The 45335-nt window shown below is 34.9% G+C and carries 39 protein-coding genes and 1 pseudogene; 33 read left to right on the forward strand and 7 right to left on the reverse strand.

The window, feature by feature from the left end; all coding sequences use genetic code 11:
- Positions 1-121: 121 nt before the first annotated feature.
- The 10 genes and pseudogenes from FYJ58_RS11720 to FYJ58_RS11765 form a co-directional block, all read left to right on the forward strand.
- Positions 122-1015, forward strand: a pseudogene (locus tag FYJ58_RS11720) (ABC transporter permease); the annotation flags it as partial.
- Positions 1016-1043: 28 nt separating this feature from the next.
- The gene (locus tag FYJ58_RS11725) at positions 1044-1859 is read left to right on the forward strand and encodes an ABC transporter permease (RefSeq protein ID WP_154519914.1); all 816 of its coding nucleotides are present in this window, start codon (positions 1044-1046) and stop codon (positions 1857-1859) included.
- A 39-nt stretch (positions 1860-1898) separates the two neighbouring features.
- Positions 1899-2852, forward strand: coding sequence for an oligopeptide/dipeptide ABC transporter ATP-binding protein (locus FYJ58_RS11730; RefSeq protein WP_154519915.1), 954 nt, complete (start codon positions 1899-1901; stop codon positions 2850-2852).
- Positions 2845-3453, forward strand: coding sequence for an ABC transporter ATP-binding protein (locus FYJ58_RS11735; RefSeq protein ID WP_154519916.1), 609 nt, complete (start codon positions 2845-2847; stop codon positions 3451-3453). The genes FYJ58_RS11730 and FYJ58_RS11735 overlap by 8 nt, the downstream gene beginning before the upstream one ends.
- Before the next feature lie 78 nt (positions 3454-3531).
- Complete coding sequence (locus tag FYJ58_RS11740; RefSeq protein WP_235912635.1) at positions 3532-4200, forward strand: helix-turn-helix transcriptional regulator; 669 nt, start codon at positions 3532-3534, stop codon at positions 4198-4200.
- A 241-nt stretch (positions 4201-4441) separates the two neighbouring features.
- Positions 4442-5689, forward strand: coding sequence for a dicarboxylate/amino acid:cation symporter (locus FYJ58_RS11745; RefSeq protein WP_154519917.1), 1248 nt, complete (start codon positions 4442-4444; stop codon positions 5687-5689).
- A 127-nt stretch (positions 5690-5816) separates the two neighbouring features.
- Positions 5817-6485 (forward strand): L-serine ammonia-lyase, iron-sulfur-dependent subunit beta, encoded by a 669-nt coding sequence (sdaAB, locus tag FYJ58_RS11750; RefSeq protein WP_154519918.1) that lies wholly within the window; start codon positions 5817-5819, stop codon positions 6483-6485.
- A 12-nt stretch (positions 6486-6497) separates the two neighbouring features.
- Positions 6498-7373, forward strand: coding sequence for an L-serine ammonia-lyase, iron-sulfur-dependent, subunit alpha (gene sdaAA, locus FYJ58_RS11755; protein ID WP_154519919.1), 876 nt, complete (start codon positions 6498-6500; stop codon positions 7371-7373).
- A 130-nt stretch (positions 7374-7503) separates the two neighbouring features.
- Complete coding sequence (locus tag FYJ58_RS11760; RefSeq protein WP_154519920.1) at positions 7504-8226, forward strand: lysophospholipid acyltransferase family protein; 723 nt, start codon at positions 7504-7506, stop codon at positions 8224-8226.
- Positions 8227-8314: 88 nt separating this feature from the next.
- On the forward strand, positions 8315-8806 hold the full coding sequence (locus tag FYJ58_RS11765; RefSeq protein WP_235912636.1) for a hypothetical protein: 492 nt from the start codon (positions 8315-8317) through the stop codon (positions 8804-8806).
- 50 nt (positions 8807-8856) lie between these two features.
- On the opposite strand, the gene FYJ58_RS11770 is transcribed toward FYJ58_RS11765, so the two are convergent.
- The 3 genes from FYJ58_RS11770 to FYJ58_RS11780 form a co-directional block, all read right to left on the reverse strand.
- Entirely contained in the window at positions 8857-9513 is a 657-nt protein-coding gene (locus FYJ58_RS11770; RefSeq protein WP_154519921.1) for a M15 family metallopeptidase, read from the reverse strand.
- A 72-nt stretch (positions 9514-9585) separates the two neighbouring features.
- On the reverse strand, positions 9586-12363 hold the full coding sequence (locus FYJ58_RS11775) for a coiled-coil domain-containing protein (protein ID WP_154519922.1): 2778 nt from the start codon (positions 12361-12363) through the stop codon (positions 9586-9588).
- Between the two features lie 174 nt (positions 12364-12537).
- Complete coding sequence (locus FYJ58_RS11780) at positions 12538-13983, reverse strand: nicotinate phosphoribosyltransferase (protein WP_154519923.1); 1446 nt, start codon at positions 13981-13983, stop codon at positions 12538-12540.
- A gap of 277 nt (positions 13984-14260) precedes the next feature.
- Here FYJ58_RS11780 and FYJ58_RS11785 point away from each other — a divergent pair, with 277 nt between their 5' ends.
- The 4 genes from FYJ58_RS11785 to FYJ58_RS11800 all read left to right on the forward strand — a co-directional run bounded on the left by FYJ58_RS11785 (position 14261) and on the right by FYJ58_RS11800 (position 19915).
- Positions 14261-15478, forward strand: coding sequence for an MFS transporter (locus tag FYJ58_RS11785; protein ID WP_154519924.1), 1218 nt, complete (start codon positions 14261-14263; stop codon positions 15476-15478).
- A 93-nt stretch (positions 15479-15571) separates the two neighbouring features.
- Positions 15572-15922 carry a LytR/AlgR family response regulator transcription factor gene (locus FYJ58_RS11790; RefSeq protein WP_154519925.1) on the forward strand — a complete coding sequence of 117 codons (351 nt, stop codon included), beginning with the start codon at positions 15572-15574 and terminating at the stop codon, positions 15920-15922.
- A 378-nt stretch (positions 15923-16300) separates the two neighbouring features.
- A complete protein-coding gene (ileS, locus tag FYJ58_RS11795) occupies positions 16301-19516 on the forward strand; it encodes an isoleucine--tRNA ligase (protein WP_154519951.1) in 3216 nt (1071 codons plus the stop codon).
- A gap of 204 nt (positions 19517-19720) precedes the next feature.
- The gene (locus FYJ58_RS11800; protein WP_154519926.1) at positions 19721-19915 is read left to right on the forward strand and encodes a hypothetical protein; all 195 of its coding nucleotides are present in this window, start codon (positions 19721-19723) and stop codon (positions 19913-19915) included.
- Positions 19916-20187: 272 nt separating this feature from the next.
- Here FYJ58_RS11800 and FYJ58_RS11805 read toward each other — a convergent pair whose 3' ends face one another.
- The gene (locus tag FYJ58_RS11805) at positions 20188-20994 is read right to left on the reverse strand and encodes a DUF3298 and DUF4163 domain-containing protein (protein ID WP_154519927.1); all 807 of its coding nucleotides are present in this window, start codon (positions 20992-20994) and stop codon (positions 20188-20190) included.
- 260 nt (positions 20995-21254) lie between these two features.
- On the opposite strand from FYJ58_RS11805, the gene FYJ58_RS11810 reads away from it, so the two are divergent.
- From FYJ58_RS11810 to FYJ58_RS11830, 5 genes are all read left to right on the forward strand, one after another.
- A complete protein-coding gene (locus FYJ58_RS11810) occupies positions 21255-23708 on the forward strand; it encodes a glycogen/starch/alpha-glucan phosphorylase (protein ID WP_154519928.1) in 2454 nt (817 codons plus the stop codon).
- Between the two features lie 20 nt (positions 23709-23728).
- Entirely contained in the window at positions 23729-24733 is a 1005-nt protein-coding gene (gene sppA, locus FYJ58_RS11815) for a signal peptide peptidase SppA (protein WP_154519929.1), read from the forward strand.
- On the forward strand, positions 24714-25364 hold the full coding sequence (locus tag FYJ58_RS11820) for an RDD family protein (RefSeq protein ID WP_154519930.1): 651 nt from the start codon (positions 24714-24716) through the stop codon (positions 25362-25364). The genes sppA and FYJ58_RS11820 overlap by 20 nt, the downstream gene beginning before the upstream one ends.
- A gap of 75 nt (positions 25365-25439) precedes the next feature.
- Entirely contained in the window at positions 25440-26267 is an 828-nt protein-coding gene (locus tag FYJ58_RS15185) for a peptidoglycan DD-metalloendopeptidase family protein (protein ID WP_154519931.1), read from the forward strand.
- 291 nt (positions 26268-26558) lie between these two features.
- Positions 26559-27791: a hypothetical protein gene (locus FYJ58_RS11830; RefSeq protein ID WP_154519932.1), complete on the forward strand. Its 1233-nt coding sequence runs from the start codon at positions 26559-26561 to the stop codon at positions 27789-27791.
- 73 nt (positions 27792-27864) lie between these two features.
- Here FYJ58_RS11830 and trhA read toward each other — a convergent pair whose 3' ends face one another.
- Positions 27865-28539: a PAQR family membrane homeostasis protein TrhA gene (gene trhA, locus FYJ58_RS11835; RefSeq protein WP_154519933.1), complete on the reverse strand. Its 675-nt coding sequence runs from the start codon at positions 28537-28539 to the stop codon at positions 27865-27867.
- Positions 28540-28891: 352 nt separating this feature from the next.
- On the opposite strand from trhA, the gene FYJ58_RS11840 reads away from it, so the two are divergent.
- The 5 genes from FYJ58_RS11840 to FYJ58_RS11860 all read left to right on the forward strand — a co-directional run bounded on the left by FYJ58_RS11840 (position 28892) and on the right by FYJ58_RS11860 (position 31691).
- A complete protein-coding gene (locus FYJ58_RS11840; protein WP_154519934.1) occupies positions 28892-29077 on the forward strand; it encodes a DUF951 domain-containing protein in 186 nt (61 codons plus the stop codon).
- Between the two features lie 283 nt (positions 29078-29360).
- Complete coding sequence (gene rpsF, locus FYJ58_RS11845; protein WP_154519935.1) at positions 29361-29648, forward strand: 30S ribosomal protein S6; 288 nt, start codon at positions 29361-29363, stop codon at positions 29646-29648.
- Positions 29649-29669: 21 nt separating this feature from the next.
- Positions 29670-30110 (forward strand): single-stranded DNA-binding protein, encoded by a 441-nt coding sequence (locus FYJ58_RS11850; RefSeq protein ID WP_154519936.1) that lies wholly within the window; start codon positions 29670-29672, stop codon positions 30108-30110.
- Between the two features lie 51 nt (positions 30111-30161).
- Positions 30162-30437: a 30S ribosomal protein S18 gene (rpsR, locus tag FYJ58_RS11855; protein ID WP_154519937.1), complete on the forward strand. Its 276-nt coding sequence runs from the start codon at positions 30162-30164 to the stop codon at positions 30435-30437.
- Between the two features lie 255 nt (positions 30438-30692).
- A complete protein-coding gene (locus tag FYJ58_RS11860) occupies positions 30693-31691 on the forward strand; it encodes an Ig-like domain-containing protein (protein ID WP_235912637.1) in 999 nt (332 codons plus the stop codon).
- 91 nt (positions 31692-31782) lie between these two features.
- Here the strand turns inward: FYJ58_RS11860 and FYJ58_RS11865 are convergent, their stop codons facing one another.
- Positions 31783-34080 (reverse strand): clostripain-related cysteine peptidase, encoded by a 2298-nt coding sequence (locus tag FYJ58_RS11865; RefSeq protein WP_154519938.1) that lies wholly within the window; start codon positions 34078-34080, stop codon positions 31783-31785.
- 247 nt (positions 34081-34327) lie between these two features.
- Between FYJ58_RS11865 and FYJ58_RS11870 the strand changes: the two genes are divergently transcribed.
- Genes FYJ58_RS11870 through recR form a run of 6 tightly spaced genes read left to right on the forward strand, consistent with a single transcriptional unit; the run spans position 34328 to position 40759 of the window.
- Positions 34328-36385 carry a DHH family phosphoesterase gene (locus tag FYJ58_RS11870; RefSeq protein WP_154519939.1) on the forward strand — a complete coding sequence of 686 codons (2058 nt, stop codon included), beginning with the start codon at positions 34328-34330 and terminating at the stop codon, positions 36383-36385.
- Positions 36386-36387: 2 nt separating this feature from the next.
- Complete coding sequence (gene rplI / locus FYJ58_RS11875; RefSeq protein WP_154519940.1) at positions 36388-36834, forward strand: 50S ribosomal protein L9; 447 nt, start codon at positions 36388-36390, stop codon at positions 36832-36834.
- Between the two features lie 20 nt (positions 36835-36854).
- A complete protein-coding gene (gene dnaB, locus FYJ58_RS11880; RefSeq protein ID WP_154519941.1) occupies positions 36855-38192 on the forward strand; it encodes a replicative DNA helicase in 1338 nt (445 codons plus the stop codon).
- Positions 38193-38220: 28 nt separating this feature from the next.
- A complete protein-coding gene (gene dnaX, locus FYJ58_RS11885; protein ID WP_154519942.1) occupies positions 38221-39792 on the forward strand; it encodes a DNA polymerase III subunit gamma/tau in 1572 nt (523 codons plus the stop codon).
- A 17-nt stretch (positions 39793-39809) separates the two neighbouring features.
- Complete coding sequence (locus FYJ58_RS11890; protein WP_154519943.1) at positions 39810-40163, forward strand: YbaB/EbfC family nucleoid-associated protein; 354 nt, start codon at positions 39810-39812, stop codon at positions 40161-40163.
- On the forward strand, positions 40163-40759 hold the full coding sequence (gene recR / locus FYJ58_RS11895; RefSeq protein WP_154519944.1) for a recombination mediator RecR: 597 nt from the start codon (positions 40163-40165) through the stop codon (positions 40757-40759). Before FYJ58_RS11890 ends, recR begins: the two co-directional genes overlap by 1 nt.
- Before the next feature lie 228 nt (positions 40760-40987).
- Here the strand turns inward: recR and yyaC are convergent, their stop codons facing one another.
- Positions 40988-41572: a spore protease YyaC gene (gene yyaC / locus FYJ58_RS11900; RefSeq protein WP_154519945.1), complete on the reverse strand. Its 585-nt coding sequence runs from the start codon at positions 41570-41572 to the stop codon at positions 40988-40990.
- Positions 41573-41847: 275 nt separating this feature from the next.
- On the opposite strand from yyaC, the gene FYJ58_RS11905 reads away from it, so the two are divergent.
- The 3 genes from FYJ58_RS11905 (at position 41848) to FYJ58_RS11915 (ending at position 44935) form a co-directional block, all read left to right on the forward strand.
- Complete coding sequence (locus FYJ58_RS11905) at positions 41848-42978, forward strand: LysM peptidoglycan-binding domain-containing protein (RefSeq protein WP_154519946.1); 1131 nt, start codon at positions 41848-41850, stop codon at positions 42976-42978.
- A gap of 107 nt (positions 42979-43085) precedes the next feature.
- Entirely contained in the window at positions 43086-44285 is a 1200-nt protein-coding gene (locus tag FYJ58_RS11910) for a DUF5711 family protein (RefSeq protein ID WP_154519947.1), read from the forward strand.
- A 2-nt stretch (positions 44286-44287) separates the two neighbouring features.
- Positions 44288-44935, forward strand: a complete 648-nt coding sequence (locus FYJ58_RS11915) for a CvpA family protein (RefSeq protein ID WP_154519948.1) — start codon at positions 44288-44290, stop codon at positions 44933-44935.
- The last annotated feature ends 400 nt before the right edge of the window (positions 44936-45335 follow it).

The raw sequence follows: 45335 nt of genomic DNA on the forward strand, positions 1-45335 counted from the left end.
TCTATTTTTATATTTGTTATGATCCGATTATTTAATATCATATGAGTTCCTCCTTGTAACTCATATATCATAACATTTGTACATTCTTATTTAATATTTATTGTACATATTTAAGTATAACTTTATAGCTGCCATGTCACCGATTGATCCGTTAAAAACGAATGTAGGTCAAACTGCACTTGGCTCTATGAGTGAACAGCAGATTCAGAAAGTAAAAGAATATTGGGGAGTCGATAAACCTCCTTTGAAGCGGTATTTTGCATGGGCGAAGGAAGCATTAAAAGGCAATATGGGAATTTCTCTGTTGTATCGTCAGGATGTAACAAAGATTATTTGGGAAAAACTAAAAAATTCAATTATTTTAATGGGTACAGCATGGATTTTATCTGGTTTGTTTGGAGTAGCATTGGGGGTTTTGGCGGCTGTCAAAAGAGAAACCTGGGTTGATAAAATCATTAAGTCGTATTGTTTTTTGATTGCAAGTACACCTGGTTTTTGGATGGGGATTTTGCTTATTATAATATTTTCTGTCTGGTTAAACTGGTTCCCAATCGGACTTAGTGTTCCAATTGGAATGGACATGGCGGAGGTAACTATACTTGACAGGATACGACATGCTGTTTTGCCGACGGTGACATTAAGTGTTTTGGGAGTTGCTAATATTGCGCTTCATACAAGAGAAAAAATGATAGATGTAATGCAGAGTGATTATGTATTATTTGCAAGGGCGAGAGGAGAGTCTGACTGGGAAATTATAAAATGGCATGGTTTGCGGAATATACTTCTCCCGGTTATTACGCTCCAATTTGCTTCAATCAGCGAGATAGTTGGAGGTACTGTGCTGATTGAACAGACATTTTCCTATCCGGGACTTGGTCAGGCGGCAGTAATAGCAGGCTTAGGAAGTGATATGCCACTGCTTATGGGAATTACAATTGTCAGTGCAAGTCTTGTATTTGTCGGAAATTTTATTGCAAATGTGTTATACCATGTAATTGATCCAAGGATTCGATAGGGATAGGAAGGAATGGAAACAAGATAAAATGAATCAAAGAACAAAAACTATTATTTTTTTAATTGTTTTGCTTTTATTTTTTACAAGTATTGTTTTTATGGGTGTCTGTTTCTCAGAACAGGCACAGATAACAGATTTTACAAGAAAAAATTTAGCACCGGATAAACAATATTGGTTTGGAACGGACTGGCTGGGACGTGATATGTTTTTGAGAACAATAAGAGGGCTTTCAATCAGTATTTTAATAGGGATTGGCGCTTCTGTTGTCAGTGCCGGCATTGCATTAGTTTTAGGGATATTGTCTGCGCTGGGTGGAAAGAAGATAGATGCGTTTATTACATGGATCATTGATTTCATTATGGGAGTTCCTCATATTCTCTTACTTATTTTAATATCGGTGGCTGTCGGAAGAGGAGTAAAAGGCGTTGTGATTGGAATTATCTTTACCCATTGGACATCGCTTGCAAGGGTAATCCGTGGGGAAATATTACAGTTAAAAGAAATGCCTTATATTCTGATGGCCAGAAAGCTTGGAAAAAGCTCCTGGTATATCGGAAAAACGCATATGGTTCCCCATGTTATGCCACAATTTCTAGCAGGTTTGATTTTATTGTTTCCCCACGCTATCTTACATGAAGCGAGTATTACGTTTTTGGGGTTTGGATTATCCAATGAACAGCCCGCAATTGGAATTATACTTTCTGAGAGTATGAAATACTTGGTAACAGGGAAGTGGTGGTTAGCTGTATTTCCTGGTGGGCTTCTTGTGCTTACCGTTATACTTTTTGATTTAGCCGGAGAAGGGGTGAGAAAGCTGGTAAGTCCTTATGGTACTCAACAGTGATAAAAAACAGTAATAATTTTTAAATATAGAGGACGGAAAATGGAAAATAAACGGATTTTGGAGATAAATAATCTAGCAATTTCATTTGAGCAGTATGAGTATGGTACTAGAAAAACAAAGCTTCCTGTTATAAGGGATTTGAATGTTTCAGTTGGAGGCGGAGAAATTGTAGCAGTAGTTGGAGCAAGCGGTTCGGGAAAAAGCCTGCTTGCTCATGCAATTTTGGGAATCTTACCTTACAATGCAGAACAAAAGGGAACTATTCTTTATAATAGAGAGATTTTGGATGGCAAAAAACAAGCTCAATTGCGGGGAAGAAAAATAGTTCTCGTGCCACAGAGCGTGAATTGTTTGGACCCTCTTATGAAAATCGGGGCACAAATCTGTAAAAACAGTAAGAAACAGGCGGTTGTAGAGCGGATGAAACAAATGTTATCTTGTTATGGGTTAAGAGAAGATGTGAGAAAAATGTATCCGTTTGAACTATCAGGAGGAATGGCACGACGTGTACTGATAACAACTGCAGATATGGAACAGGCTGATTTTGTTATTGCGGATGAACCGACCCCTGGACTTGACAGAGAACTGGCGTGTCGGACAATGGAATATTTTAAAGGAATGGCGAATAGGGGAGCAGGAGTGTTATTGATTACTCATGATTTAGAATTAGCGATAACGACTGCAGATCGAATTGTCGTATTGTATGCAGGGACAGCAATAGAGGAAACGACAGCAGAAGCATTTCAGAATGAAAATACATTATTTCACCCATATACAAAGGCATTGTGGCGGGCAATGCCACAGCATGGATTTGCTGTTTGTGAGGGAACACAGCCATTTGTAACAAGAATTCCAAAAGGGTGTGTGTTTAAACAAAGGTGTAATATGTGTCAAATGAATTGTTCAAAAGAAATCCCATATATTCAGACCGATACAGGGTATGTCCGTTGTATCGGTTATAATAGAAAATGTGAGAGGAACGATAATGAGTGAGAGCAATAGACTGATTGGAAAAGATTTAAGTTATTCTTATTCAAAAGGGGTTAAGGTTATTGAAAAATGTACGATTGAATTGACAACGCAAGAAAAGTTGGGGCTTGTAGCTCCGAGTGGGTATGGCAAGACCACGTTATGTAAATTATTGAGTGGGTATTTGGAGCCTTTTGAGGGAAGTGTGTTGTTTGATGGAAAACCTTTAAAAGAATACAAAGGGTATTGTCCAATACAAATGATATGGCAACATCCGGAACAGGCAGTAAACCCGAAATTAAAAATGAAAAAAATTTTAGCGGAAGCCAATAACATAGAACCAGAGATATTGGATATACTTGGGATTGAAAATGAATGGTTTGAACGGTATCCATCCGAGCTTTCCGGTGGAGAACTCCAGCGATTTTGTATTGCAAGGGCAATAGGGGAACAGACGAGGATTTTAATTGCAGATGAAATAACAACAATGATGGACTTGGTTACCCAGTGTCAAATCTGGAATGCTTTACTTCAAATTACCGCGAAAAGAAAGATAGGAATGTTAATTGTGAGCCATGATATGGAACTGTTAAAACAAGTGGCTGACAGAATTTTACTGCTTTAACATATTGTCAAAAAAGAAAATGCTTGCTATACTGATTAAGACAAAAAACTACAAAAAATACGTATTGGAGGTTACATCTTGGATGACTATACTGTGTCACTGACACTAATAGACAAAATGATTCTGGAATCTTATAAAACAATGATTGAAGGACTTGCAGATTATTTGGGAGAAGGGTGTGAGGTTGTACTGCACAGTCTGGAAAGTATGGAACATTCTGTAATAAAAATTATAAATGGGCACCATACAGGTCGAAAAGAGGGAGCACCAATTACAAATCTGGCACTTTCTATGTTAGCAGAGATTCAAAAGGACAAAGAGAATGGATTTATATCTTATTTTGCAAGCAATAATAAAGGAGAACCTCTGAAAGCAGCTACAATTGTTGTAAAAGGAGAAGGAGGCAGGGCAATCGGGTTGCTTTGCATTAATTTTTATCTGAATACACCATTTTTAAAAGTACTGTCTACATTTTCTCCAGCAAACTCTTCTGAACAGGAGATAAAGAAAGAGGCTTTTGTGAATAACACGGATGAATTAATTCATTCAACAGTTGCAAAGGTAAAGGAGGAGGTAGAAAAAGACGAGAAGATACCTGCTTCGTTAAAAAATAGAGAAATTATTGCACAGCTTTATCGGCAGGGGGTATTTGAATTGAAAGATTCGGTTGTTAAAGTTGCAGAATGTATGGGAATATCCAAGAATACGGTGTATTTGCACATACGTCATTTACAGGAAATAAAATGAAAAGATTTTACCGGATAAATGTTGTAATAAATTAAAATAGTACAATGAAAAAATATTCATTGTTATGATTTTCTATAACAAGTAAAATGATAAAAAATTAACACTTTCATAGTAAAATGCACAAAAAAAAGAAAAGAGAATGAAAGTATTTTGTACTTTTTGTTGATTTTCTTGCACGATTGTATTAAAATATATTTTATAAAAAAATAAAATATATTTCATGGGGAACGAGGAGGTTATCATGGAGAAAAAGAAAAAACTAGGACTTGTACCAAGATTAATTATTGGAATTATTTTGGGTATTCTGATCGGAAGCTTTTTACCTGAACCGATTATTCGAGTTGTGATTACGATGTCAACTTTATTTAGTACTTTTTTGAAATTCGTTATACCACTTATGATTTTGGCATTTGTAACAATGGGTATTGCTGATTTAACACAGGGGGCAGGAAAATTGCTTGCAACGACAGCCGGTATTTCTTATGCGTCTACATTAGTGGCCGGAACTTGTGCTTTTTTTGTAGCTATTACATTATTTCCTAAGTTTATAAGCGCAGATGTTATTCAGTCAATTGGAAATCCGGAGGAAGGTATGTTAGACTCCTTCTTTTCAATTCCGCTTACACCAATTATGGACGTAACAGCAGCAGTTGCACTTGCTTTTATTTTAGGACTTTGTATCAGCTCTATGAGAGGGAAAGAGATTGGGGATACTTGCTATAATTTCTTTAGTGAGTTTTCTAAGATTATTAACAAGGTATTAAATGTAGTTATTATTCCATTACTTCCATTATATATTATGGGAACATTTGCAAATATGACAGTAAGTGGTCAGACATTTGCAATACTTTCTGTACTTTGGAAAGTATTCTTAGTTGTAATTTGTCTGCACTTGATTTATCTTGTAATTCTTTTTACTGTTTCTGGAACAATCAGCAAAAAGAATCCTATTGGAATGTTGAAAAATCAAGTTCCGGGATATTTGGCAGCAATTGGTACACAATCTTCAGCAGCATGTATTCCTGTTAATATCAAATGTGCTGAAAGTAATGGTGTCTGTCAGGAAATTCGTAATTTTGTTATTCCATTATGTGCGAATATCCACATGGCAGGAAGTATGATTACAATTACTTGTTGTGTAACTAGCGTATTATTAATGAGCAATATGGAAATTAACTTAGGAATTATTGTTCCATTTATTATGACATTGGGAATTGCTATGATAGCTTCTCCGGGAGCTCCTGGCGGATCTATTATGTCAGCACTTCCATTTCTTCCTATGGTAGGAATCGGAACGGAAAGTGCACTTGCCAGTCTTTTAATTGCACTTTATATTACACAGGACAGCTTTGGTACAGCTTGTAATGTATCTGGTGATAATGCGATAGCAGCAATCATTGACCTTATTTATAAGAAATTTATAAAAAAAGAAGAAAAAAAGGAATCTGATGTAAGTGAAGATGCTGAAGCAGAACCGGAAGGCAATTAGAAGTTTGAATAGAATTAAAAAAATAATTTAATATAAAAGATAAGAAATAAAAACTGCTGCTGAATAAAAAAAGTATTTAGCAGCAGTTTATAATAGCAAAAAATAAAAAATATTAGAGGAGAAAACAATGGGATTTATCAGTGTATTTGATGTAATAGGACCTAATATGGTTGGACCTTCCAGCTCGCATACGGCAGGAGCTGCTTCAATTGCGCTCCTTGCAAGAAAAATGATAGGTGGCAATATTAAAAAAGTTGTATTTACTTTATATGGTTCGTTTGCAAAAACTTATCGTGGACATGGAACAGACAGAGCGCTTCTTGGAGGAATTCTTGGATTTGATACCGATAATTTAAACATAAAAGATTCGTTTGAGTTGGCAAAAGAAGCCGGGATTGAATATGAATTTAAAACAAATGAAAAGGAAACAGAGGTACATCCTAATACGGTTGATATTGAGTTATGGAACGATGAGGATCTTTCACTTACAGTTCGTGGTGAATCAAGAGGTGGCGGAAAGGTTATGATAACCCGTATTAATGAAGTAGAAGTTGAATTTACCGGAGAATATAGTGCGCTCATTACAATCCATAAGGACAAGCCGGGTGTTGTTGCTAACATTACAAAATGTTTAAGTGATTGCAATGTAAATATAGCATTTATGCGATTGTTCCGAGAGGACAAGGGGGCAACTGCTTACAGTATTGTGGAATCCGATGAAAAAATTCCTAAGAAGGTATTAGATGAAATTAAAGAAAATCAGTATGTTCAAAATGTGATGCTGGTTCAAATATAAGGAGGAACTTTGATGGACTTTAAAGATGGAGTGTCACTGCTTGCTTTGTGTGAGCAGAACCAAATGAAAATATCAGATGTTATGAGAGAACGGGAAATTAGCATGACAGATGCCTCTTTGGAGGAGATTAATGAACGCATGGCAAAAGCGTTGTCTATTATGCAGGACGCGGTTCATAAACCATTAAGTGAACCACTTTCTTCAATTGGAGGTCTGATTGGAGGCGAAGCTTCTAAACTGCGCCAGATGAGAAGAGGCGGAAAATCAATTTGTGGAACCATTTTATCGAAATCAATTACCCATGCAATGGCAGTGTTAGAGGTAAATGCTTCTATGGGATTAATTGTTGCAGCTCCTACAGCTGGTTCTGCTGGTGTTGTTCCGGGACTTTTACTTGCTTTGCAGGAAGAATACAGCCTTTCGGATGAACATTTGATAGATGGATTATTTACAGCAGGTGCAGTCGGCTATTTAATTATGCGAAATGCAACTGTTGCAGGTGCACAGGCAGGATGTCAGGCAGAGGTTGGAGCGGCTTCTGCGATGGCAGCAGCAGCCGCAGTAGAAATCATGGGTGGAACTCCGGCACAATGTTTAAACGCAGCATCTACTGCGATTATGAATTTATTGGGGCTGGTTTGTGACCCGATTGCAGGATTAGTAGAATCTCCATGTCAAAGTCGAAACGCAATGGGAGTATCCAATGCTTTGTGCTGTGCCGAAATTGCTTTAAGTGGAATTGAACAGGCAATTCCATTTGATGAAATGGTCGAAACAATGTATAAAGTAGGAAGAAGCATACCATTTGAATTAAGAGAAACAGCTCTCGGCGGGTGTGCGGCGACAGCAACCGGATGTCAGAAAACTTGTCAGATTTTCCATTCATAAAATAAGAAAACTAAATTTATGTAAAATAGCCGTTTTATTTGAACAAAAGGGGAAACGGCTATTTTTATTATGTACAAATGTAACTTTTTTTGATATACTTGTAATGTTGAGCAAATAAAAGGAGGATGCGATGCGTACAATATTAGTTGGCTTATTTTTAGTATGTTATTTTATATTTAGTATTCCGATGTACTTGATTCAGTATATAATTGGGAAAGCAGACAAAAATTTGCAATTTAAAGTTGCACAGCATATTGTTTCAAGAGCATTTAAAATAATCTTATTTCTTAGTGGCGTAAAATATGAGGTAAGTGGAATTGAAAATGTTCCGAAGGACGAAGCCGTTTTGTATATTGCAAATCATAGAAGTTTTTTTGATATTGTGATTGGCTATGCTACAGTTCCAACGCTAACAAGCTTTGTTGCTAAAAAAGAAATGGATAAGGTTCCGTGTATCCGAATCTGGATGCGGTATATGAAATGTCTTTTCTTAGATAGAGAAAATGTAAGAGAAGGATTAAAGACGATACTCCAGGGAATTGAGCAGGTAAAAGAGGGATATTCTGTTTTTATTATGCCTGAAGGTACAAGAAACCATGAAGAAGGTATTTTGCCATTTCACGAGGGAAGTTTTAAAATTGCGGAAAAATCAAATTGTGCAATTGTTCCTGTCGCAATGACTCATACGGATGATATATTAGAAAATCATATGCCATGGATTCACAAAACAAAAGTATCTGTCCGCTATGGCAAACCTATTTACATGAGAGAGCTTGAGAAGGAACAGAGAAAATTTATCGGTGCCTATACAAGAGGTATCGTGCTTGAAATGTTAGAAGAAAAAGAATTATGATTTATAGAGAATTATTGTAAATTGGTATTGGCAATTTTCTCTTTTAATGATACAATAATTGAGCAAGAATTTAAGGAGGTACATACAGATGAATATGAATTTATTACCTGTATTGGCGTTTAGCTTAAAGCCGGTAACGATTGTATTAATCGTTATTACAGTTTTACTAATTGCAGCAATTGTATTTTTATACATTTATGGAAGTAAGCTTCAGAAGAAACAAGAAACGGCTCAGTCACAGTTAGAGGCAGGAGCACAATCGGTATCTCTTTTGGTAATTGATAAGAAGAGGATGAAGTTAAAAGAAGCTGGGCTTCCTCAAATTGTAGTTGACCAGACACCAAAATATCTTCGTGGCTCTAAGGTTCCAATTGTAAAAGCTAAGATTGGCCCTAAGATTATGACATTAATGTGCGATGAGAAAGCATTTGAAGTAATTCCAGTAAAAAAAGAAGTAAAAGTTGTAATGAACGGAATTTACATTATGAGCGTAAAAGGTTCAAGAGGCGGATTGGAAACAAAAGAAGAAAAAGTTGGATTTTTCAAACGAATGAAAAATAAATTTGCAAAAGCAGAATAATAAAGAGCTGTCGCTTTCACAATTTATAAATCGTGAAACGGCAGCTTCTTTTATTGGATACGGGAATATCCATAATATTCTTCCAGTGTCATGTCTTTTTGATATAACAAGGTTGCTAATTCAATGCCAACATAGCGGATATGCCATGGTTCGAAAGCATATCCGGTGATGTCTGTCTGTTCTTTGGGATAACGTAACAGATAACCAAACTCATGACAATGTTTTTTTAGCCATTTGCCCTCTGGTGTATAGGCGAAAACTTCATCAAGACGATTGTGAATGGATATGGAAGAAACATCAATGGCAAGACCAGTCTGATGTTCACTATGGCCGGGAGTTGCGGAAAATTGTTTTGTATGTTCCTCACCCTTTTGTAATAGGTTATTTTGATAAATAGCATTTTGCCGTTCATAAGAGCGATATCCCGACACACCAAATAAGTGTAACTGGTTATGATAAGCAGCTTTAAATAACTTTTCTAAGGCAAAGGAAGCTTCTCTACGAAGTAACTTTTTTTCACTAAAACAGGTACAGCAAAAAGGTATGTCGGGAAAGACTAAGCCAGCCGGTTGATAATTAGCTGGCAATGCAAATTCCTTATTTACTAAAATAGCAGTGCTTTTAAGTGAACAATTGACCAAATCCGGATTATATGTAATAGTATCTCTTACAATTTTATGATTTTTATCAAATATCCCTTTTTTCATTTTTTTCCCATTCTATAAGATAGTAGTACTATAATATATTCATTAATAAGTTAAAGTTGTCTGTCCAATTGATTATTGGTTTGCTTTGCTTCCACATTTTGGGCAAATATCTCCATCCGTATAAATATAACCACAGCGATAACAGCATTTCTTTTCGTGCTTTTCTTTTGCAAGATAGGATATATTTCGAGATTGTGGTTTTTCTTGAAGATAATCAATAAAATCACCTAAAACTTTGGAAAACCATTTCCATTCCTTTGAAGGAAGAGAAAGAGGAAGCTTTATTCTTTCACCATTAATTTTTTCTACAAAAATCCCCTTATTAATCAATCCTGTTTTTTCTTCAATTGTATCAATTTCCAGAATTGGAATTATTCCGGAATGGAAAAGGCTATTATAAAATATATGGTCCGGTGTTAATACAAAACCCTCTTTTCCATTAGAAAATCGAGAGGAATCGGATACGAAAACAGGGTATTCATATTGACCATGTGCTGAGGCGTAACCGTTTAGCACTTTATCAAAAAAGGCTTTTTCTTCGTCCTCTAAATCTCCGCGCATTGCTTTTCTTGCTTCGTAAAAATGAAACTTAGGGTTGTCTTTTATATAAGGATTCATTTCTCTTTTAAGTTTACGGACGAGCTGGTCACATTCGTCTGCCTTTAGTTTGGTAAGACGTTTATCAAGCATTTCTAGTGCATTTATTTTTAATTCAGGAAGGAACACTCCGTTTTCAATTTTTTTAATTGCTTCTAATCCTTCTTCGAATGTCATATCCGTAATGCTTGGACATATTTTTTGAATCGCAATTTGATCCATCTCATAAATTTTATTATGAATTTTATCTAAAAAAGGCTGTAAGTTTTTTTTGGAAAATCCTTGCTCTTTTAAATCATTATATAATTGAAACAAAGAATCCCGATTATTTTTGTTTGCCCGGGCAATAAATGAATTAATCTCCTGTTGTTCAACTAAACTGCGTCTTTGCTCTAATTGCTTTTCGTATGGTGTAATATCAACATCTTTATATTGATGAAGCTTTGATAAAAATTGCTCAAACTGTTTTTTATTTAATTGGGGTGGAAGGGTAGATATTAGGTATTCTACCTCTTTTTCACCAGTTATTTTCTTTTGTTTTGTCAGGAATTCTAAAAGTGGTTGTTTTACCGATTGGGGAACATCACTTTCATTAATTTCATGTACAACACGCTCAATTTCATGGTAAGATTTTCCCTTGCATGCTTCCGCTTTTTGCTTCAAACTTTTTTCTTTTTCTTCAAATAGTATTTTATTGATTTCTTTTAGGTAAGGTTCTTTTTCTGAATCGGGCAAGGTCTGTTCGGATTCAATTTTCGACTTTAAGTCGGTCAGCTGTTTTGGTGACATTCTTGTGACAACAGCAATGTGGGCGTCATATTTTTCTTTTAATTTATTGTTTAATTGATTTTTTATTTCTTGGATTGCAGACGAGGTTTCTTCATCTCCTCCTTCTAGTTCCGATAATAAATATTTTAGCTCATCAGGAGTTTTTTTAGAAAAATCCTGATGGAGATTTATTGCTCTGGAGGATTTTTGAGGCGTTTCGGTTTTTTGAGTCAATTTCTCTTTTTTTGTTTTATTTGGTTTTTCTTTAGCAAAAGGCTTATTTGTATGTTGAACTGCGTTTTTTTGTAAGCGTTTTTTTACAAGCTTTGGATAATATACTTCTACCGCTGTTTTAGGATAAAACCCGGAAATCATTTTTTCCTCTAATGAATTTAACTCTTCTTCCGATGCGGTATCAATATGTTGGAAAAGTTCTTCTAATGTTTCAGGAGTTTTTTCATTTCGCCTGTTGTGCTGTGCTTCGAATTCGTTAAATTTATAGTTGGCACATCGCTCACCTGCGTTTCCTAAAAGTTCTAAATAATCTTCATATGCAATCCGGTCTTCTTCAAATTCTAAAATATAAATATCACCTTCCTGCAATAGCTTATCAGGACGTGGTGTATAAAAACAATTACAATGATTACAAGTATAGGCACGGGCAAGATAGACTTTCCCCTCTTCCGTTTCAATCGGGAATTCACGACCGACAGGATATAGCGAAATAAAAAGTTTTTCTTTGCAGGAAGGGCATAGATAGTCTACTGGATAGAAGCTATTGCCGAGGCGGGTAGTATTTTTGTCTTCTATATGTTCTGTTTTTGCAAAAGAAAGGGTTCTTTTCACCCATTTCATATTGTGCCATAACCCTAATTTATATTCATCGTCAAGGTCTTCATCTAGGGTCGGACTTTTCCAACGATTTCCTATGGTCTGTTCCGAAGTATTTTCCGATTCAGTAGTATCCTGATTCGAAGGGAAAGAAACATCACTTGAAGCCTCTTTTTCGCTGGAATCGGAAATCGGTTCGGAAAGCGTTAAAATATCATGAATGACATCTTCATAACTAATCAAAATTTTGTTTTTATAGAAACGAAAGTTATCATCACGAAAACTAGGTTCAATATGAACCTCTTTTAAAATACTTTTGAATAACTGATTTAATTGTGAATAGTCTTTTTCTACCTTTAATCCATTAATCGTACCCCATTTTCCAAAAGCATATAATGTCATATTCAGGGTATTAACAAGTAATTCGTCGTTGATGATTTCAGTTATTTGGCTTTCTTCAATTGTAAGATCAATAAGATTCGTATAAAGTTGTTTTGTATCATAGTTAAAAAAAAGCGAACGCACTTTTCCGGGAAGAATTAACGTATTATTAGTAATTACAAAGATGTGATTCCAGATGACGTTAACACCTAAAGTTTTTATTAGAGAAAGAAATACGCGCTTTAATTGGTCATTGGCTTTTAAAAGTATCATGTGATTCACCTCTTAAAAAATACTTATAGACATTTTACCATATTTTAAAAACATAAACTATAAAATGATGTCAAAAGTATGGAGGTTGTAACAGATTTTGTTTTAATGTTTGCTTTGATAAGAAATAGAAAAGGATGCTTTACAGCATCCTGGTGTGGACAAGAGTATTTTCTATTAAATGGAGTTTAAGGATGAGAGTAAGTCGTTTTTAATATTCCATAGATTGTTTGATAAATCAACATAAACTTCCTGAGGATTTATTAAACGTCTTGTTTCATCCCACAAGGTACTCTGTTCCTTTTTGCAATAAGCCTGAATATCCATAACAGATGGAGACTCATAAACACACTGACCATTTTGAAAAATTGGAATTAAAATTTCACGTACTTCATAAGTGTTTGGTTGCAATAAAGTTTTTTTCCATGTGGCAATTGGGTCAAATAACATAAGTGGTTTTGTCGGGTCAATTGTATCGGTAACAAGAGAAATTAAATCTGCTTTAATTTTATTTGTTTCTTTGTCATAAATACGGTAAATTGTTTTATTTCCCGGGTTTGTGATTTTCCATGTGTTTTCTGATAACTTAATTTTAGGAATGAATTCTCCATTACGTTTGATTGCGGCCAATTTATATACACCACCAAAGGAAGGACAATCCTTTGAAGTAATAAGGTTTGTTCCGACACCCCAAGAGTTAATGGCAGCGTTTTGTGTTTTTAAAGAATCAATTAGATATTCATCTAAATCGCTGGAGGCACATATCGTGGCATCTGTAAATCCGGCGGCATCGAGCATTTGGCGGGCCTTTTTAGAAAGATAAGCAAGATCCCCGCTGTCTAAACGAATTCCATAAGCACTTGGCATTTTGCCTGCCTCTTTTAATTCGCTGAATACTTTAATTGCATTTGGCACACCAGAGCGAAGGGTATCGTAGGTGTCAACAAGAAGAGTTGTATTTGTTGGGTAAAGCTCGGCATATTTCCGGAATGCGGTTAATTCATCGGGAAAACTCATAATCCAACTGTGAGCATGCGTGCCAAGCGCCGGAATCTGAAATTCTTTTGCACAAAGAACGTTACTTGTTCCAGCGCAGCCACCAATAACAGCTGCTCTTGCACCCAATGTGCCGGCGTCTGGACCCTGGGCACGGCGAAGACCAAATTCCATAATCGGATCTCCCTGTGCTGCAAAACATACCCTGGAAGCTTTTGTAGCGATTAAGCTTTGATGGTTAATAATATTTAAAATTGCAGTTTCTACGAGTTGAGCTTCCATAATTGGAGCAACAACTTTTACGAGTGGTTCCATAGGGAAAACAACAGTGCCTTCTGGAATTGCATAAATATCCCCTGTGAAATGAAAACCGGCCAGATAATCTAAAAAGTCCTCGTCAAACATATTTAAACTTCTTAAATATGCAATATCATCGTAATCAAAATTTAGTTCTTTAATATATTTAATCACCTGTTCAAGTCCTGCACAAATCGCATAGCCGCTGCCAGATGGATTGTTTCGGTAAAAAGCATCAAAAACGACAGTTTCATTTGTTTGATTCTTAAAATAACCCTGCATCATAGTAAGTTCATAAAAGTCAGTTAATAGTGTTAAATTGCCAGTCATATTGCGTCCTCCTCTAAAAAACGACGATTCATATTTTTTTAATTGATATTATAATGCTACGAATGGTGAATAATGTCAAGGTTACAATTCTTGATTCGTGTAAAAGTATTCACACAATAAATGAAGTTTGAATAAATTTTCATCCAAAAACGCTAAAAAATATTGACAGTGACTGGTGATATATGTAATATTTATACAGAACATAATGATCTGGAAACTGGTTTAGATTACAATACATAAATTAAAATATTATACAAGGAGAAAAGTTGAGAAGACAATGAAGAGAGCATTTTTCCCTGAAAAAATAAAAAAAGAAAGCCGGTTATATATAATATTATTATCATTATTTGAGCTTGGAGATAAAATATTTGGAGCAATTTATATTGCGTTTATGCGATTAAAGGGAGCTTCACTTCCATGTATTTCTATGTTGTTTAGTATTCAACAGATTCTTATGGCGGTGTTGGATTTACCAACAGGTGCAATTTCTGATAAGATTGGCCGAAAAAAAACGGCGTCAATAGGATTTTTAATTTGGGGTATTAGCCTACAGCTGTTTTGTATTGGAACAGATTTTTGGACATTTCTTCCTGGTATTGTACTATTTGCACTTGGTATGGCATTTATATCCGGTGCACTTGGAACATGGCTGATTGATCAGATAATAAAAAATGGGGTCTATGAAAAGCGAGGAGAAATCTTTCCCAAAGCACAAATGGTGATTCGTTTTTTTTCGATTGCTGCGGCAATAGTTTCTATTTTTCTTGTCAATATTTCGAAGGAGTTTACAATCTTTGTGGCCGGAGTATTCGGAATACTGGCAGGAATCATAGGCTTTGTTGTTGGGGAAGACAATTATGGAAATGTAAGGAATAAAAAAATACATAGAATCTTATTTGAAAGTATGAATGGATTTATTAAATCAAAATGCTTGATGATTATAGCATTAAAAACAGTTGTTGGTTATATTTCTTTTATTGCATTTATACTATATTGGCAAATTTATACAACAGAATATATGCAGATTTCAGCAAGTTATTTAAGTATACTGTTAGTATCATTTATGGCTGCACTTATGATGGGAAATTATGCGGCATCGATACTTTCAAAAAAAACAACCGTGTTCAATGTGGTTGTAATAGGATACGTAGTATGCCTGCTGGGATATATAGGATTATATATAAATAAGGAGAACATAATTTTACTATTTATTGTGGGAGCTTTTTTAATTGAATTTGGATTCGGAATTGAACAGGTGGCATCTGTAGTATGGATGAATGACTATTTTGACAGTGATACCAGATCTACTTATAGTTCCCTATTTTCTACGATAGAGTGTACCTTTGGTTTTCTTATTATTAACGTGCTTGGATTAGTTGCTGATTTATATGGGATAAATATGGTCTGGGCATTAGCAGCAGGTTCTATTATTGTAACTGTAGGTGTTATGTTGTGGTTAAATAGTTGCTACAAAACTGAAAAAGAAAAAATGTAAATGATAGCAATTTTATGGAAATTAAAGTTGAAAAAGACTATAATTAGAGAAGGAATAGTGTATAAGACTAATATTGGGTGAAAGGGGTAGAATATGAACACACTTATTTATGAAGAACTAGAGGCACAGGATAAGATTGAAATTAAAATGAATGGGATTCCGTATTTATTGATTCAGGAGCATATAGAAGCTATCATGTCAATCAAAGATGGATGCTTCATTTATTATGAGAATGAAGTCTTTTTATGTGGGAAAACATTGCGGGAGTTATTAAAAGAATTAAATCCTAAATATTTTTTACAATGTCATAAAAGATATGCTGTTAATATCAGGAAAATAAAGGAAGTTAGAGATGGAGAGATTTATCTCAAATGTTCAAAGAAAATTAGAGTTTCAAGGCGATATAAAAAGGTTTTAGAAAATATGATATTGGAAGAGAAATAGCATTTGACAATTTTAAAAATATATACTATGATAATTATCAATAACAAAATAAAAACTATGATGGAGACAGTAAGATTATATTGAACGGCAAAGTGAATCGGGGATAGTGTGAACCTGGTCTAAGTAAGATAATCTGAATATCACTCCTAAGTTGCAGGCTGAAATTTCATTTTTTCAATTTTAGAGGATAAAAGTAAGCCCCGCCGGTGTTCACCGTTATATGGAACATGTATAAAAATCAGTAAGATGGAGTACAGGTGGTATAAATGATAGCTTAAGCTCTCATCCTGTTAGGGATGGGGGCTGTTTTTCATTCATAGGAAATTGTTTTTAGAATAAACAAAAATAAATCAGATAGAAAGGAATAAGAGCTTTATGTTGTATGAAAAAGTATCGACAAATTTAAATTTTGTAGAGCGCGAGAAAAAAGTAGAAGAATTCTGGAAAGAGAAAGATATCTTCAAAAAGAGCATGGATTCAAGAAAAGAGGGAGAAACCTATACATTTTATGATGGACCTCCAACAGCAAATGGAAAACCACATATCGGACACGTATTAACACGTGTTATTAAAGATATGATTCCAAGATATCGTACAATGAAAGGTTATATGGTGCCAAGAAAGGCAGGCTGGGATACACATGGTCTTCCGGTAGAGCTTGAAGTAGAAAAGCTGTTAGGATTAGATGGAAAAGAACAGATTGAAGAATATGGATTAGAACCATTTATTAAAAAGTGTAAAGAATCTGTATGGAAATATAAAGGAATGTGGGAGGATTTCTCTGGTACAGTTGGATTTTGGGCTGATATGGAAAATCCCTATGTAACATATGACAATAATTTTATTGAATCCGAATGGTGGGCGTTAAAGCAGATATGGGATAAAGGTTTACTTTACAAAGGTTACAAAATCGTTCCTTACTGCCCACGTTGCGGAACTCCTTTATCTTCCCACGAGGTAGCGCAAGGATATAAAGATGTAAAAGAAAAATCGGCAATTGCAAAATTTAAGGTAACAGGAACGGAAAATGAATACATTTTAGCATGGACAACAACTCCTTGGACTTTGCCTTCTAATGTTGCGTTGTGTGTGAATCCAGATGAAACATATGTAAAAGTAAAAGTTCAGGTAAATGATAAGAATGATGTTGTAAAAGAAGGAGAAGAAGATACTGCTGTTGGTACAGAGTATTATATTCTTGCAGAGGCACTTCTTTCTGTTATTGAAGGAGCTTATGAGGTTGTAGAGCATTATGTCGGAAAAGATTTGGAGTATAAGCAATATATACCGCTTTTTGATTATGCGTTTAATAAACAAGACGGAACAATTGGAGATCCCGGCGACCGTACTTCTGTAAATGGGAAAAAAGCATTTTATGTTACATGCGATCATTATGTTACATTGACAGATGGTACCGGTGTTGTTCATATTGCACCTGCATTTGGTGAAGATGATGCGAATGTCGGACGTAAATATGACTTGCCATTTGTACAGTTAGTAGATGAAAAGGGAGAAATGAAGCCGGAAGTAACGGATATGGCAGGTGTATTCTGCAAAGAGGCAGATAAGACAGTGCTTCATTTATTAGGAGAAAAGAAATTATTATTTAAAGTACTAAAATTTGAACATAGTTATCCATTCTGTTGGAGATGTGATACACCACTTATTTATTATGCAAGAGAATCTTGGTTTATCAAAATGACAGCAGTAAAAGATGACTTGATTCGAAACAATAATACAATTAACTGGATTCCTGAAAGCATTGGTAAGGGTCGTTTCGGTGACTGGTTAGAAAATGTTCAGGATTGGGGAATCAGTCGTAACCGTTATTGGGGTACCCCTTTGAATGTATGGGAATGTGAATGTGGACATATGCATTCAATTGGTAGTATTGAAGAGTTAAAAGAACTGTCTGATAATTGTCCGGATGAAATTGAACTTCACCGCCCATATATTGATGCAGTTACAATTAAGTGTCCAGAGTGTGGAAAGCAGATGCACCGTGTTCCGGAAGTAATTGACTGTTGGTTTGATTCAGGAGCAATGCCATTTGCACAGCATCATTATCCATTTGAAAATAAGGAGATATTTGAGGCACAATATCCAGCAGATTTTATTTCCGAAGCAGTTGACCAGACAAGAGGCTGGTTCTACTCTCTATTGGCTGAATCTACATTATTATTTAACAAAGCACCATATAAAAATGTAATTGTATTAGGACATGTTCAGGACGAAAACGGACAGAAGATGTCTAAGTCAAAAGGAAATGCAGTAGACCCATTTGATGCATTGAAAGAGTATGGAGCAGATGCGATCCGCTGGTATTTTTATATCAACAGTGCCCCATGGCTTCCAAACCGTTTCCACGGAAAGGCTGTAATGGAAGGTCAGCGTAAGTTTATGGGTACATTGTGGAATACCTATGCATTCTTTGTACTTTATGCAAATATTGATGAGTTTGATGCAACAAAATATAGTTTAGACTATGATAAGCTTCCAGTTATGGATAAATGGTTACTTTCCCGTTTAAATACAGTTGTAAAGACAGTAGATGAAAACCTTGCTAATTATAAAATTCCAGAAACAGCAAGAGCATTACAGGACTTTGTAGATGAGATGAGTAACTGGTATGTAAGACGAGGAAGAGAACGGTTCTGGGCGAAGGGAATGGAGCAGGATAAGATTAACGCTTATATGACATTGTATACAGCACTTGTTACGATTTGTAAAGCGGCAGCTCCAATGGTTCCATTTATGACAGAAGATATTTATCAGAACCTTGTTTGCAGTATCAATAAAGATGCTCCAGAGAGTATTCACTTATGTGATTTCCCAGAAGTAAAAGAAGAGTGGATTGATACAAAGTTAGAAAAAGATATGGAAGAAGTGCTTGATATTGTAGTACTGGGTCGTGCATGCCGTAATACAGCTAATATTAAGAACCGTCAGCCAATCGGAAGAATGTATGTAAAGGCAGAAGATGAATTATCTGCATTCTATAAAGAAATCATTGCAGATGAGTTGAATGTAAAAGAAGTAGTATTTACTGATGATGTAAGAGACTTTACATCTTATACATTTAAGCCACAGTTAAAGACATTAGGTCGTCGTTTTGGAAAACAGTTGAATGCCCTAAAAGAGTTGTTGTCAAGTTTAGATGGCAATAAAGCAATGGATGAGTTAAATGAAAAAGGTACTCTTACAATTGCATTAGATGGCAAAGAGGAAGTTCTTGAAAAAGAAGATTTATTAATTGATGCTGCTCAGATGGAAGGCTATACTTCGGAATCTAATTATGGTATTACAGTAGTGCTTGATACAAATCTTTCCGAAGAATTGATTGAAGAAGGTTTTGTATTAGAAATCATTAGCAAAATTCAGACAATGCGTAAAGAAGCAGATTTTGAAGTAATGGATCACATTACAGTTTATCTGGAAGGAAATGATAAACTTCAGGCGATTATTGAAAAAAATAAATCAGGTGTAATGGAAAAAGTTCTTGCTGATTCAATTGTATATGGAGAGGCAAAAGGTTCCGTAAAGGAATGGAACGTAAATGGTGAAAAGGTTACACTTGGAGTAGAACGAGAATAGAGAATAATTATACATGAAAAAATAAAAAATTGTTTTTGACATTTAAGAATAGAGTGCTGATTGAAAAAATAGGGAAGGCGTGTTATAATATGCACGAAAAATGGTGTATATTATTTGATTGGAGAATATTAAAGGAGGTATGACTTATGACAACATTAAGACAGAGTGCAATGATGGAGTTGGAAAAGATACCGGAAGATAAATATGGCAGATAAAATTCTGATTGATACGAATGTATTACTTGATTATCTTCTTGAAAGAGCTCCATTCTTTGAGGATTGTTTACAAATGGAATGTGCAAGGAGTTATGGAGCAGAATATATTGTGACAAGGAACGTATCGGATTATTCTGCATCAGACATAAGGGCAATTCTATCAAGCGAATACTTAAGATTATAATAGACAAAGCACCAACGGAAAGGAAATGTTCTTTCTGAAGGTGCTATTTTACTTTATAGGAAACTTCGTCTCCTATAAAGCAAAAACGCTCCGCGAGGATGTGCACAGATGCGAAAGGAGTATTGTTGCAAAAAGCATGCAACACGCATCTGGCACGCAAAGTGGAGCAAGTCCCTCATGAGTGAGGGATACAGGAAGTTGAGGTGGACTTGTCCACTTTGTTCTATTATCAACGCCTTTTTTTTATTATTAAAAAATAACATATTTGGGGATTAGAACGCTATTTTAAATGTATCCTTAGAAGTAAACGGAATAGAAGCTTCTACCATACCTGCCGCATATGGAGCCAGAGCATATACATCATAGTAGAAACAAATTTTCCCTTTCTTTAGATAAAAATTTGATTTTTTTCCAGCAGTCTCCTTCACGGTTTTTAAGGCATCACTAAAATATGCTTCTTTATTTGCCTTTATTTTCTTTTCAAATGCCTTATAGATTTTATTTTTAATCGTCTTATCAGACCCTTTCATAATATCAGTTAATTTAAGTTCTTTTCCTGTATTCAAATCAAAGGTATGTGCATCAGTATAAGGAGTACCATGGGCTCCGCCGGTATAGAAATAACCTGATGTAACAATTGAAAGATAACCTTTTTGGTTATAGGTAACTTCATAAGATACGTTGTCATTGTAAATTGGAAAATCTCCCTCTTCTGAAAACTCTTTTGCATCATCCAGATAGTTTTCAAACGAGCGAAGCCATTCTTTCTCTTGTTTTTCATAAAACTTGTTGATTTTTTTCAGAGAGTCAAAGTTGCCTTTTAGAACAGGACGATTATAAACAGCTTCCATTACAACTTTTTTGTTTTTATTCTTATAAGTATATTTTTTGCTATATTTTTTTATTGTAGCTTTTGTAAGGGTAACCTCCTCTTTTGCCGTTGTTACATCATTAGAAACGGATGACACTGCGACAGCCTGATTTATCTGAGCGGCATGAGCAGGGATGGAACCAGATGCGTTGGTGAAAACCAACGATGATAGTACGGCATATAGAGCGAATAATTTTTTCCTTTGCATAAGAATCCTCCTAAAACTATATAATTTATGATGTTGGGATCAAACCATATTTTGCCCCTGATACCTATGGATGACTACGCACTTTGTGCTTCCGTCATCCTAAAAACATTCGGAATTTATTTTAGTATACTACTATTGTAGTAAAAAGATATTAAGGATTTCTTTCAAAATCGAAAAGATTTTATATCGAATTTTCATTTCCCTTTTTTGTGAAAATGAGCTATAATCAAAGTGTGAAAATATCCGAAAGGAGGAGCAACATGAAGGAACTTGATAAAGAAGAATTTAAGAAACAGGTTGTTGATTATATGAAGGTGCTTTACTTTCGAACAGTAGAGGAAGCAACGCAACAACAATTATTTCAGGCAGTTTCTTACGCAATTAAAGATTACATTGTGGATCAGTGGATGGAAACTCACAAAAGATGTGAGGAAGAAGATGCAAAGAGAGTTTACTATCTTTCAATGGAATTTCTAATGGGAAGAGCATTGGGCAATATTATCCTTAATTTAAAGGGAAACAAAGAAATCAGAGAAGCTTTGGATGAACTGGGAATTGATTTAAATGCGATTGAAGATCAGGAACCGGATCCGGCACTGGGAAATGGAGGACTGGGACGTCTGGCTGCTTGTTTTTTAGATTCTCTTGCAACACTTAACTATCCTGCTTATGGCTGTGGAATCCGTTATAAATATGGAATGTTTAAGCAGAAAATAGAAGATGGATATCAGATAGAAGCACCGGATAATTGGTTAAAAGAAGGCTATCCATTCGAAATTAGGCGGGAAGAGTATGCAGTGGAAGTAAAATTCGGAGGGCATATTGCAATTCACCGTGATGAAACCGGAAGAGAAATTTTTACACAGGAAGATTATCAATCTGTGCGTGCAGTTCCTTATGATCTTCCGATTGTAGGATATAATAATGGTTTTGTAAATACGCTTCGAATCTGGGATGCAGAGGCGATAGATAATTTTAATCTGGATTCTTTTGATAAAGGCGATTATCATAAGGCGGTAGAACAGCAGAACTTAGCAAGAACAATCTGTGAGGTATTATATCCAAATGATAATCATTATGCAGGGAAAGAGTTACGTCTGAAACAACAGTACTTCTTTGTATCTGCAAGTGTGCAGAAGGCAGTATTAAAGTATATGAAAAGGCATGACGATATTCATAAATTATATGAAAAAGTGTGCTTTCAGCTAAATGATACGCATCCAACAGTTGCAGTTGCAGAACTTATGCGTATTTTGATGGATGATTATCGTTTATCATGGGAGGAAGCATGGGAAATTACAAATAAAACTTGTGCTTATACGAATCATACGATTATGTCGGAAGCACTGGAAAAATGGCCACTGGAGCTGTTTTCACGCCTGCTTCCAAGAATCTATCAGATTGTAGAGGAAATTAACCGCCGGTTTATTATTCAGATTCAGGAAAAATATCCGGGAGACTTTAGTAAAATAGAAAAGATGGCAATTGTATATGATGGTCAGGTTCGTATGGCAAATCTTGCAATTGTATCAGGATTTTCAGTGAATGGAGTTGCAAATCTTCATACTGAAATTTTAAAGCATCAGCAATTGAAAGAATTTTATGATATGATGCCGGAAAAATTTAATAATAAAACGAATGGCATCACACAACGTCGGTTTCTTCTTCATGGGAACCCACTACTTGCAGATTGGGTAACGAATAAAATTGGTGATGACTGGATTACAAATCTGACACATATTAATGAGCTTGCAATTTATGCAGACGATGAAAAATGTCAGAAGGAATTTATGAATATTAAATATCAGAATAAGTTACGGCTTGCTGAATACATTAAAAAGCATAACGGAATTGAGGTTGACCCTCGTTCCATCTTTGATGTTCAGGTAAAACGACTTCATGAATATAAGAGGCAGTTACTTAATATCCTGCATATTATGCACTTGTATAATGAACTAAAGAAAAATCCGACCATGGATTTCTATCCAAGGACATTTATTTTTGGTGCAAAGGCATCAGCCGGTTATCGCAGGGCAAAAGCAATTATAAAATTGATTAACAGTGTTGCAGATGTGATTAATAATGACACGTCAATTGGTGGAAAAATTAAAGTTGTGTTTATTGAAAATTACCGTGTGTCGAATGCAGAGATTATTTTTGCTGCCGCGGATGTTTCAGAACAAATTTCTACAGCAAGTAAGGAAGCAAGTGGAACCGGTAATATGAAATTTATGTTAAATGGTGCGATTACTTTAGGTACAATGGACGGTGCTAATGTAGAGATTGTGGAAGAAGTTGGAGCAGAAAATGCCTTTATTTTTGGTCTTAGTTCAGATGAGGTAATTCAGTATGAACAAAATGGAGGCTATAATCCAAAGGAAATCTATAACATCGACCAGGATATCCGTACTGTGCTTACACAGTTAGTAAATGGAACTTATTCACCGGAGAATCCGGAATTATTCCGTGAAATTTATAATTCGTTGTTAGAGGATAATGGTGGCGAACGGGCAGATCAATACTTTATTTTGAAAGATTTCCGCTCTTATGAAGAAGCACAGAAACGAGTTGGAGAAGCTTATAAAAATCAAGCTGGCTGGGCAAAATCAGCAATTTTAAATGTCGCAAAATCAGGGAAATTCTCTTCTGACCGTACAATTGAAGAATATGTAAGGGATATTTGGCATTTAGATAAAATTACAATTGAGAGATAAGACAGGAGGATTCACAAGAAATGAAAGGGAAACAGGCAATAGGAATTGTTGTCGCTTGTGTTATGTTCATTTTAGTAGGAATGAGCAGTTATGTTACAAGACAGATGGCAGCAGAGGTGGCAGGAGATACAAGCATAGTAAATTTGTTTGCATCCTCTTTGGAGAATAATGTAACGTTACCGACCGATCCATTTATTGGCGTTGTAAGGGTAGAAGGTACAATTACGGATACCGGTTCTTCCTCTGTATTTGATACGGTGTCTTATGACCATAAAGCAACATTAGACTACATCAATAAAATGATGAATTCTGATACAAATGAAGGAATTTTACTATATGTAAATAGTCCGGGCGGAACGGTATATCATAGTGATGAATTATATCTGAAGCTGAAAGAATATAAAGAGCAGACAGGACGTCCTGTCTGGACTTATATGGCAGATCAGGCATGCTCAGGCGGTTACTATATTTCAATGGCATCCGATCATATCGGAATGAATCGAAATGGCTGGACAGGTTCAATAGGAGTGATTGTTTCCCTGACAAATTATAGTGAATTATACAAAAAGCTTGGAGTTAAAGAAATTGATATTACAAGTGGTGCGAATAAATCAATGGGCTCTTCCGGACTTCCGCTAACAGAGGAACAGAGGGAGATTTTCCAAGGAATTGTAGATGAATCTTATGAGCAGTTTGTTGGTATCGTATCAGAGGGCAGAAATATGCCTTTAGCGAAAACAAAGAAACTCGCAGATGGAAGAATTTATACTGCCAAGCAGGCGTTGGAAAATGGTTTGATTGATGAAGTTGTGACTACTTACAAAGACTATGAAAAGGAATTTAGAAAAGAAGTTGGCGGCGGTGTTACCTTCTATGAACCAAGTTTTGGAACAGATAATATATTCGCTTCTTTATTTTCCGAAGTTAAAGATTTGAAATCAAAATCAGAGGCAGAAGTATTAAGTGAATTTATTGAAGAAAAAGGAAGCGGGGTGCCAATGTATTATGCAAAGACAGGAAAATAATATTTATTATGCCGGTTTCTTTGTAAGATTGGCTGCATGGGCAATTGATTCGTTGCTTGTCGGTGTTTTACTGTTTATTATTAAACTTCCAATGATAGTTGCTACATTTGGTGTAACAGAAGGAAACTTATTTAAAGAAGTATTATTTCAGTTTACAGTTTGGGATATACTATTTTATATTTTGGCAAAAAGCTATTACGTGGCTACAACTTATTGCACAGGAGCTACGGTTGGGAAAAAGCTAATGAATATAAAGGTAGTACCGGCCAGAGAGGACAAAATAACACTTTGGAATATACTTTACCGTGAAACAATCGGAAAATATTTGTCTGATTTATTCCTCTGTATTGGTTATATTATAGTAGGAATTGACAAAGAAAAAAGGGGCTTTCATGATATGTTGAGTGATACCCGGGTTATTTATAACTTAAAAAGGGACTTCAATATACAGGAAGAAAAAATAAAAGTTGATTCGGTAAAATTCAATCAAAAAGAAGAGGAAGAGGTACAGTATAAGGCAGCTGCTTATGGATATCAATCTGAGCAAAAACGAATGGATGAAAATCGTTCGGAAGAAACTCTTTCTGAAGCAGAAGAGAGTGAACAAAATGATGAGAATGATATACCATAAAAAAATAAAAATTAAAATTTAAAGAGTCCGTATAATCACCTCGGTTTTGGTTAGACTAAAATCGAGGTGATATTAGTGAAAAAGGAAAACAAAAGTGCTTTTTTCAAGGGGAAAGGCTTCTATGCAGCACTAACTGCGGGTGTTGCAGCAGTATTTGCAGTAGGCATTATCGGTACTCATATGCTTTCCAATGAAAATAAAAATGTAGAGCAAAACAAACAGCCATCTTCTATTGCAGAGCAAAAGAGAGATGAATTAAAGGTGGCAGACGCAGGTCAAGAGAAAAAGAAAATATCAGAAGAGCAAAAGGAACAGATAGCAGAGAATACAGAAGAGAAAAAAGCTCCGGATACAGAAGATGGAAGTTCGGAAACGGATAAAAAGAAAGATGAACAGATATCTGACATAGGAAAAACAGAAGAAACAGCAGAAGCAGAAGAACCAATGAAGGCGGTATTGAGTAATGACAGTAAAATATCAAATCAGTCGTTTGATGAAGACGCAGGTCTTCTCTGGCCGATAAAAGGAGAAATTGTTTTAGATTATAGTATGGATAAACCGGTATATTTTAAAACATTGGCACAATATAAATGTAATCCGGCCTTATTAATAGCAGGAAAGAAAAACATGGATGTTGTCAGTGCAGCAGCAGGTGTTATTACAAAAGTGGATAAAAATGAGGAAACAGGAATTACAATAACGGCCTCAATAGGGGACGATTATCAATTAGTTTATGGACAGCTTGCAGATGTAAAAGTTAAGAAAGGTGATCAGGTAAAAGCCGGTCAGGTGTTAGGAAAGCTTGCTGAACCAACAAAATATTATAAAGAGGAAGGAACGAATCTTTTCTTTGAAGTATTAGAAGGAGAAGAAAGCGTTAACCCATTATTATTATTGCAGTAGGAGAAATGGAACCATTTCTCCTACTTTTCATATATTATAGTAAAGAAGCGAAAATGGAACAGATACATATTGAAAATTCGCAGTTGATTCTATTTTTACAAGACTAATTCATTTTCGCTGTTTATAAAAATTATGAAAAAATACGAGTAAAGTCAACTGCTTTATATATTAGATAGAAAATAGGTGCTATATAAATAGCTGCTAGTGCAAAGGTATTATTGTGGGAAGGCAGAAATCTATGATATAATTAAAACGTATGATCATTAGACTTAAAAGAAAAGGAGCTTTAAAATGCAAAAAAAGAGTCAGTATAAATGGACAAAGAAATTATTTGGGATAGTATTTGTAACTATATTAATGTTTTCTTGCAAATTATCTGTGGATACAGTAGAAGCGGCTTCGGTTACAGATGAAAATGGTAAACAGGTGAATACAATAACTTCACGTGTTGTTACATCGGGAGATAAAGTTGACGCAAATAAGTACACGCAACATACAATAGTATTGCCAACAGCAGAAAAACAAGTGATTATTCCAGTTGAGTTAAGTAAATCAGGATACTATAAATTAGGGATAGAGGTAGCAGATAACTATGGAGTGAGTGGATATATATCAGCAAAGCTGTATTCTGATGCAGATTGTACAAAGTCCTTAATAGGAATACATCCTTCGATTTTTTTGAATCAGGGAACATCAAATTTTGGATATATGAGTATTTCTAAGGCAGGTACTTATTATCTGAAATTATCTGCGTCATCCGAGTTATGTAAAAACTATGAAAGTATTTCAATAAAATTAAAAGGTAATTTATTTAATGGAGATAATCGCACATTAACTAGTAATAAATATACAACAACTTATAGAAAAGACAGTAGATATGTATATTATAAGGTTAATGTAAAAAAGACAGGCTATATTACGGTAAAACAAAATCAGTTAGTGCAGGACAATTCAGGAACTTTTGTGATAAAAGAGGAGGATACATCTTCTTATGTTGCATTGTGCAATAGCAAAAAGAAAGAATTGACGCCGGACTGTTATAATAGTTATAAAACGACAAAAAATAAGCAAATATTTGGAGTAAAAAAAGGTACATATTATTTAAAAGTAAAAGCTTATCTTACAAATCCATATCGTATTAAATACACTTTCAAAGCGTTAACAGATCAGTCTGGCAGTAGTCAGAAATCTGCGAAAACAATAAAAAGCGGTAGTAGGGCAAACGGATTGGTTTTGGCGACAGATAAGACATCAAAAGTTGATTGGTATAAATTTTATTTGCCAAAAAAGCAAAATGTAAGTATTTCTATTTTCGGAGATACATGTAACACTTCTGGTTCTATTCGGGTACAGATTATTCCACCTAAAAAGGTGATTTTATTTGGAGATACATTTAGTGCCGGTGGAACAGGATTCAAAAAGGCTGTCAAATCAAAAGACAAATTTAATGCAGGTACTTATTATCTTAAAGTTACAAAGACAAATGATAATGTAACCGGTCATTATACAATCACAGTTAAATAAATTGGAAATGAAAGACTTCTGGTTCAATTCATGGCGAAATGGACCAGAAGTTTTTCTATTACAGATGGGGAATTTATAAAGGCAATACAGTAACAAATTGATACATTAAGATAAAGTGACATATACTTCCTCCTATTACAAACAGATGGAACACTTCATGAGAACCAAAGACTTTATGTCTGGAATTAAAAATTGGAAGTTTTAGTGCGTATATAATGCCACCAATCGTGTAAATAATACCGCCTGCTAACAGCCATAAAAATCCTGCTTTTGGAAGGGAGTGAATAATAGGGACAAATGCAAATACACAAGTCCATCCCATTGCAATATATAAAACAGATGATATCCATTTTGGACAATAAACCCAAAATAGTTTTAATGTCATTCCAGCGATTGCAATTGACCAGATTAGAATGAGAAGCCCAATTCCAAGTTTTCCTCCAAGAACAACAAGACAAATTGGAGTATAACTTCCAGCAATCATAACAAAAATCATCATATGATCGCATTTTTTTAGAATCCGGTTTGTGCGTTCTGACAAATCAAATGTATGATAAATTGTACTTGCTGCATAAAGTAGGATCATACTTATAATAAAGATTGCCAAAGAAACCAGATAGATTGGATCAGGTTGTTTGGCTGCTTTCATAAGAAGTGGAAGCGATGAGAATATGGCCATCATCATACCTATAAAATGAGTGATGGCACTGCCTGGATCTTTTGCTTTTAATAATTTTAAATGTTTCATAAAAAACCTCCTTGTAGGAATTATATGCAACATGCAATGTGAATATTACTATACATAGTATTTAAAACTACATCTTGCGATATTAATGTTACATCATAAAAAGAAAAAATGCAATTGTTTTTTAGAAAATGGCTTTGTTTTGAAAAGTAATGAAAAAAACTTACAAGTGGTAAAAAATGTGATATAATAAGCGTAAATGAGCAGGAGTAAGCGCAGCTTGTTCATAGCGAGTGGCGAATGTCGATTACGATAGCTGCGTATGCAGCGGTAAGCACTGAAGATGCGAATCGTGATATAATAAACATTAAAACGAAAACAGGAAATAAAGGGAAGGAGAAAAGTTGAGAAAAAGATGGATATTCAAGTAGGAGATATTATAAAAATGAAAAAACAGCATCCTTGTGGCAGTAAAGAATGGGAAGTGTTAAGGATTGGAATTGATTTCCGCTTAAAATGTATGGGATGCGAACATCAGATTATGATTCCAAGGAAGCAGGTTGAAAAAAATATTCGAGGTATTCAAAGACCTGAAAGTTAGTTAATAAAAATCAGTTCATTGCACAGAAAGTTTTTGAGTCCGGGAAAGAACAAAAAAGTGACTGGAAATTCAATGATTGAAGAAACATATTATAAAAAGATGATTTATAATTATAGATTGGAATTCCTCTAAAAAATGAGGATGGAAAATAAAAAAGACTTGCAATAAAAATAAAATTATGTTAGAATATTAAAACGTGAGTAGTTTATACAAAATTTTCCTTGCTCTTTGCTGAGAAGATAAAATACAAAGAGCCAGAGACCAAAAGGAGGTGCAGACAACTATGAATAAGTATGAATTAGTGTTAGTTGTAAGTGCAAAAATCGAAGATGATGCTAGAGTAGCAACTGTAGAAAAAGTAAAAGAATACTTAACACAGTTTGGTGGAACAATTACAAACGTTGATGAATGGGGTAAGAAAAAATTAGCTTACGAAATTCAGAAAATGAGAGAAGGATTCTACTACTTCATCCAATTCGATGCTGATTCAACAGTTCCAGCAGAAATCGAACAAAGAGTTCGTATTATGGAAAATGTAATCAGATACTTATGCGTTAAACAAGAGGCATAGTAGTAAAGGAGGTTTTTCCTCATGAATAAATTGATTTTAATGGGTCGCTTGACAAGAGATCCTGAAGTTAGATATTCCCAGGGAGAGAATTCCTTGGCAATCGCCAGATTTAGTATTGCAGTAGACCGTCGTTTTAAACGTGCCGGTGAACCGGAAGCAGATTTCTTTAATTGTACTTCTTTCGGAAAGCAAGCTGAATTTGTAGAGCGTTACTTGAAGCAGGGTACTAAGATTTTACTTAGTGGTAGAGTTCAGAATGATAATTATACCAACAAAGAAGGTCAGAAAGTATATAGTGTTCAAGTAATGGTTGACGAAATTGAATTTGCAGAAAGCAAAAATGCGAGTGCAGAGAATGCAGGCTTCCGTCCCGCAGCTCAGGCACCACAGCCAAGCCAAGCCGTTGGAGATGGATTTATGAACATCCCAGATGGAATTGACGAAGAATTACCATTTAATTAGATGATAGATGCTGCTTATAGGGCAGTAATGATGATAAGGAGGTTATAAGTCATGGCATACAATAAAAATGACAGAGGCGATAGAGCAGATTCTCCTATGAAGAGAAGAGGCGCACGCAGAAGAAAAAAAGTTTGCGTTTTTTGTGCTGATAAAGAACACAACACAATCGATTATAAAGATGTAAATAAATTAAAAAGATACGTATCTGAAAGAGGCAAAATTCTTCCTAGAAGAATTACAGGAAACTGTGCAAAACACCAGAGAGCTCTTACAGTAGCAATCAAACGTGCACGTCATATCGCTTTAATGCCTTATACAACAGAATAAGAAAAACTTTTGGAGTCACTTTGCATTTTGATATGCGGAGTGGCTCTTTTGCAATTTTTGTGGATTAAATTAGGAATAACAATTAGAATGAAAATGTCAAAAAAAGGAAATATATTTTGCTTTTGTGCAAAATTGTATATTATTGTCTTGAAAAAATTAAAAATTTAAAAAATAATTCTAATTACCTATTTATAGTGCGATAAATTTATGATAAGCTCGTAATGTTATGAATTTGACTTTAGAAGGGAGTAAGTTATGAAAACAAAAAGAAATACAAAAGTTTTTTCTATGTTATTAGCATTTTTAATTTGTGTATGTTCAGTATTTACTAATGCTAGTGTCGGCAAGGCTGCCGAATACCAATCAATATTAAAAAACTCAGGAGTTGCGATGGCAAACCAAGAAGTAAATAATGATTTTACTTTAGATATAAATAAGAATGTATATTTTGGATTTGCTGTACCGGCACCGGTAAATTGTGAGGTAAGTGTATATAATAGTGCCGGACAACTTTATAAGAGTACTGTTCCAATCAGTGAAAGCGATTGGGAGTTTTCAGAAGGTCTTTATATTTTTGCATTTCCTGGTGGCAATATGCCGGCAGGTGATTATTCTATAAAGCTTACATTTGATGAAGATACTCAATATATGGTAATGATTAAGGCGGATAAGCAGATAGCTACAATTAGTACAAAATCAGCGACTGTAACTGCTGGTTTTACGAAAAGGCTTAAAGTAAATAATACAAGCGGAAAGGTAACTTGGTCATCTAGTAAAAAAAGCGTTGCTGCTGTAAGCAGTAATGGTGTTGTTACTGCTAAAAAGCCGGGGAAGGCTACAATTACAGCTAAAACAAAAGATGGTCAGAAATTAACTTGCAAGGTTACTGTAAAGGAAAATATATTTAAAGAAACAAAACTTTCTACATCGAATGTTTATTATGGGCAATGTGGCTTACAAGTGTATAATGCTTCTTATGCCTCAAACGGCGATTTGGTGTTAAAATGTAAGTTTTTAAATAATTCGGGACATTGGGTAAATGCATTAAAAAATACTCAAATTACATTTAAGACAGATGCAGGAAAGACGATTGGAACTTATTCTGCTTCCACAATAAATATGAGTGTGGCACACACTTCTTCAAAGAACTTTACAGTAAAAATTAAAAAATCAAAATTAAAGATTAAAAAAGCAGATCTTCGTAATGCAAGCTACAAGACAAGCGGTAAATATCAATATAAAATTTATTATTAATTTTAAAGGACTGTTGCAGAATACAAACTTATTTTGCAACAGTCCTTTTTAAACTTTTTACCTTATGAATTGATTCTATTTTAGCTTTTTATTATTTTTTAGCTATAATCTTGAATGTTAATTTCTTTTCTGGAGCAGCTGCATAACGTCCAATGCCTTTGATAGTGATAGTTGCTGTTCCTATTCCGAGGTTATTTGTATAAGAAACTATGTAATCTTTTCCTTTTTTCAAAGTAGTTTTTCCCGCTTTTACTTTGACAGCAGGAGTAATCTTATAACCTGTTAAATTATAAGATTTCTTCGGAATTGTTGTTTTTGCTTTTGCAAATTGAACAATGTCAGAATGAGCTACTTTATTATGACTTATATTACCATAGTAGGATTCTGCGCAGAAATCGTATATAAAATTATTTGCACTTTCTTTTTTCCATTCGAATGGCAATATTAGTTCCTCATTTTTGAAGTCTTTTTGAGTTACCTTATAAGTAGCTTTTTTATTTAATGTTTTTTTACCATTGCTATAAACGTAGTATGGAATAAGTACGGTACCTGGCTCAAAAGAGTTTTCAAGAATTACTTCGCCCTGTTCTATTATGAAGAATACTTTTTGTTCTTTTCCGTTTACATTCATGTAAGTATAGTAATCTCCGTAATAGGTATCATAAGCACTGGTGTAAATTGGAGAACCGTTAAAAGTAAGATATTTCGTAATTGGTGCAGCGCTAAAAGATGAACCATTTAAATTCACCCGATTCTCACTAAGTGCGATATGTTTTCCATCATTTGCTTTTAAGTATACTTTTTCGCCGGTAAAGGACATGTAATCCTCATTATTGCTTGAAATGGTCAACGTATATTTACCCGTTTTGTTATTATAATGAACGGAAGACTTTGGAATCGTAGCCTGCTTTGTCTCAACATTATGAGCTATATTGTAAATATAGGCTGCATAATAGTCACTGATTCCTAATTCATTATAGCTGTTTTTAGAAAATGCACCATGATTGCGGGAATCTTTTTGAGGGTAAAAGAAGGAAAGGGCTTTCTCACCGTGATATTCGCTGTTAGTATCGCCATTACACATTGCAAGTAGAAAATCTTTTTCAAACAAATCTGCTTTTAAAGTCTGTGCAGCTTTTACATAATCACGGCAATTAGCAACATTCATCTTTACTGTTGATTTCTTACTCTTTCCATTTGCTTTTGCATAGTTGTCAGTGAATTTTATTGTTTGATTTAAGAAGGAATACATTCCCATTAAATCCATGTTCTGATCTATTTCTTTTGCTGTGTAAGCTGCTTTTTCAAATGCTGCCTTCAGATTGCTGTCGGCACAGATATGCATCATTGCTTTTGCGAGTTCGTCAAATTCGTTGACACAGCGTGGCATGTAAGACAAGTCGAAAGCACCAATTGTAGCATTGACATCATAGTCTTTATTTTTTTTATCTAAATAGTAGTTGCGATAGGCCTGGACTTCGGTTGTTGCAATGTCTTTTCCGCTATAATCCCTATGTTCATTGACTGCTTTTGCAAGTTCATCAATAACAGGTGTATAATTCCAGCCATTATCGCCTTCTACGGTCATTGCAGCGATTGCGTAATCGGCATGACGCGCTGTCATTGCAAGAGTTTCGAAAGAACCCATCAAACAGGCATCGTATCCGATCATGTCGTATTTTCCATTTGGAATGACATCGGAAGCAGCCGTTAATGCAGTGTCGATTTCTTTTAAACTTAAAGAATCCATATCTGCCCATTCATCGTTACAAACACCACCTTCCGTACCGCCGCCGTGATCCCAGAATACTAAAACGTTGTGTTGATACTGATTCGCGGTGTCTTTTACAAAATCCTCTAATGTGGATGCATCCGCCATTGAGACTACGTTTCTTCCCTCTTTTTTTGCCACATCAGGATTGTTAGCTCCTTCATCTGCAGAAAGCTGCACCAATGATGGATAAGTAATGGTCTTTCCATCTTGCGTAATTACGTTATCATATTTGATTTTGTAACGTTGGATATAGTCAGAACTGATGTTTTGAGGATTAATCTTTTTAATTGTTTCATCGGTCATGTGAAGTACATCTTTATAATAGGATTTGATGCCCTCATCAAAATACCAAGCTTTGCTTCCCCCTGTCTGAAGAGTAACCTGAACATTATCCGGTACATTTTTTGCACTCATAAGTTCCAAAAGGTCAACTGTTGCTGCACGAAGGTCGGATGGAGATTCCAAAGTAGAACCACACATATAAATCTCAAAATTCCAACCATCAATTGGCGTTGCTGCACGGGCATAACTGCAATTTGTAAGTTCTGAAGAAGTAAAAGCCATGCAGGCAACTAAACAGAAACTTAAAACGCGTTTTAGAGTTTGTTTTAACATGTTATCATTCTCCTTTTATACTTTAATTTTAAATAAGCCATTTTTATTATAACACTATTAATTGGAAAATAAAATATTATAATGGCACTTTTTTACATAAAATAATTTCCAGAATTTGTTTTTCTCTAGAGCAGAAGATTGTCCCTTTCGTTTGCAATCTTCCTTTAAAAATGGTATAATCAGACTGTTAATGTCTAATATATTGAGATACTAATAAGTAGGCAGTATCTTATTATGGAGAGAAAAAATGAAAAAGAAAGTGAGAATAAAGGGAAAACTTAAGTCCTATCTGCAATGGCCTATCTTTTTAACACCGCTGTTGATTTGTATGAATATCAGCATGTTTTTTGTCAATGTAAAGGCTGGTATTCTAATGGCTGTATATACTTTTATCTATCTTGTAATTGCAAGTGTTATATTTGTATATAAGAGAACAGCTGTATTAGGTGATTTGGTTCGTTATGCCGCGGACTATGGAAAGGTACAGAAGCAGTTACTTCGCGAGATGGCACTTCCTTATGGAATATTAGATGTGGAAGGTCATTTGCTGTGGGGCAATGATGAATTTCTAAGCGTGATTTCAGATGAAAAAGCGGCAAGGAAATCAATCAAAAATGTAATCCCTGGATTAGAAACGGACCTTTTGCCAAAGACGGAGCAGGACGAAGAACTCCACCTTGTAATTGATGAGCGTTATTATAAAGTAATTATGCGGCGGATTATATTACAAGAAGGAGAAGAGAATGCGAAAGGTCTTGGAAAAGAGCTGGAACGGTTTTGTGACAGCAGTTGCCTAATCAGTATATATTTACATGACGAAACCGATATTTTATCAGGACTTCAAGAAATCAAAAATCAGAAATTGATTGCTGGTCTTCTGTATATTGATAATTATGAGGAAGCGCTAGATACAGTTGACGAGGTAAGACGTTCGCTATTAATTGCACTTGTAGACCGAAAAATTAATAAGTATATGCAAAGTATTGATGCAATCGCAAAGAAGCTGGAAAAAGATAAGTATATTTTTGTATTTCAAAACCGGTATTTGGAGAAGCTTCGTGAGGATAAATTTTCAATATTAGAAGAGGTTCGTTCTGTTAATATTGGAAATGATATGGCAGTTACAATCAGTCTTGGTCTGGGAGTAAATGGAGAAACTTATACCCAGGCTTATGAATATGCGAGAGCAGCAATTGATTTGGCATTAGGTCGAGGTGGCGATCAGGCAGTTATTAAAGAAGGAGACCGTATTTCCTATTATGGAGGAAAGAGTATTCAGGTTGAAAAAAATACAAGAGTAAAGGCAAGAGTAAAAGCTCATGCGTTAAGAGAGTTAATTGAAGCAAAGGAAGAAGTATTTATTATGGGACATTCTTTAGGGGATGTAGATTCTTTTGGAGCTTCGATTGGAATCTATCGTGCAGCAAAAACTTTGGGTAAAAAAGCACACATTGTAATCAATGAGGTGAGTAGTTCTGTTCGGCCAATTATGGACCGGTTTCTTGATAATCCGGATTATGAAGAGGATATGATTATTTCCGGTGAACGGGCGATTGAGAAAGTAAATAAAAATATGTTACTTGTAATTGTTGATGTAAATCGTCCGAGTTATACGGAATGCAGGGAATTAATTGACTTAACAAATACCGTTGTAATACTGGACCATCATAGAAGAACGGATGAAGCGATTGAGCATGCCGTGTTATCTTATATTGAGCCGTATGCTTCCTCTGCATGTGAAATGGTTGCAGAAATATTGCAGTATATTGCAGATAATCTAAAATTAAAGCAGGCGGAAGCCGATGCAATGTATGCGGGAATCATGATTGATACAAACAATTTCCTTACCAAAACAGGAGTAAGGACATTTGAGGCTGCTGCTTATTTAAGAAGACATGGAGCTGACGTGACAAGAATTCGAAAAGGATTCCGAAGTGAAATGATTGAGTATAAAGTAAAGGCAGAGGCAATTCAGCAGACAGAAGTCTATATGGATTGCTATGCAATTACAGTATGTGCAGGAAAGGGCACAGAAAGTCCAACCATTTTAGGGGCACAGGTTGCTAACGAATTATTGGATATTCAAGGAATTAAGGCTTCCTTTGTATTAACAGAATACAATGACAAGATATACATTAGTGCAAGGTCGATTGACGAATTAAATGTACAGGTTGTTATGGAAAAGTTAGGCGGCGGAGGTCACTTAAGTGTTGCAGGTGCACAATTGGAAAACTGCACGATAGAAGAGGCAAAGGAAATTGTGCGGGGTACTTTAAGGAAGATGAATGAGGAAGGAGAATTATAATAATGGAAGTTATTTTATTAGAAGATGTAAAATCACTTGGAAAAAAAGGTGAAAAGGTAAAAGTAAATGATGGCTATGCAAGAAATTTTATATTGAAAAAAAATTTAGGAATAGAAGCTACTGCTAAGAATCTAAACGATTTAAAACTTCAAAAGGCAAATGAAGAAAAAATTGCAAAAGAACAGTTAGAACAGGCACAGACATTTGCAAAAGAATTATCAGAAAAAAAAGTTGAATTAAAGATTAAAGCAGGGAAGGATGGAAGAAGCTTCGGTTCGGTTTCAACAAAGGAAATTGCTTTGGCAGCAAAAGAACAGTTAGGATATGATATTGATAAAAAGAAAATGCAGCTGGCAGATCCAATTAAAAGTGCTGGTACCTTTAACGTCCCAATCAAATTACATCCAAAGGTAGTTGGTGAATTGAAAGTACATGTATCAGAAGTTTAGAAAGGAAGTTTTTCAATCTGATGGATGAAGCGTTAATTAAAAAAATTCTTCCGCATAGCGTAGAAGCTGAGCAGTCTGTAATCGGCTCTATGATTATGGACAGAGATGCGATTACGACAGCATCTGAGATTTTAATATCAGAGGATTTTTATCAAAATCAATATGGTGTATTATTTGACGCAATGGTGGAATTATATAACGAGGGTCAACCGGTTGATCTGGTAACATTGCAAAATCGATTAAAAGAAAAAGAAGTTCCACCGGAATTGAGCAGTCTGGAATTTATAAGAGATTTAATTAGTTCTGTTCCTACTTCTGCAAATGTAAAGTATTATTCTAATATTGTAAAAGAAAAGGCCATCCTCAGGCGTTTAATAAAAATAACAGAGGGAATTGCGAATGAATGTTATTTAAATAAGGAGCCGGTTGATGCTATTTTAGAGGATACAGAAAAGCAGATTTTTGATGTCATTCAAAATAAATCATCAGGGGATTTTGTCAGTATTGACAAGATTGTGCTTCAATCCTTAGAAAGTATTGAAGCAGCTTCGAAAAGTAAAGGAAGCGTAACCGGAGTTGCAACTGGTTTTTACGATTTAGACTATAAGACTGCAGGATTGCAGCCGTCTGACTTAATTCTTGTTGCAGCCAGACCATCTATGGGAAAGACAGCCTTTGTATTAAATATAGCAGAGCATGTAGCTATAAAATCGAAAACGACAACGGCAATCTTTAGTCTGGAAATGTCAAAAGACCAGCTCGTAAAACGTATGCTTGCAATGAATTCTAAGGTAGATTCCCAAGCAATTCGGAGTGGAGAACTCAATGACGATGATTGGACAAAGCTGGTCGAAAGTGTTAAGGTAATTGGAAATTCGAATCTGATTATTGATGATACACCGGGAATTTCAATCTCAGATTTACGTTCAAAGTGTAGAAAATACAAACTGGAGCATAAGCTCGGCTTAGTTATTATCGATTACCTTCAGCTTATGACAGGCAATCGTAAAAGTGAATCAAGACAACAGGAAGTATCGGATATTTCACGCTCCCTAAAGGCGCTGGCAAGGGAAATTAATGCACCAATTATTGCATTATCTCAGTTAAGTCGTGCGGTGGAACAAAGACCGGATAAACGACCAATGCTTTCGGATCTTCGTGAATCCGGTGCGATTGAACAGGATGCCGATGTTGTTATGTTTATTTACAGAGATGATTATTATAACCATGATACAGAGGAGCCGGGCGTAGCAGAGATTATTATCGGAAAACAGAGAAATGGTCCTACAGGAACGGTAAAATTAGGGTGGCAGTCACAATTTACAAAATTTGTTAACTTGGAACGAAGCTATAGTTAAAATAGATTGAGAAAAGAGTATTGCAATTATGTCATATACAGCACTTTATAGAAAGTTCCGCCCAAAAGGATTTGAAGATGTAAAAGGGCAGGAGCATATTGTAACAACTTTAAAAAACCAGATTGAAGCAGACCGAATCGGACATGCGTATTTGTTTTGTGGAACAAGAGGAACCGGTAAAACGACAGTTGCAAAGATATTGGCGAAAGCAGTTAATTGTGAACATCCGATTGATGGAAGTCCGTGCAATGAATGTAAGATATGTCAGTCAATTAATAATCAGACATCGATGAATGTAATTGAGATTGATGCGGCTTCGAACAATGGTGTGGATAATATAAGAGAGATTGTGGAGGAAGTGCAATATTCTCCTACGGAAGGAAAATATAAGGTGTATATTATTGATGAGGTGCATATGCTTTCAACAGGAGCATTTAATGCGCTTTTAAAAACCTTGGAAGAACCTCCGTCTTATGTTATATTTATACTTGCAACAACAGAAGTACACAAAATACCAATTACAATTTTATCACGCTGTCAGCGTTACGACTTTAAAAGAATTTCAATTGATGTAATTGCAGACAGACTAAAGGAATTGGTACAGAAAGAAAATGTAACTGCTGAAGAAAAGGCAATTCGTTATGTCGCTAAGGCTGCAGATGGTTCTATGCGTGATGCGTTAAGTCTGCTTGACCAGTGTATTGCATTTTATCTTGGACAGGAGCTTACTTATGACCGTGTATTAGAAGTTTTAGGTGCTGTTGATACAGAAATTTTTGGTCAGATGTTTCAATATATTAATACGGGTCAGGTTGTTCCTGCATTAGAGCTTTTAGAACGCCTGGTGATGGAAGGCAGGGAGCTTAGTCAGTTTATTATAGACTTTACGTGGTATTTGAGAAATCTGTTATTAATTAAAACTTCTGAAGAGGCTGATGACATTGTAGATGCGTCTACCGAACAGTTAAAACAATTAGTACATGAGGCTAAACTTGCAGAGAGTGAAACATTGATGAGATACATTCGCGTGTTATCGGAGCTATCAAATCAGATAAAATATGCGACACAAAAGAGAGTATTGGTTGAAATAGGTATTATAAAGCTTTGTAAGCCTTCCATGGAAACAAATTATGATTCTATTTTGGATAGAATCCGAGTGCTTGAAAAAGCACTTGAGGAAGGTAGGATACCGATTGCTAAAGAACCTATCATGACTCCAGTGGCAGTGGAAAAAGAGGAGGGAGAACAGATAGAAGAAACACCCTTATATCCTCTCGCAATTCCAGAGGAATTGCGTTCTTTAGCAGAAAACTGGCATGCGATTCTTGGAAGACTTCCGGGAGCGGTCCGATCAATGATGGGAAGTGCGATACCAACAGCGGGTGAAGGAAGTACGTTGCTTCTTATGTTCCGAGATGAGTTAGAGAAAAACTTTATTGATAGCGGTACACACGTTGAAGATATCAAACAGGCGATTAGGGAGTGTATACAAAAAGAGGTTGCTGTAGAAACAAGATATATCAGTGAACAACAAGAATCTGCCGATTCCGGCATAGACTTGACAAAAATTATAAAAATGAAGATTGAATATGAAGATTAAAGGAGGACATTATTAACATGGCAAAACGCGGTGGATTTCCAGGAGGAATGCCTGGTAATATGAGCAATTTAATGAAACAGGCACAAAAAATGCAACGTCAGATGGAAGAAAAAACAAAAGAATTAGAAGAAAAAGAATATGAAGCAACAGCAGGTGGTGGAGCTGTAAAGGTTGTTGTATCCGGAAAAAAAGAAGTTGTTTCTGTAAAATTAGCAGAAGAAGTTGTTGACCCAGATGACATTGAGATGTTAGAAGATTTGATTGTTGCAGCTACAAATGAAGCACTTCGTGCAATGGAAGAAGACAGCAATAGTATTATGGGTGCCATTGCAGGAGGACTTGGTGGACTAGGCGGAGGCTTGCCTTTCTAATGGATTATTATAGTTCACAGATAAGCAAGCTGATAGAAGAGTTATCAAGACTTCCGGGAATTGGAGCAAAGTCTGCACAGAGATTGGCATTTCATATTATAAACATGCCAAAGGAGCAGGTTGAACAGCTTTCTTCTACGATATTAGAGGCGAAGCAGAAGGTGCAATATTGTAAGGTATGCTGTACTTTGACTGATCAGGAAGTTTGTCCAATCTGCAGTAGCGAAAAAAGAAATAAGAAGCAAATTATGGTAGTCGAGAACCCGAGAGATTTAGCAGCCTATGAAAAGACTCAGAAGTTCGAAGGTGTTTACCATGTTCTTCATGGTGCGATATCTCCGATGCTTGGAATTGGTCCCGGGGATATCCGTCTGAAGGAGCTTATGACTCGGTTGCAGGGAGATATAGAGGAAGTAATTATTGCTACTAATTCCAGCCTGGAAGGAGAAACAACGGCAATGTATATAAGTAAATTAATAAAACCGATAGGAATTAAAGTAAGCCGTATTGCAAGTGGAGTGCCGGTTGGAGGCGACTTGGAGTATATTGATGAGATAACTTTGCTAAGAGCTTTAGAGGGACGCATCGAATTGTAAAAAATAGAAAAATACAGATAAATAATAAGGACGGTGACATGGGAGTTGTCATCGTCCTATTTATTTAATGAGAGGGGGAGAGTAATCAAAATTATGAAAACCTCTTACAACAAATAGTATAGATTATAAATATGACCAAAGTGTGTATAGATAATTAAAAAATACTGAAGAAACTGACTATTTATTAAAAAAAATCTTAACAAAAAATAAACAGAGTGCGTTTTATCTCTATACGGAGTGCTTTATTATAGAGTATTTAATTCCATAGCATATAAAATCTGCTAATTGCATAACGATATTAAGCCGAGTTGTCTGTAACAGCATATTGTTTAATAGTCCAGATATATTCACAATTCCGGTAATAAAAATATCGCCAACGCAAGGGAGTTCTTTGTCAACGCCAATTCCCGGATAAAGTGCACCTTCTCCTAAGGTAATAAATCCAAGATGTTTGTCTGTGCCAAGAGAAGCATCAACAGCAATAACAAGAGAATCTTTATGATTTTTTTTAATCTTATTTACGGTTTTTTGAAGATTTTTCGCATGTACCGGTTCAGATAAAGTTCCATAGATGGTTAGATTTGGATAATTAAACTGAGATAACTTATAGCCTATGATAGGACCAAGGCTATCGCCAGTAGCACGGTCAGAACCAATACATAATAAAACAACTTCTGTTTTTTGACTGCTCTTTTTTTGGATAAGAGAAGAAAGTGTTTTGCAGAAATCAAAAACAGAGTGTTTCTCATTTGGATTATAATAATATATTTTCGACTTTTTTATAGTGTCGTTATTTAATATTGTCTGTGGCATATGAGCCTCCTTGTCCATTTCTATTTTGTCTATATCTATTCCCAGTTATGGAAATAATTACACATAATGTTAAAAAATTTTATCGCATATTTGGACAAGATAAGGAAGAAAAAGGCATAAACAAGAAAAAAATAGAAAGAAAAAAGAAAAATTTTAACATATCAGGCAGAGAAAAAGAGAGCGATTTTCAAATAAAGATTGCCATTTTGACAAAAGGTGCAATTTTCTTATGATATTATGTCCTCGTAAATAGAAAGAGAGGAAGGTATTATCATATGGAACAACAGAATTTACCTAAAAATATAAGACAAATCGGACAAGCAGGAAGAAATCCTAAGATTTACATAGAAGATTATGTAATTACATATGCAAGAAAACTTGCGAAACAGACAACAAATCGTTATGGACTGGCTGTTCTTTTGGGAAAACTTCCTCAGGAAGAGAATCAACCAATTTTTGTAAGTGGTGCAGTTACAATCCAAAATTATCAGTTAGAACAAGGGGTTATATTTTCGAATGAAGTCTGGTCTGGAATTTACGAGCAGATTCGAAAATATTTTATGGATTTGGAGGTTATGGGACTTGTTGTAACAAGGAATGAATCAGAGGAAGGAATTCCGGATAGGCTAAAGAGAATCCATTTAGAAAATTTTCCAGGTGAAAACAGAATCTTTTTTTTGTATGACGGTGAAGAAAAAGAAGAGAATTTTTATCGGACAAGCAAAAGACAGCTAGTTAAACAAAATGGATACTATATTTATTATGAGAAAAATGAATCTATGCAAAACTATATGGTTGATACACTGGGAACAGAAAGCGAAGAAAAGGAATATGAAGATTTGGCAATGGAGCATGTAAGGAATGTAATTGCTTCCAAAACGGAACCGGTAGAAAATAAAAAAATGGTTCATCTAATGTATGCAGCGAGTACAGCATTGGCTGCGGTTGTGTTAGTAATTGGGACAACCATGTTAAATAATTATGATAAAATGAATAATATGGAACAAACATTAAATCACATTTCAGATGATGTAACTGAGTTAGGAAAAGAAGATGGGAATTTACTGGTGGAAACATTAAATGGTAATCTTGAAAAAGCGAGCAAAAAAGAGAATTTTCCAGAGAAAGAAGAGAATGAAGAGGACAGTAAGAACGATAAAAAGGATTTTTCGAATCAAAAGACAGATGAAAAGGAACACAAAAAAAATAAGAAGATTAAAACTTCGGAGAAAAAACCGGCATCCGCAAAACCAGTAAAATATTATACAGTCAAAAAAGGTGATACGTTAGTTACAATAAGTGGGAAATTATATGATTCTGATGAATATGTAGAAGCAATTCAAAAAATGAATGGAATAGAGGATAAAGATGTCATATACGAAGGGCAGAAATTGTTATTACCATAAAAGATGTGGAAAACTGTTTACATTCAATTGCCGAAGTCATTTAAATAAGGTATAATGCACATGAAGGTAAAAAGAAATAATAAAAATGAATGACAAAGGTGGAAAGAATGGAAAGTTTAGTAGAAAGAAATGATAATAAAAGATATGAAAAGGAAAAGAAAAGACATAAAAGAGCAGTTGTATTAACGATTAGTACATGTACTATTGCTGCTGTATGTCTTTTTGCATATATTTTAAACAATGTAATTAATAAGCATTATTTGGGATATGAGGTTGTAAAAACAATACCAAGGCAGGATAGTAGCAGTGTTACTTATGCAAAGTATAAGGATGGGTTACTAAAATATAGCCACGATGGAGCTTCGGCAATTGATGGAGAGGGAAAAACACTTTGGAATGGAAGCTATGATATGAACAACCCAAGTGTGGATATTTGTGGCGATTTTGCAGTAATCGGTGATATTGGCGGAAAAGAATGGTATGTCTATAACGGAAGTGATTCAGGCACTAAGTTTGAAGAAACGCTTCCTATCGCACAGATAAAGATTGCCGGGCAGGGGGTTGTAGCAGTTTTGTTAAATGACAAGGATTCAAATGAAATCCATTTGTATAACCCTTATGACAGCAGTCAAATGTTACTTGCAAAGATACCAACAAATTTATCAGAAGATGGATATCCGATAGACATTGATTTGTCGAATGATGGTAAAAAAATTGTGACAAGCTATATGGGCGTATCAAAAGGAGAAATACAGTGTAAAGTTAGTTTTTATAATTTCGATGATGTTGGAAAGGATAAAGTAAATCGAATGGTTGGTGGAGTTGATTTTGGAACGGACTTAATTCACAAAGTTGATTTTGTGAATGATGATACAGTGTGTATGTTTGGAGAAAAGGGGTTTTTTGTTTATTCAATGGGTGAATTGCCAGAGGAAGTATTTAAAAAAACATTTAAAAACCAGACAATAAAAAGTATTGTTATGAATGAAAATTATATTGGATGTATACTGCAATCAAAAGATGGTTCAGCGGAGTATCCACTTACCTTATATCGTTATAATGGCAAAAAAGTTCTGGAACAAAAAATCAATTATCAATATGATGAAGTAAAATTAGAAGATGATGAAATTTTATTTACATCTGATATGGAATGTAATATTTTAAGAACAAATGGTTCGGAAAAGCTCCATACGGTATTTGATAAAAAGATAGATTATGTATTTCATTTATCAGGAAAAGAAAATTATATTTTTATTGATGAAAGTAAGATAAATAAGGTGAAATTATCCGGTAAGATAAAGGTGTGAGCATGGTAAAAGAATCAATTAACTGGTTGTTAATTTTTGTAATAGCGGTGTTGGCTTTTTACAGTCTGAAAGGATTGAAACTTGGTTTTATTCGGACTGCATTTTCAATGTTTTCGACAATTATAGCATTAATTGCAGCGTCTGTTTTTTCTCCTTATGTGAGTGGATGGATCATCGAACATAAGGAAGCGGGTTCTGTATTAGAATATTCAGTTGAAGAAAAAAATGAAACAACTTTGGATGGAGAGTCAGATATTAACTGGGCAAAGTTAATATCTGATTTTGTAACAGAAAAATCAACCGATCATTTGTCACAGCAGGCCAAAAATTATATTGCAGATAGAATGAGCTTGTTTTTGACGAATATGATTTCCTTTATTTGTGTTTTTATTATTATAAGAATTTTCCTGGCAATATTGTGTAGTTCCTTGGATTTTGTAAGCAGTATTCCAATTTTAAATGGACTGAACAAAACAGCCGGATTCTTGATAGGATTGTTACATGGCCTTTTAAATATATGGGTTGGCTTTGCAATTCTAACTATATTTAGCCAAACGAATACAGGAAAGATACTGTTTGAATATATTGAACAGAGTGTATTTTTAACAGTCTTATATAGTCAGAATATTCTGATAAAAATATTTATTTAAAAAAATTAAAAAAGTTGTTGACAACAGAATCAATTTGTTATATACTAACACCTGTCGCTTGGTTGACAGAACACTGACAAAGAAAAAAGTCAGTCATTCGAGTGAAAGGCTCGGATGAAAAAAGAAGAAATAAGCCATAGTCTTCGAACTGGAATTTGTTCTTTTTCTGGAAACAAAGACAACAAAAAAATAAAGAAAGTTGTTGACAAGAAACGACAAACATGATATAATAAATAATGTTGACGCGACGATAAAGAAAAGCGTCGACAGAGGAAAGAAAAATAAAGCACCTTGATAATTGAACAATAAAACAACCCTGAAAATTCTAAGAGAACCATTTGTTTGAATGAGGATTTGAACAGATGAGAGATTCATAAGAATTTCAGACGAACGACCTTTG

Origin of the sequence: Velocimicrobium porci, from assembly GCF_009696045.1 — a bacterium.
Taxonomy (GTDB): domain Bacteria; phylum Bacillota; class Clostridia; order Lachnospirales; family Lachnospiraceae; genus Velocimicrobium; species Velocimicrobium porci.

Bases quoted from the DNA above. Each gene is read 5' to 3' on its own strand.
- FYJ58_RS11725 (WP_154519914.1), top strand. From the start codon at position 1,044: ATGAATCAAAGAACAAAAACTATTATTTTTTTAATTGTTTTGCTTTTA.
- FYJ58_RS11730 (WP_154519915.1), top strand. From the start codon at position 1,899: ATGGAAAATAAACGGATTTTGGAGATAAATAATCTAGCAATTTCATTT.
- FYJ58_RS11735 (WP_154519916.1), top strand. From the start codon at position 2,845: ATGAGTGAGAGCAATAGACTGATTGGAAAAGATTTAAGTTATTCTTAT.
- FYJ58_RS11745 (WP_154519917.1), top strand. From the start codon at position 4,442: ATGGAGAAAAAGAAAAAACTAGGACTTGTACCAAGATTAATTATTGGA.
- sdaAB (WP_154519918.1), top strand. From the start codon at position 5,817: ATGGGATTTATCAGTGTATTTGATGTAATAGGACCTAATATGGTTGGA.
- sdaAA (WP_154519919.1), top strand. From the start codon at position 6,498: ATGGACTTTAAAGATGGAGTGTCACTGCTTGCTTTGTGTGAGCAGAAC.
- FYJ58_RS11760 (WP_154519920.1), top strand. From the start codon at position 7,504: ATGCGTACAATATTAGTTGGCTTATTTTTAGTATGTTATTTTATATTT.
- FYJ58_RS11765 (WP_235912636.1), top strand. From the start codon at position 8,315: ATGAATATGAATTTATTACCTGTATTGGCGTTTAGCTTAAAGCCGGTA.
- FYJ58_RS11770 (WP_154519921.1), bottom strand. From the start codon at position 9,513: ATGAAAAAAGGGATATTTGATAAAAATCATAAAATTGTAAGAGATACT.
- FYJ58_RS11775 (WP_154519922.1), bottom strand. From the start codon at position 12,363: ATGATACTTTTAAAAGCCAATGACCAATTAAAGCGCGTATTTCTTTCT.
- FYJ58_RS11780 (WP_154519923.1), bottom strand. From the start codon at position 13,983: ATGACTGGCAATTTAACACTATTAACTGACTTTTATGAACTTACTATG.
- FYJ58_RS11785 (WP_154519924.1), top strand. From the start codon at position 14,261: ATGAAGAGAGCATTTTTCCCTGAAAAAATAAAAAAAGAAAGCCGGTTA.
- FYJ58_RS11790 (WP_154519925.1), top strand. From the start codon at position 15,572: ATGAACACACTTATTTATGAAGAACTAGAGGCACAGGATAAGATTGAA.
- FYJ58_RS11800 (WP_154519926.1), top strand. From the start codon at position 19,721: ATGGCAGATAAAATTCTGATTGATACGAATGTATTACTTGATTATCTT.
- FYJ58_RS11805 (WP_154519927.1), bottom strand. From the start codon at position 20,994: ATGCAAAGGAAAAAATTATTCGCTCTATATGCCGTACTATCATCGTTG.
- FYJ58_RS11810 (WP_154519928.1), top strand. From the start codon at position 21,255: ATGAAGGAACTTGATAAAGAAGAATTTAAGAAACAGGTTGTTGATTAT.
- sppA (WP_154519929.1), top strand. From the start codon at position 23,729: ATGAAAGGGAAACAGGCAATAGGAATTGTTGTCGCTTGTGTTATGTTC.
- FYJ58_RS11820 (WP_154519930.1), top strand. From the start codon at position 24,714: ATGCAAAGACAGGAAAATAATATTTATTATGCCGGTTTCTTTGTAAGA.
- FYJ58_RS11830 (WP_154519932.1), top strand. From the start codon at position 26,559: ATGCAAAAAAAGAGTCAGTATAAATGGACAAAGAAATTATTTGGGATA.
- trhA (WP_154519933.1), bottom strand. From the start codon at position 28,539: ATGAAACATTTAAAATTATTAAAAGCAAAAGATCCAGGCAGTGCCATC.
- FYJ58_RS11840 (WP_154519934.1), top strand. From the start codon at position 28,892: ATGGATATTCAAGTAGGAGATATTATAAAAATGAAAAAACAGCATCCT.
- rpsF (WP_154519935.1), top strand. From the start codon at position 29,361: ATGAATAAGTATGAATTAGTGTTAGTTGTAAGTGCAAAAATCGAAGAT.
- FYJ58_RS11850 (WP_154519936.1), top strand. From the start codon at position 29,670: ATGAATAAATTGATTTTAATGGGTCGCTTGACAAGAGATCCTGAAGTT.
- rpsR (WP_154519937.1), top strand. From the start codon at position 30,162: ATGGCATACAATAAAAATGACAGAGGCGATAGAGCAGATTCTCCTATG.
- FYJ58_RS11860 (WP_235912637.1), top strand. From the start codon at position 30,693: ATGAAAACAAAAAGAAATACAAAAGTTTTTTCTATGTTATTAGCATTT.
- FYJ58_RS11865 (WP_154519938.1), bottom strand. From the start codon at position 34,080: ATGTTAAAACAAACTCTAAAACGCGTTTTAAGTTTCTGTTTAGTTGCC.
- FYJ58_RS11870 (WP_154519939.1), top strand. From the start codon at position 34,328: ATGAAAAAGAAAGTGAGAATAAAGGGAAAACTTAAGTCCTATCTGCAA.
- rplI (WP_154519940.1), top strand. From the start codon at position 36,388: ATGGAAGTTATTTTATTAGAAGATGTAAAATCACTTGGAAAAAAAGGT.
- dnaB (WP_154519941.1), top strand. From the start codon at position 36,855: ATGGATGAAGCGTTAATTAAAAAAATTCTTCCGCATAGCGTAGAAGCT.
- dnaX (WP_154519942.1), top strand. From the start codon at position 38,221: ATGTCATATACAGCACTTTATAGAAAGTTCCGCCCAAAAGGATTTGAA.
- FYJ58_RS11890 (WP_154519943.1), top strand. From the start codon at position 39,810: ATGGCAAAACGCGGTGGATTTCCAGGAGGAATGCCTGGTAATATGAGC.
- recR (WP_154519944.1), top strand. From the start codon at position 40,163: ATGGATTATTATAGTTCACAGATAAGCAAGCTGATAGAAGAGTTATCA.
- yyaC (WP_154519945.1), bottom strand. From the start codon at position 41,572: ATGCCACAGACAATATTAAATAACGACACTATAAAAAAGTCGAAAATA.
- FYJ58_RS11905 (WP_154519946.1), top strand. From the start codon at position 41,848: ATGGAACAACAGAATTTACCTAAAAATATAAGACAAATCGGACAAGCA.
- FYJ58_RS11910 (WP_154519947.1), top strand. From the start codon at position 43,086: ATGGAAAGTTTAGTAGAAAGAAATGATAATAAAAGATATGAAAAGGAA.
- FYJ58_RS11915 (WP_154519948.1), top strand. From the start codon at position 44,288: ATGGTAAAAGAATCAATTAACTGGTTGTTAATTTTTGTAATAGCGGTG.